We start from the raw sequence: 41,848 nt of genomic DNA, 5'->3' as shown, positions 1-41,848 counted from the left end.
TGGTCATAGCGTGAGGGAAACGCCCGGTTACATTCCGAACCCGGAAGCTAAGCCTTTCAGCGCCGATGGTACTGCATGCGGGAGCGTGTGGGAGAGTAGGACGCCGCCGAACTCCATGTGAAGTCGTGGTCTCTGAGCGTCAGTTCAGGGACCACGACTTTTTTGTGCGTGGTCACCGGCAGTTCATGTTGCGCGGACATCATCCGGGCATGGGTTCACCACAGTTGACCGCAGCGGGTGTCCGGGCCGGTAGCGAGGTCGTGGTGCCGTCCTTCGGCGGAGCCGATGTCGCCGGGGCGGTGCGCGAGCTCGGAGCGCGGCCTGTCTTCGCCGACATCGACGCCGAGACGTACTGCCTCGCGCCCTCGTCCGTGGCTGAGGTGCTGACGCCCCGGACGGCGGCCGTCGTTCCCGTCCACCTCTTCGGCCGTGGTGCGGACATGGTGGCGCTGCGAGAGGTCGCACAGGATCGTTGCGTGCCCGTCGTCGAGTGGGAGCCGATGGCGCGTGCCGACGCGTTGGACGCGGTGCGGCGGCGGCAGTACGCCGCATACCTCGGCCGACGACTCAGGGGGGTGGTGGCGCCGGCCATCGCGGACGGCGGGGAGCACGCCGTCACGCGGTACGTGGTGCGGGTTCCCGGGAACGGGCGGCCCGACCGGGACGCGTTCAAACAGGCGCTGCGGGCACGGGGAGTGGAGTGCCAGGTACCGGTGAAGACCCCCGCGCACTGGATGCCGGAGTTCCGGGCGGTAGGGCGATTGCCCGTCGCGGAGCGTGCGGCGGAGGAATGCCTCGCGTTGCCGCTTTCCTCGGCCATGAGTAAGCGCGAGCTGCATCAAGTGGTGTCGGCGTGCAATGCCCTCGGCGGCCTCATGCGTGAACGCGCCTTATAACGCCGCCGTGCGTGTGGAGTTCACTCGGCCGAGGCTCGCGAGCGGTTCCGTCGGGGTCCGCGTCGTATGTCAGCCGGTCGTGGGCAGAGCAGCACATGGGGTAAGATCTTTACCGCTGACCGCGCCCCAATAGCTCAGTCGGCAGAGCGTCTCCATGGTAAGGAGAAGGTCAACGGTTCGATTCCGTTTTGGGGCTCTCCGTGAGTAGGTGAAAGGCCCCCGTCGGGTGACGGGGGCCTTTGGCTTTCCGGGGCGGCCGCCAGGCCGGGGACGGATTACTCCGGGACCCGCATGGCCAGGATGGCCATGTCGTCGGAGGGCGCGTCGCTCGCGAAGCGCTCCACGGCGCGCATGATGCGCGCGGCGACGGCTCCCGCGTTCAGACCCGTACAGGTGGCGAGAACGTCGGCCAGGCCGTCGTCGCCGAGCATGCGCGTGCCCTCGCGGCGTTCGGTGACGCCGTCCGTGACACAGAGCAGGACGTCACCGGGGTCGAGCGTGACGGTCTGCTCGTACAGTTCGAGGTCCTCGATGACGCCCAGGAGAGGCTGGGGATCCGCGGCCGGCTCGACGGTGCCGTCCTGGCGCAGCCGTAGCGGCAGGGGGTGCCCCGCGCACACGACCTTCAGCTCGGCGCTGCCGTCCTCCTGCGGGCGCATTTCCCCGTACAGGAGGGTGAGGAAGCGGCTGCGCGCGCCTTCTTCGAGGATGGCGGCGTTGAGGCGCTGGAGCACCATGGGGCCGCCGAGCCCCTCGCGGGCCAGGAGGCGGAGCGCGTGCCGGGCCAGTCCGGTGACGGCGGCGGCCTCGGGGCCCGTGCCGCAGACGTCGCCGATGGCGAAGCCGTAGGTGCCGTCCGCGATCTCGAACAGGTCGTAGAAGTCGCCGCCGACCTCGTTGCCCTCGCCGGCCGCCCGGTAGATGACCTCGCGCTCGATACCGCCTTCCACCTCGGGCAGGTCGGGTGGCAGGAGGCTGCGCTGGAGCGACTGGCTGATGGCGGTGCGCTCCGAGTACAGGCGGGCGTTGTCCAGGGCGAGCGCGGCCCTGCGGGAGAGGTCCTCGGCCAGTTCCAGGATCTCCTGGCGGAAGCGTTCGTCGGTGGGTTTGCCGAGGGTCAGCATGCCGATGACGCGGTTGCGGGCCACCAGGGGCAGGATGACGGTCTCCCCGCCGACGGCCGCCGCCGTCGCGAGAGTGGTGCCGGAGGAGAGGTGGTGGTCCTCGCCGCTGAGCGTGACGTTGCGCAGGGAGGTGCGCAGCGCGGCCGAGTGGGCGGCGTCGGACGGCGCGGTCCACACGCGGGCGCCCGGGGTGGGCACGGGCTCGGGCGGCTCCACCTTTGCGAGCAGGGCCTTGAGGTTGTCGATGCGGTCCTCGTCCTCGTGCAGGACGTAGGAGAGCTTGGGCTCCGAGCCCTGGTCGGCGACGGTGTAGACGGCGCACCAGGTGGCCAGGGTGGGCACCGTCATCTGGGCCATGAGGGCGAGGGTCTGGTCGCGGTCGAGGGTGCCGGCCAGCAGGTCGGAGGCCTCGACGAGGAAGGAGAGGGAGCCGCGGCGCAGCCGTTCCAACTCGGTGAGGCGGGCGCGTTCGACGGCCAGCGCGATGCGGTCGGCGGCGAACTGGAGGCGCAGCGCTTCCTCGTTGGTGTAGCGTCCCGCGCCCTCGGTGGCGACTCCGAGGGAGCCGGTGAGCCGTCCCTCGACCTTGAGGGGGACGGTGACGACGGAGCGCATGCCGGTGCCGTCGAGCAGGGGAGCGGCGCCGGGGACGACGGTCAGGTCCTCGTGGACGGAGGGCATCCGGGCCGATCCGTAGCGGCCGCTGCCGGTCTCCACGGGGACGCGGGCGAAGCGCTGGCGTGCCGAGGGCAGTCCTGTGGAGGCGCGGACCTCCAGCTCCGTCTCGTCGTCGGTGGCGAGCAGCAGGTAGGCGGCGTCGCCGTCGAGCATGTCGCGGGCGCGCTCCACGGTGCGCTGTAGGAGCCCGTCGAGGTCGTCGGGGGCGGGGGAGCCGATGAAGACCTCGAACGGGTCGGCGGAGGACTGCTCCTGGGAGTCCGTGGCGGTGCCGGTGCTGTCGTGCGCGGGCAGGCGGGGCGGGGACTGCAGGATGGCGCGTTCCTGTTCGCGGACCAGCAGGCAGACGGTGGAGGGCTCGCCGTCGCTGTCCCGTACGCGCAGGTGGGAGGCGTAGACGGGGATGGTCCTGCCGTCGGAGCCCCGCATGCCGTAGGAGCCCTCCCAGCGGGAGAGGCGCAGGGCTTCGGCGATGCCTGTCCCCGTGCCGGGGGTGTGGGGCCAGGCGGCGAAGTCGGTGAGTGGTTTGCCGACGACCTGCTCGGCGGGGTAGTCGAACAGGTCGGTGGCGTCCTCGTTCCAGGAGCTGATGGAGCCGCTGCGGTCCACCTGGATCACGGCGACGCGGATGCGGGTGTCGGTGACCGGGAGTGCGGTGTCGGGGAGCGCGGGTCCTGCTGTGCGGGTGCCGACCGGGCGTTCGGGCAGGTCGAGGCGGAACCAGACGCGTTTGTCCTCGGCTGTGTAGTCGACTCCCCAGCGGGTGGCGAGGGCGGCGCACAGCAGCAGGCCGCGGCCTCCTTCGCGGTCGGGCCCCGCGGGCTGCGGGTGGGTTTCCTGGAGCGGCAGCTCGCGTTCGGGGTAGCGGTCCACGACCTCGACGCGTACGCCGTCCTCGTCGCGCAGGCACAGCACCTCGGCGGCCGTACCGGCGTGCACCACGGCGTTGGTGACCAGCTCGCTGGTCAGCACGACGGCGTCGTCGACGATGTCGCCCAGGCCCCACCCCTGGAGGGTGTCGCGCACGAAGCCGCGGGCGGTGGCGACGGAGCGGCCGACCGGTTCGAAGGTGGCGGCGGCTCGCGCGGTGATCACTGGTCTCCCCATGGACGTCCTGTCGGCCAGGCGCACTGGTGTGCGCTGCGCGGCCAGGGCCGCGACGGTGCTCGCATCTTCCCTCGGGCTGTCCTGTGAGACACCGGCCCCCGGCGGGGCCCCCGTGGGAGAGCCCGCACGCTCGGCGCTTTGTTCCTGCGTCACCGCAGCGCCCCTCCGTCGCCCGTCGTACTCACACCGCTGCCCCCTGCCTCCAGTCCCCTACCCGGCGGACCCGGCGGAGCACCCGCCGGTATGGGGGTGAACGGACAGCCGGGTGCCAGGTTACTTACGTATCCCTGGCGCGTGGCTGCCGGATGCCGGTGTTTTCCCCGGGCGGCCCGCGACGAAGTGCGGTATGCCATGCTGCCGAACTGTTATCGCCGGGTTCGGACAGGGTGAAACACTGGGAAGGCTCGGAGTACAACGGCCCGGGCTAGGACGGTCGACCCGCAGGAGGGGCAGTGGAGTCTGGCGCAACCGCGCGTAGCGGCAACACGCGCGCGAAGGGCGGACGGTCCCGGAGGAGCGGAACGGTCGAGGTCGACGCCGCCGCACTGAACCGGCTGCTTGCCGCGCTCACGGCGATGCGGGACGGCAATTTCCGCCGGCGGCTCACCGTCACGGGCGAGGGGCCGATGGCCGAGATCTCCGCCGTCTTCAACGAGGTCGCGGACCAGAACCTGCATCTGACGGGTGAGCTGTCACGGGTGCGGCGTGTGGTGGGGCGTGAGGGGAAACTCACAGAGCGGTTGCAGACCGGTGCCTGCGAGGGCTCCTGGGCGTCGGCGATCGACGCGGCGAACGCGCTGGTGGACGACCTGGTGTGGCCCGTCTCCGAGGTCGGCAGGGTGCTGACGGCGGTCGCGGACGGTGACCTGGAGCAGCGCATGGACCTGCGCTCGCGCGGTTCGGAGGGCGGCGGGCATCCGCTGCGCGGCGAGTTCCTGCGGGTCGGCCGCACGGTGAACGGCCTGGTGGACCAGTTGTCGGCGTTCACCGACGAGGTGACGCGGGTCGCCCGTGAGGTGGGCACCGAGGGGAAGCTGGGCGGTCAGGCGCGGGTGCGCGGCATGTCCGGCTCGTGGAAGGACCTGACGGACTCGGTCAACACCATGGCGTCGCGGCTGACGGCGCAGGTGCGGGACATCGCGCTGGTGACCACGGCGGTCGCCAAGGGCGACCTGTCACGCAAGGTGACCGTGCATGTCGAAGGCGAGATGCTGGAGCTGAAGAACACCGTCAACACGATGGTGGACCAGCTCTCCTCCTTCCAGTCCGAGGTCAACCGCGTCGCCCGTGAGGTGGGCGTCGAGGGCGAGCTGGGCGGCCAGGCGCGGGTGCAGGGTGTGGCCGGCGTGTGGAAGGACCTGACCGACTCCGTCAACCTGATGGCGGGCAACCTCACCTCTCAGGTGCGGGAGATCGCCCAGGTGACGACGGCGGTCGCGAACGGCGACCTGTCGCAGAAGATCACCGTCAACGCGCGCGGCGAGGTGGCGCAGCTCGCCGAGACGATCAACGCGATGACGGACACGCTGCGCACGCTCGCGGACGAGGTCACGCGGGCGGCCAGCGAGGTGGGCACCGACGGGGTGCTGGGCGGTCAGGCGGCCGTGCCGGGCGCCGCGGGGATCTGGAAGGATCTGACGGACTCGGTCAACACGGCGTTCCGGAACCTGACCGCGCAGGTGCGCGACATCGCGCAGGTGACGACGGCTGTGGCCAACGGTGACCTGTCGCAGAAGGTGACCGTGGACGTCGCGGGCGAGATGCTGGAGCTGAAGAACACGGTCAACACGATGGTCGACCAGCTCTCCGCCTTCGGCGCCGAGGTGACCCGCGTGGCGCGGGAGATCGGCGTCGAGGGTGAGCTGGGCGGTCAGGCGGCCGTGCCGGGCGCGGCAGGCACCTGGAAGGATCTGACGGACTCGGTCAACACGGCGTTCCGCAACCTGACGGGCCAGGTGCGCAACATCGCGCAGGTGACGACGGCTGTGGCCAACGGTGACCTGTCGCAGAAGGTGACCGTGGACGTCTCCGGCGAGATGCTCCAGCTGAAGAACACGGTCAACACGATGGTCGACCAGCTCTCGTCCTTCGCGGAGCAGGTCACCCGGATGGCCAGGGACGTGGGCACGGAGGGCCGGCTGGGAGGCCAGGCCCGGGTGGACGGTGTCTCGGGCACGTGGAAGGACCTGACGAACTCCGTCAACTTCATGGCGAACAACCTCACCTCTCAGGTCCGGCAGATCGCGCAGGTGACGACGGCGGTGGCGCGGGGCGACCTGTCGCAGAAGATCGAAGTGGACGCCCGGGGCGAGATCCTGGAGCTGAAGAACACCATCAACACGATGGTCGACCAGCTGTCCGCCTTCGCCGACCAGGTCACCAGGGTGGCCCGTGAGGTCGGTACGGAGGGCCGGCTGGGGGGTCAGGCGCAGGTGCCGGGTGTGGCCGGTGTCTGGCGCGATCTGACGGACTCCGTCAACGGCATGGCGGGGAACCTGACGGGCCAGGTGCGCAACATCTCGCAGGTGGCCACGGCGGTGGCGCGGGGTGACCTGTCGCAGAAGATCGAGGTGGACGCCCGGGGCGAGATCCTGGAGCTGAAGACGACGCTGAACACGATGGTCGACCAGCTCTCCTCGTTCGCCGAGGAGGTCACCAGGGTGGCCCGTGAGGTGGGCACCGAGGGCATTCTGGGCGGTCAGGCGGAGGTCAAGGGGGTCTCGGGCACCTGGAAGGACCTCACGCAGTCGGTGAACTTCATGGCGAACAACCTGACCAGCCAGGTGCGCAACATCGCCGAGGTCACGACGGCGGTCGCGCAGGGCGACCTGTCGAAGAAGATCACGGTGGACGCCAAGGGCGAGGTGCTGGCCCTGGTGACCACGGTCAACACCATGGTGGACACGCTCTCCTCGTTCGCCGAGCAGGTGACCCGGGTGGCCCGCGAGGTGGGTACCGAGGGCCAGTTGGGCGGTCAGGCACGGGTGCGTGACGTGTCGGGTATCTGGAAGGACCTGACCGACAACGTCAACATCATGGCCAACAACCTCACCAATCAGGTGCGCAATATCTCGCAGGTCGCCACGGCGGTCGCGGGCGGTGACCTGACCAAGAAGGTGACCGTGGAGGCCAGCGGCGAGGTCGCGCAGCTCGCGGACACGGTCAACACGATGGTCACCACCCTCTCCTCGTTCGCCGAACAGGTCACCAGGGTCGCCCGCGAGGTCGGCACGGACGGTGTGCTGGGCGGCCAGGCACGCGTCCAGGGCGTGGCCGGTACGTGGAAGGACCTGACGGAGTCGGTGAACTCCATGGCCTCCAACCTGACCGGCCAGGTGCGGCAGATCGCCATGGTGACGACCGCCATCGCCAAGGGCGACCTGACCAAGAAGATCGACATCGAGGCGAACGGGGAGATCCTCCAGCTGAAGACGACCATCAACACGATGGTCGACCAGCTCTCCACCTTCGCCGAGCAGGTCACCCAGGTGGCCCGCGAGGTGGGTACCGAGGGCCAGTTGGGCGGCCAGGCGCGGGTGCCGGGCGTGGCGGGCACCTGGAAGGACCTGACCGACTCCGTCAACGAGATGGCGGCCAACCTCACCCGCCAGGTGCGGGCGATCGCCGACGTCGCCACCGCGGTGACCCGGGGCGACCACAACGTGCGCATCGACGTGGACGCGGCCGGCGAGATCCTGGAACTCCAGGGCTACATCAACACGATGATCGCCAACCTGCGCGACACCACGCAGACCAACCAGGAGCAGGACTGGCTCAAGGGCAACCTGGCGCGGATCTCCGGCCTCATGCAGGGCCGCCGCGACCTGCGGGACGTGGCAGGGCTCATCATGAGCGAGCTGACTCCCGTGGTCTCCGCGCAGCACGGCGCCTTCTTCGTCGCCCTTCCCCAGGGCACGCCCGAGGGCGCCGGGGGCGTGGGCGCGGGGCCGGGCGAGAACGGCTCGTACGAGCTGCGGATGCTGGGCAGCTACGGCTACTCGACGGACACCATGCCCACCTCCTTCCTGCCGGGCGAGTCCCTGATCGGGACGGCCGCCGAGGAGAAGCGCACCATCGAGATGGGCAACGTCCCCTCGGGGTATCTGAAGATTTCCTCCGGTCTCGGCGAGGCACCGCCCGCGCACCTGGTGGTGCTCCCGGTCATCTTCGAGGGAACGGTGCTCGGCGTGATCGAGCTGGCGTCCTTCCAGCCGTTCGGGCAGATCCACAAGGACTTCCTGAACCAGATCGCGGAGATGATCGCGACCAGCGTCAACACCATCAGCGTCAACATGCGCACCGAGCGGCTGCTGGAGCAGTCGCAGGAGCTGACCTCGCAGCTGCGGGACCGCTCGGCGGAGCTGGAGAACCGGCAGAAGGCGCTCCAGGAGTCGAACGCGGCGCTGGAGGAGAAGGCCGAACAGCTCGCCCAGACCAACAGCGACATCGAGATCAAGAACCGGGAGATCGAGGAGGCGCGGCAGGTTCTGGAAGAGCGTGCCGAGCAACTATCCGTCTCCATGCGCTACAAGTCCGAGTTCATGGCCAACATGTCGCACGAGCTGCGCACCCCGCTCAACTCGCTGCTGATCCTGGCCAAGCTGCTGGCGGACAACGCGGAGAGCAACCTGACGCCCAAGCAGGTGGAGTTCGCCGAGACGATCCACGGCGCGGGCTCGGACCTGCTCCAGCTGATCAACGACATCCTCGACCTGTCGAAGGTCGAGGCGGGCAGGATGGACGTCAGCCCGACGCGGATCGCGCTGGTGCAGCTGGTGGACTACGTGGAGGCCACCTTCCGGCCGCTGACGGTCGAGAAGGGCCTGGACTTCTCGGTGAGCGTCTCGCCGGAACTCCCCGCCACCCTGCACACCGACGAGCAGCGGCTGTTGCAGGTGCTGCGCAACCTGTTGTCCAACGCGGTGAAGTTCACCGACAGCGGCGCCGTCGAGCTGGTGATCCGCTCGGCCCGCTCCGACGTGCCGGACGCGATCCGCGAGCAGATGCTGGAGAACGGTTCGCTGCGGGACCCGGACGCGGAGCTGGTCGCCTTCTCGGTGACCGACACCGGTATCGGTATCGCGCAGAGCAAGATGCGGGTCATCTTCGAGGCGTTCAAGCAGGCGGACGGTACGACGTCCCGCAAGTACGGCGGCACGGGGCTCGGGCTGTCGATCAGCCGGGAGATCGCGCGGCTGCTCGGCGGTGAGATCTTCGCGGCGAGCGAGCCGGGCCGCGGCTCGACGTTCACGCTCTACCTGCCGCTGCACCCCAGTGAGCTGCCGCCCCAGGGGTACGCGCAGCTGCCGGCCGGCGGAGCGGCCACGACGGCCCTGCCCGAGCTCAGGGCGGGCACGTCCGCCGGTACCCCGGGCTCGTCCGCCGGCGCCTCTGGCGAGGCCGCAGGCGGCGGCGAGGCGCCCGGGGCGGGGCAGGTGCCGGGGTCGCAGCTGACGGCCGAGGAGGCGGCACACGCGCTCGCCGACCGGCGCAGGCTGCGGGACGCGAGCGGGCAGGCGCAGCCCGAACTGCCGCCGGAGGCGCAGCCGGCCGCTTCGCAGTCGTCGGGCGGCGCGGTTGCCGGACGGGCGCCGGCGGAGCAGCAGGGCGGCGTGATGGACGAGGCGGAGCGGTCCGTGGAGCCCTTTGGCGGGGCCCAGGCGGCTCTTCAGGAGGGCCAGGAGGTGCCGGCCGCGGCTGCGGGGGGCGCGAGCGACCTGGCGGGCCGCAAGGTCCTCATCGTCGACGACGACATCCGCAACGTCTTCGCGCTGACCAGCGTGCTGGAGCAGCACGGCCTCCAGGTGCTCTACGCGGAGAACGGCCGTGAGGGCATCGAGGTGCTCGAGCAGCACGACGACGCGGCTGTGGTGCTGATGGACATCATGATGCCGGAGATGGACGGCTACGCGACGACGGCGGCGATCCGCAAGATGCCGCAGTTCGCGGGGCTGCCGATCATCGCGCTGACCGCGAAGGCGATGAAGGGCGACCGGGAGAAGTCCATCGAGTCGGGCGCCTCGGACTACGTCACCAAGCCGGTGGACACCGATCATCTGCTGTCCGTCATGAGGCGGTGGATCAACGGCGGGTGAATATGGCACCGTGTCGCGGAGGACCACGTGCTGACTCGCTGTGGTCAAAAGCGTGTGGCGGCACGGTAAACCGGGAACTTTTTGGTCCCCTGGGGCGTTTCCGCTACGTGCACAGTGACATCACGGTGACAGGGTGTGGTGGGCCGCAGGGTGCGGCTACCATGACCGGCACAAGGACGGGCGGCGGCGACAGAGAGCCGCTCCCAGGGGCGGCGTCCGAGAGGCTGCCGGGGCGAGGAGGACGGGCCATGGTGCAGAAGGCCAAGATCCTCCTGGTCGATGACCGGCCGGAGAATCTGCTGGCGCTGGAGGCGATTCTCTCCGCGCTCGATCAGACGCTGGTGCGGGCATCGTCAGGGGAGGAAGCGCTCAAGGCGCTGTTGACCGACGACTTCGCGGTCATTCTGCTGGATGTCCAGATGCCGGGCATGGACGGCTTCGAGACGGCGGCGCATATCAAGCGCCGCGAGCGCACCCGCGACATCCCGATCATCTTCCTCACGGCCATCAACCACGGTCCGCACCACACCTTCCGCGGCTACGCGGCGGGCGCGGTCGACTACATCTCCAAACCGTTCGACCCCTGGGTGCTCAGAGCGAAGGTCTCCGTCTTCGTCGACCTGTACATGAAGAACGTGCAGTTGCGTGAGCAGGCGTCACTGCTGCGGCTCCAGTTGGAGGGCAACGGCGGCCGGCAGCACGCGGAGCCGTCCGAGGACGGCGGCGAGGCCCCGGGCCTGCTGGTCGAGCTGTCGGCGCGGCTCGCGGCCGTCGAGGAGCAGGCCGAGGCCCTCACCAAGCAGTTGGGCGACTCGGCTGACGCCGCGACAGCCGCCACCGCCGCGCATCTGGAGCGCAAACTCGCCGGGCTGCGCCGGGCACTTGACGCCCTGGAGCCCGGCACGGACGGCGACCCCTCGACCCAGGTGCCCTCCCAGAACTGACGGCGTCAGGCGGGGCGTCCTGTTTGGTCTGACGGGGCCACAGCTGCGGGCTGTTCAGTTGCTCCCGGTCATCCGTGCCTCGCGTGCCCGGCACAGGTAACCTCACACCTATGGCCTCACGCGCGTCGGGAACAGGGAAGGCAGCCAAGAAGGCGCCCGCGAAGAAGGCTGCCCCGAAGGCGGCCAAAGCGGCCCCGGCGAAGAAGGCACCCGCCAAGAAGGCGCCCGCGAAGAAGGCCGCGGCCAAGCCGCCCAAGGGCAAGGCGAAGGCCGCGCCGTCCCCCACGAGCGGCGTCCTGAAGGTCTTGAAGGCGTGCTGGCTGGGGCTGGCGCACGCCGTCGCCGGGGTCTTCCGCGGGATAGGGCGCAGCGGCAAGGCGCTGGATCCGGCACACCGCAAGGACGGTCTGGCCCTGCTGCTGCTGGGGCTCGCGCTGGTCGTGGCCGCGGGGACCTGGTCCAATCTGCAAGGCCCGGTCGGCGATCTGGTCGAGATGCTGGTGACCGGCGCCTTCGGCCGCCTGGATCTGCTGGTGCCGATACTGTTCGCGGTGATCGCCGTACGGCTGTTCCGGCATCCGGAGAAGCCGGAGGCCAACGGCCGCATCGTCATCGGGCTTTCGGCGCTCGTCATCGGTGTGCTGGGTCTCGTCCACCTCGGCTGCGGGGCGCCGGGCAGGGGCGCGGGCGGTGACGCGCTGCGGGACGCGGGCGGCCTGATCGGCTGGGCCGTGTCCCGGCCGCTGATCTTCACCGTCGGCGAGATGCTGGCGGTGGCGCTGCTGGTACTCGTCACGGTCTTCGGGCTGCTGGTGGTGACGGCCACGCCGGTCAACGCGATTCCGCAGCGGTTGCACGCCGCCGGGGTGCGGCTCGGCGTCGTACAGCCCGTGCCCGGCTACGACGACGACGTCGAGGACGACGAGGCCTCCCGCCCCTCCCGGCGCGCCCACAGCATGCGCAAGGAGCAGATCGAGCCGGCCCTCGCGGAGAAGGAGGCCCTCGACCGCCGCAGGACAGCCCGCAAGGGCAAGCGCGGTGCCGGTACGCAGCAGCCGCTGCCCGAGAGCGAGGCCGGGGACGGTGCCGAACGCACCCTGGACGCCGTGGACGTGGCCGCCGCTGCCGCCGCGTCGCTGGACGGCGCCGTGGTCAACGGTATCCAGCCCTCGCCGGTGGTCGCCGACCTGACCAGCTCCGTGGCCAGGTCACGCGGCAAGGGCCGGCGCAGTCCGTCCGGCGACGCCACGGTGCCGGGGGCGCGGGGCGAGTCGGCGGGCGGCGGTGACGAGGAGTCCAGCGGGCGCACTCCCGTTCCCGACCTGACCAAGGCGCCGGCGCCGCCCGAGCCCACCGAGCTTCCGACGCGGGCCGAGCAGCTCCAGCTCGCCGGGGACATCACCTACGCGCTGCCGTCCCTGGACCTGCTGGAGCGCGGCGGTCCAGGGCGCTCCCGCAGCGAGGTCAACGACCAGGTGGTGGCGTCCTTGACCACCGTCTTCACCGAGTTCAAGGTGGACGCCGCCGTCACCGGCTTCACGCGCGGCCCGACGGTCACCCGCTACGAGATCGAGCTGGGTCCCGGCGTGAAGGTCGAGAAGATCACGGCGCTGGCGAAGAACATCGCGTACGCCGTCGCCAGCCCGGATGTGCGGATCATCAATCCGATCCCCGGCAAGTCCGCGGTCGGCATCGAGATCCCCAACAGCGACCGCGAGATGGTCAACCTCGGTGACGTGCTGCGCTCCGCCGAGTCGATGGACGAGGACCACCCGCTGCTGGTCGGGCTCGGCAAGGACGTGGAGGGCGGTTACGTCTCGGCCAACCTGGCGAAGATGCCGCACATCCTGGTCGCCGGTGCCACGGGTTCGGGTAAGTCGTCCTGCATCAACTGCCTGATCACCTCGGTGATGGTCCGGGCCACGCCCGAGGACGTGCGGTTGGTGCTGGTCGACCCCAAGCGGGTGGAGCTGACCGCCTACGAGGGCATCCCCCACCTGATCACGCCGATCATCACGAACCCGAAGAAGGCCGCCGAGGCGCTCCAGTGGGTCGTCCGCGAGATGGACCTGCGCTACGACGACCTGGCGGCGTTCGGATTCCGCCACATCGACGACTTCAACGAGGCGGTACGGGCCGGGCGCATCACGGCGCCCGAGGGCAGCGAGCGGGAGCTGGCCCCCTACCCGTACCTGCTGGTGATCGTCGATGAGCTGGCGGACCTGATGATGGTGGCCCCGCGCGACGTCGAGGACGCGATCGTGCGGATCACCCAGCTGGCGCGGGCCGCGGGCATCCACCTGGTGCTCGCCACCCAGCGCCCCTCGGTGGACGTGGTCACGGGGCTGATCAAGGCGAACGTGCCCTCACGCCTCGGCTTCTCCACCTCCTCCCTGGCCGACAGCCGCGTCATCCTCGACCAGGCGGGCGCCGAGAAGCTGATCGGCAAGGGCGACGGCCTGTTCCTCCCGATGGGCGCCAGCAAGCCGACCCGTATGCAGGGCGCCTACGTCAACGAGCAGGAGATCCACGGCGTCGTGGAGCACTGCAAGGCGCAGATGGCGCCCGTCTTCAGGGACGACGTCACCGTGGGGCAGGGCAAGAAGAAGGAGATCGACGAGGAGATCGGCGACGACATGGACCTGCTCTGCCAGGCGGCGGAGCTGGTCGTGACGACCCAGTTCGGTTCCACCTCGATGCTCCAGCGCAAGCTGCGGGTGGGGTTCGCCAAGGCAGGGCGGCTGATGGACCTGATGGAGTCGCGGGGCGTGGTGGGCCCCAGCGAAGGGTCCAAGGCCCGGGACGTGCTGATCAAGCCGGACGAGTTGGACGGGGTGCTCACGACGATCCGGGGCGGCGGGGAGTAACCGGCGTCCCGGCGGCCGCGGTGCTGCACTCGGCGGACGTCCCGCTCACTCGAAAGGACGAGCGAGGCAACCGTTTCCGTGGTCCGTACGTCAAGTTGAGGGAAAGAGACCGCGACGGCGCACACGCGCGCCGGTTCGCGCTGGTCTCCTCCGCCCTCTTGACGCCGTATGCGGCCCCTGCATATGGCGTACAAAGTCGCTCCGCCCGCTTGCCCCACCCTTTTGCCCCGCCCCTAGACTGAACCTCCAGCAGGTGGCTACACGCTCGAAAGGCGCACCCGTGTCCATCGGCAACTCATCCGACCAGGACCGGCCTTCGGTCGGTCGAGCCCTCCGACAGGCCCGTATCGATGCACGGTTGACGGTGGAGGAGATCAGTACCTCCACGCGGGTGCGAGTCCCGATCGTGCAGGCGATCGAACAGGACGACTACTCCCGGTGCGGCGGGGACGTCTACGCCCGCGGCCACCTCCGCACCCTCGCGCGTGCCGTGGGACTGGATGCCGACGCGCTGGTGGAGCAGTACGACGAGGAGCACGGCGGGCGCCCGGAGCCGACCGCTCCGGCCACGCTGTTCGAAGCCGAACGCATCCGTCCCGAGCCCCGCAGGCCCAACTGGACCGCGGCCATGGTCGCCGCGATCGTCGTGGTGATCGGATTCGTCGGCTTCACCCTCGTCAGCGGCGGGGGAGGCGGCGAGGAGTCCGGCAAGCCGGTGGCCGAGGACACCCCTTCCGCCACCCCTTCCACCAGCGAGAAGCCCTCCCCGTCCAAGACCGGCGATCCCAAGCCGTCCGAGAGCGCCATCGCCGGGGCCCCGGCCGACAAGGTGACCGTCCGGATGACGGCGGAGGACGGCAACAGCTGGGTCTCCGCCAAGGACCACAACGGGAAGCTGGTCCACGAAGGCGTGCTCAAGGAGGGCGACTCCAAGACCCTCACCGACGACAAGCGGCTCGACCTGGTGCTCGGCAACGCGGGCGGCGTCAAACTGTTCGTCAACGGCAAGGAGGTCGAGCACGCGGGCGAGGTCGGGCAGGTGCAGCGCCTCAGCTACACCCGCGGCGACCCCGAGGCCGGCTGACGACCGCCGCCGCGACCCGGCCGACCGCCCTGGCGGCGGCCGCGGTCCGGCCAGGTGCGCTGCGGGGGCACAACCTGGCGGCGGGTGGGGGTGGAGGGACGAAGTAGGCTGAGCCCATGCCCGAACGCCGTACCGTCGCCCTTGTCACTCTCGGCTGCGCACGTAACGAGGTGGACTCGGAGGAGCTCGCAGGCCGCCTGGCGGCGGATGGCTGGGATCTCGTCCAGGACGCCACCGACGCGGACGTCGCCGTCGTCAACACCTGCGGCTTCGTCGAAGCCGCCAAGAAGGACTCCGTCGACGCGCTGCTGGAGGCAGGCGACCTCAAGAGCGCCGCGCGCGAGGGAGAGGGAAGAACGCAGGCCGTGGTGGCCGTCGGCTGCATGGCCGAGCGGTACGGCAAGGAGCTGGCCGACGCCCTGCCCGAGGCGGACGGCGTCCTCGGCTTCGACGACTACGCGCACATCTCCGAGCGCCTCGGAACCATCCTCGGCGGCGGTGTGCACGCCCCCCACCTCCCGCGCGACAGGCGCAAGCTGCTGCCCGTCAGCCCCGCCGCACGGCAGGGCGCCGACGTGGCGCTCCCCGGGCACGGCGCGGCCGGTGACGCGGAAGCCTCCGCCTCCGCCCCCGCCGACCTGCCCGCGGGCATCGCTCCCGCCTCCGGGCCACGCGCCCCGCTGCGGCGCCGGCTGGGCAGCAGCCCCGTCGCCTCCGTCAAGCTCGCCTCAGGATGCGACCGGCGCTGCTCGTTCTGCGCCATCCCCTCCTTCCGCGGCTCCTTCATCTCCCGCCGCCCCGCCGACGTGCTGTCCGAAACCCGCTGGCTGGCCGAGCAGGGCGTGCACGAGATCATGCTCGTCTCGGAGAACAACACCTCCTACGGCAAGGACCTGGGTGACATCCGGCTGCTGGAGACGCTGCTGCCCGAGCTGGCGGCCGTCGACGGTATCGAGCGCGTGCGGGTCAGCTACCTCCAGCCGGCCGAGATGCGGCCCGGCCTGATCGACGTCCTCACCGGCACAGACAAGGTCGCCCCCTACTTCGACCTGTCCTTCCAGCACTCGGCCCCCGGCGTGCTGCGCGCCATGCGGCGCTTCGGGGACACCGACCGCTTCCTGGGGCTGCTCGAGGAGATCAGGAAGCGGGCGCCCCAGGCGGGGGTCCGCTCCAACTTCATCGTCGGCTTCCCCGGCGAGAGCGAGCAGGACCTGGCCGAGCTCGAGCGGTTCTTGACCGAGGCGCGACTGGACGCCATCGGTGTGTTCGGATACTCCGACGAGGAGGGCACCGAGGCCGCCGGGTACGAGGCCAAGCTGCCCGAGGAGGAGGTCGCCCGCCGCCTGGCGCACCTCTCGCGGCTCGCCGAGGAGCTGACCGCCCAGCGCGCCGAGGAGCGTGTGGGGGAGACCGTGCGGGTACTGGTCGAGAGCGTGGACGAAGAAGAGGGCCCCGTCGGGCGCGGCGCGCACCAGGCGCCGGAGACGGACGGGCAGGTGCGTCTCGACCCCGCCGGCGACGCCCCCCAATCCCCGGCAGGACAGCAGCTCCAGGTCGGCCGTATGGTCGAGGCGAGAGTGAGCGCGGCAGAGGGCGTGGACCTGGTCGCCGTGCCGCTCACGGGTCAGGACACCTCCGTGCCGCCCGCGCGGGCCGACGCGGGCCGCGGTGCCGTTCCGGCTGCCCGCGCGGCTGCCGGAGGTGGACCTCGCCCGGTCGGTGAGGAGGCCGGCAGATGACGGGGATCCCGGCCTCTGCGGCGAGGCGCGGCACCGTCCCGAAGCCGAAGGCGGCGAGCGCTGTGCGCACTGTGAGTCTGTGGAACATCGCAAACCTCCTCACCATGGCGCGGCTGCTGCTGGTGCCCGCCTTCGTGCTGCTCATGGTCGCCGCCGGGGGGCACGACCCGGCGTGGCGCTCGTTCGCCTGGGCGGCGTTCACCGTCGCCATGATCACCGATCTGTTCGACGGCGAGCTGGCCCGGCGGCACGACCTGGTGACCGACTTCGGCAAGATCGCCGACCCGATCGCGGACAAAGCGATCATGGGGGCGGCGCTGATCTGCCTCTCCGCGCTGGCCGACCTGCCCTGGTGGGTCACCGGAGTGATCCTCTTCCGTGAGCTGGGCATCACCCTGATGCGGTTCTGGGTGATCAAGCACGGGGTGATCCCGGCCAGCCGGGGCGGCAAGATGAAGACGCTCGCCCAGGGCGTCGCCGTGGGGATGTACGTTCTCGCGCTCACCGGGCCGCTGGCGACCGCGCGGTGGTGGGTGATGGCGGTGGCCGTCGTGCTGACCGTCGTCACGGGGCTCGACTACGTGCGCCAGGCTGTGATGCTGCGCAGGGCGGGCCTCGCCGCCTCCGCCGAGGCGGCGGCAGCCGACCGGGCCGCGGTGACCGAAGGGGCCGCTCCGGGTCAGGAGGGAGAACAACGGTCGTGACGGACGTGGAGTCGCGGGCCGGCGGAGTGCTGGCGCTGCTCACCGAGCGTGGCCAGACGCTTGCCGTCGCCGAGTCGCTGACCGGTGGCCTGGTCGCCGCTGAGCTCACTGCCGTCCCTGGAGCCTCACGCGCCTTCCTGGGGTCCGTGACGGCCTACGCGGCCGTGCTCAAGAGGGATGTACTCGGGGTGGACGGGGCACTCCTGGAGGAGCGGGGCGCCGTCGATTCGAAGGTCGCGCGCCAGATGGCCCAGGGCGTCCGTACGGCGCTCGGTGCGGACTGGGGGGTGGCGACGACCGGGGTGGCAGGTCCCGAGCCTCAGGACGGACAGCCGGTCGGCACGGTCTACGTCGCCGTCGCGGGACCCGGGGCGGGCGACGGAGCCGGGGTGGTCGCGGAGAGGCTGCGGCTCGAAGGCAGCCGGAGCGGCGATCGGGCCGGCGACTGCGGTGAGGAAGCCGGAGAACGGGTGCGTGCCGGTATCCGCACGGAGAGTGTCCACGGAGCCCTCGACCTGCTCTACAGGGAACTGATCGGTAACGCTGGAGGGCAGGATAGGGAACAGAACGGGGGCCCTGGATGTTTGCAGCCCTGAGTGAACACGACATCGCTCCCGGCACGGCTGCCGCTCTAGGCGGTACGGTGGAGGCTGAAGGAGCCGGGGCCAACTGGCCGCCCCGTTACAGGCTGTGGAAGACGCCGCGCGTTGAGAGGGAGGAGCACCGATGATTCTGCTCCGTCGCCTGTTGGGTGACGTGCTGCGTCGGCAGCGCCAACGCCAGGGTCGTACCCTGCGCGAAGTCTCTTCGTCCGCCCGGGTCTCGCTCGGATACCTCTCCGAGGTCGAGCGCGGCCAGAAGGAAGCCTCGTCCGAACTGCTCTCGTCCATCTGTGATGCGCTCGATGTGCGGATGTCCGAGCTGATGCGGGAGGTCAGCGACGAGCTGGCGCTCGCGGAGCTGGCCGAGTCCGCGGCGAGCGACGCCGTGCCGGCGCCCATGCGGCCGGTGCTCAACCCGCTGTCCGTCACCTCGGTCACCGACGTACCCCCCGAGCGCGTCACCATCAAGGCGCCTACGGAGGCCGTGGACGTGGTAGCGGCCTGACGGCCGTGTGACGCATACGTGGCTCTCCTTTCCGCCGGCGCTCGGCCGCCGGGCCGGGAAGGGCGACAGGAAACGTCAGTGCGCGGGCCCCGCCGGAGAACCCGGCGGGGCCCGCTCCTGTCTGCGGCCTCCCGCGCTCTGTGGTCGCGCGGTCGCGTGGAGTGCGGGACGATAGCTGAGTCCTGATACGCCGGGAAGGAAAGTACCGGCCCGGGAGGTGGCGGTATGACGGCGGTGGGTCCGATACTGCTGTGCCGCTGGGCGTTGGGCGGGGCCTGCGCCGTCGGCTGGCTGTGCGCGATATGGCGCCTGGCCGTCGGCGAGGGAGGCCCGGTGGAGGCGACGGTGACGGCAGGGGGATGGGGGCTGAGCGTACTGCCGGTCCATGTGGCGCAGGACGGCACGCGCCAGGGGGCGCGGGGGAGCGGGGGACCCGATCGGGGGGTCACCAGGGCATCGCGACTCCGCCGTTGGGCCGCAGGATCTGGCCCGTGGTGAACGAGGACGCGTCGGACGCCAGGTGGAGCACCGCGTGGGCGATCTCCTGCGCCTCACCGACCCGCTCCAGCGGAGAGGCCCGGGAGAGTGCTTCCTCGGTGCGCCGTTGCTCCGCCGCCTCGTCCCGCTCCGTCATCGGGGTGCGCACCCAACCGGGCGCGACCGCGTTGACGCGGATGCCGTGCCTGCCGATCTCGGCTGCCAGGGTCTTGGTGAGCTGGACGACTGCCGCCTTGGCCGCTCCATAGCACAGCAGTTCGGCGGAGCCGGTGTCCACGGCCCCCGACGCCATGGTCACGATGGCGCCGCGCGTCCCCGTGCCGATCATGCTTCGGGCCGCCTCCTGGCAGGTGTGCAGGACGCCCTTGAAATTGACGTCCAGTACCCGGTCCAGGTCGGCGTCCCGCGTCTCCAACACGGTACTGCGGTGCATGACCCCCGCGATCGCGGCGGCGACATCCAGACTCCCGCCCGCACGGGCCGCCGCCGCGACGGCGTCGCTCAGCGCCGCGCGGTCGGTCACATCCAGCACGTACCCCCACGCCTCACCGCCCGCCGCCTCGATCTGGCCGGTCGTGCGCGCGAGACCCTTCTCGTCCAGGTCGGCACAGTGCACGGCCGCGCCCGCCTGGGCGAGCAGCACGGCTGTCGCACGGCCGATGCCGCTGGCCGCTCCGGTGACCAGGGCGGTCCGGCCGGTCAGGTCGTACGCCGGAAGGCTCATGAACCCTGACGGTACGAGCGGGCTGACGCAGCGTCAATTGCGTGGAGCGTCACCGGGTTCCGTCACCGGCCTCACCTCCGACGGCTGGCAGTGCGGGCAGTACCACACCGTGCGCGGGCGCTCCGGCGGCCCGTGCCCGCCCGTGCGCACCGGGGTACCGCAGCGGTAACAGGGCCGTCCCTCGCGGCCGTAGACGGCCAGCGCACGGTCCGGGCGCGCACTGCCGGTCGTACGGCGCCGGACACGGGACTTGTTCGCCTCCAGCAGTCGCTTGGCCACCTCCAGCAGACGCCTGAGCAACGGCGCAGGAAGGGCCCCCGCCGGCGTCCAGGGAGAGGTACGTGCAAGGAAACACAGCTCCGACGCGTAGACGTTGCCGATCCCGGCAAGATTGCGCTGGTCGAGCAGCGCCTCGACCAGCGGACGGTCAGGGTCGCGCGACAGTCGCCGCGCCGCCTCCCCGGCATCCCAGTCAGGGCCCAGCAGGTCCGGACCCAGATGCCCCACTGCGGTGAACTCCTCCCTGGTGCGCAGCAGTTCCAGCACCGGGAGCCGCAGGCCCGCCGCCGTGTGGGACCCAGTCGTCAGCAGCGCGCGGACCTGATGAGCAGGACCGAAGCCACCCGGCGGATTGCTCCGCACCCGCCAGGAGCCCTCCATACCCAGATGCGAGTGCACCGTCAGACCGCCCTCGTGGCGCATCAGCAGATGCTTGCCCCGCGGTACCACCTCAAGCAGCACCCGGCCGGACAGATCGACCGTCGCCATCCTGGGCACCCTGAAGTCCGTACGGAGCAGCACGCAGCCGGCCAGGGCCTCGTGCAGCGTCTGCGCCGCACGCCAGACCGTGTCTCCCTCAGGCATACGGCCATCGTCCCAGCCTGCTGCGACATCTCACGGGGACAGCGCCGGAACAGCCAAGTGGATCACCAGATACCATCCTCGGCCATGGGGCAGTGGGGTTACGAACGACAGCACGACGCGCTCGACGTGGACGGCGAGGAGGAAGCGGAACAGCGGGACGCGCTCGAAGGAGCGCGCGACTGGGTGGACGACCACGTCGACCGCTGGAACACCGTGCTCCCCGACCTCGACCCCCACATCGAGGGCGCCGTCACACGCATGCAGTACCTCGCGGACCACCTGCGGCGGGTGGGCGAGAGAGCGCTGGCCGAGTACGGGCTGCGCCGCGAGGAACACGAGATGCTGCACGTGCTCGTCCGATCCGGCCGTCACACCACCCTCCCGCAACTCGCGATGGACCTGGGAGAGGCCCCCAACACCGTCGCGGAGTCTCTCGACGCTCTGGAGAAACGCGGGTTCGTGACCCGTTCCTCCGCGGGGACGGGAAAGAAGAGCCCCGCCGGCGACCACGGGCAGGAGATCACCCTGACGGACGAGGGGCACACCACCTGGCTCGGCGCCATCGACGCCGCCGGCGCCGAGGAACGCCGCCTGCTGAACACCCTCGACTGGTACGAACGCACGCTGCTCGCCTCGCTGTTGCGGCGCGTCGTCCTCGCCGTCGAGGGTCACGACGAGGGCTGACGGAAAGCAGCCGCTCCGGGCGTGGGCCGACCGTCCTACCGGGGAAACGCGGCCGCGCCCGGGGCCGGTCGCGGCCGCCGGGCCGGCGCTCGCGGTCATCCCGGGCGAGGGTTTACGGGCGTATGGGGGGCCGTGGTCGCGCCGGACGCGTGTCGCGGCAGTCGTACCGGGCGACGCACGCAGACGTAGCGGACGAGGGCCGCCGCCCCGTTCATCCCGCGCGCAGCCGCAGCCCCCGTGGCGTCGGGTGAAAGCCCGCCGCTTCCAGCGCGGGCCCCAGGGACGAGGAGAGCGCGGCCGTACCGTTCACCCGCTCGATCGTGACCGTACCCAGCGCACCCCGGCGGGCCGCCCCGGCCAACGCCTCGACGGCGGTGGCCAGCCGGGCGGTACCCGCCTCGCCCGCGGCGGCAGCCGGGTCCGCCTCCCCGGCTCCGCCGTCCGCCGCCTGAGGATCGTTCGCCCACGCCAGCAGGGTCTTGCCGCCCCGCTCGACGTACAACGTCAGCACACCGTCGACCACCACCACGAGCGCGCCCGCCTTGCGGCCCGGCTTGTGGGTCGCACCCGGTGGGGGAGCAGGCCAGGCGAGGGCCGCCCCGTAGGCGTTCGCCGGATCGGCGGCGGCCAGGACGAGAGCACGCGGGCCGCCGCGAGAGCTCCCGCCACGCGCCCCCGCGCCGTACGACCCACCGGCCTTTTGACCACCGCCGCTCTCCCGCTCGCGCGCCGTGCTGACCGCACGCAGCCTGTCCACCGCGCCGTCCACCGCGAACTGCGCGGCGCCCAAACCCTCCACGACATAACCGCGCCGGGCCTGCCCGCTCTCCTCGAAGGCCGACAGCACGCGATACGCCGCGGAAAAGCCTCCCTCCACCCCCTCGGCGGACACCGCGCCGCGGGTCACGACGCCGTGCCGGTCCAGCAACGTGCGGGCCAGCGCGTGCGCACGGTGGGTGGGTTCGCTCTCCGGCTCGGGAAGCAGTGACCAACGGCCCGCCACGGTCGGCGGCGCCGACGCGGGAGCGCGGCCAGGGCCGCGGCGGCCCACGCCGCCACCCGCCGCCACGGCGGCCGCCGTGAACGAGCCGTAACGGCCGCGCGGCGTGGGCCGCTTGGCTCGGTGCGCCGTCGAGCCCGCCGTCCGCCCCGAGCCCAGCAGGGCGCGCAACGGGGCCAGCGTGTCCCCGGTCACCCGCCCCGACCACACCAGGTCCCACAGCGCCTCCGTCAGCTGGGGATCGGTGGCGTCCGGCTGCGCGGCCCGCGCCCGTTCGGCGATCTGCCGGAAGAAGAGCCCGTAACCGCCCGCCAGGGCTTCGAGCACGGCCTGGTGCACCGGTGTCAGCTCCAGCGGATGCGGGGGCGGCAGCAACAGCGGCGCCGCGTCGGCCAGATGCAGTGACAGCCAGCCGTCCTTGCCGGGCAGCGCCCCCGCACCCGCCCACACCACCTCGCCCGAGGCGGTCAGCTCATCCAGCATCGGCGGCGCGTACTCCGTCACCCGACCCGGCAGCACCAGCTTCTCCAGCGCGGACGCCGGGACCGGGGCCCCCTGCAACTGCTCCACGGTGCGCAACAGCCCCTCGACACCGCGCAGACTGCTCGTGCCCACGTGCTGCCACTGGGGCAGGAAAGCCGCCAGGGCCTGCGGGGCAACCGGCTCCAGTTCCTGCCGCAGCGCGGCCAGCGAACGCCGCCGCAGCCTGCGCAGCACCCCCGCGTCGCACCACTCCTGGCCCACACCCGAGGGGTGGAACTCTCCCTGCACCAGCCGCCCGCTCGCCGCCAGCCGGTGCAGCGCACCGTCCGCGACGGCCGTACCCAGACCGAAGCGCTCCGCCACGTCTGCCGAGACGAACGGGCCGTGCGTTCTGGCATACCGCGCGAGCAGATCGCCCAACGGGTCGGCCACGGGTTCGGTGAACGCCTCGGGGATACCGACGGGCAGCGCCACACCCAGCGCGTCCCGCAGCCGGCCCGCGTCCTCGATCCCCGCCCAGTACTCACGGCCCGCGATCCGTACCCGGATGGCACGACGCGCCGCCTCCAGCTCCGGAGCCCAGCCCGGCTCGGCGCCGCGCTCCTCCAGCTCACCCGAGGTGAGCGGCCCCAGCAGACGCAGCAGGTCGGCCACGCCCTCCACGTCCTTGAGACGGCGCTCCTCGGTGCGCCACTGGAGCTCGGCCTCCAGCTCGCGCAGTACGTCGGCGTCCAGCAGTTCCCTGAGCTCCGCCTGGCCCAGCAGCTCCGACAGCAGCCGGGAGTCGAGGGAGAGCGCCGCCGCCCGGCGCTCGGCCAGCGGGGAATCTCCCTCGTAGAGGTACTGCGCGACATAGCCGAACAGCAGCGAGCGGGCGAACGGCGAGGGCTCCGGCGTCGTCACCTCGACCACGCGGACGCGGCGCGACTCGATGTCGCCCATCAGCTCCGTCAGCCCCGGCACGTCGAAGACGTCCTGGAGGCACTCGCGGACGGCCTCCAGGATCACGGGGAAGGAGCCGAACTCGCTCGCCACCTGGAGCAGCTGCGAGGCCCGCTGCCGCTGCTGCCACAAGGGCGTGCGCCGGCCCGGGCTGCGGCGCGGCAGCAGCAGCGCACGTGAGGCGCACTCCCGGAAGCGGGCGGCGAACAGCGCAGAGCCGCCCACCTGGTCGGTGACGGTCTGCTCGACCTCGCCCTTGTCGAAGAGCACGTCGCCGACCCCGATGGGCGGCTGATCGGGATCGACCGGCAGCCCGCCTCCCGCCCCGGACGCCTCCTGTGCCGGGGTGCGGACAGCAGGCGACTCCGGCTCGAACAGCTCCAGGTCCATCAGCTCGGCGTCCGGCAGCCGCAGCACCAGCCCGTCGTCCGCGTGCATGACCTGTGCGTCCATGCCGTACCGCTCCGACAGGCGGGCTCCGATGGCGAGCGCCCAGGGGGCGTGCACCTGGGCGCCGAAAGGGGAGTGCACCACGACGCGCCAGTCGCCCAGCTCGTCACGGAAGCGCTCCACCACAATCGTCCGGTCGTCCGGGACGTGCCCGGCCGCCTCCCGCTGCTCGTCCAGATACGCCAGCAGGTTGCCGATCGCCAGCGTGTCCATCCCGGAGGCGGCCAGCCGCTCCCCGGCACGCTCGCGGGTCAGCGAACCGATCTCGCGCAGGAAGGCGCCCAGCGCCCTGCCCAGCTCGAGCGGCCTGCCCAGCTGGTCCCCCCGCCAGAACGGCAGGCGCCCCGGCACTCCGGGCGCGGGCGTGACCAGCACCCGGTCACGGGTGATGTCCTCGATCCGCCAAGATGTCGTCCCCAGGGTGAACACGTCGCCCACCCGGGACTCGTAGACCATCTCCTCGTCCAGCTCACCGACCCGGCCGCCGCCCTTCTTCGGGTCGGCACCCGCCAGGAAGACCCCGAACAGCCCACGGTCGGGGATCGTGCCGCCCGAGGTGACCGCCAGCCGCTGCGCACCCGGCCGGCCCGTGAGCGTATTGGCCACCCTGTCCCACACCAGACGCGGGCGCAGCTCGGCGAAGGCGTCGGACGGATACCGCCCGGCGAGCATGTCCAGCACCGAGGTGTACGCCGACTCGGGCAGCGCGGCGAACGGGGCGGCGCGCCGCACCAGCGCCAGCAGCTCCTCCACGTCCCACACGTCCACCGCGACCATCGCGACGATCTGCTGGGCGAGCACGTCCAACGGGTTCGCGGGGATGCGCAGCGCCTCGATGGCGCCCTGGCGCATCCGCTCGGTGACGACCGCTGACTGCACCAGATCGCCCCGGTATTTGGGAAAGACCACCCCCGCGGAGACCGCGCCCACCTGGTGTCCCGCACGGCCCACCCGCTGGAGTCCGGAAGCCACCGAGGGCGGCGACTCGACCTGGATCACCAGATCGACGGCTCCCATGTCGATCCCCAGCTCCAGGCTGGAGGTGGCCACCACGGCGGGCAGCCGGCCCGCCTTGAGATCCTCCTCCACCTGGGCCCGCTGCTCCTTGGAGACCGAGCCGTGGTGGGCCCGGGCCAGCAGTGGCGGCGCGCCGGTGACCGCGCCCGCGTTGCCCATCAGCTCGGCGGGCGAGTGGTCCTGGGGCATCGGCTCGCCCGTGGCACGCTCGTAGGCGATCTCGTTCAGCCTGTTGCACAGCCGCTCGGCCAGTCGGCGCGAGTTGGCGAAGACGATGGTGGAGCGGTGCTCCTGGATGAGGTCGGTGATCCGCTCCTCCACCGAGGGCCAGATCGACGGCTTGGCGCCCCCGCCGGGCCCCGCACCCTCCGGACCCGCGGTGTCCTGTGCGGGGGAGCTGCCCAGCTCGCCCATGTCCTCCACAGGGACCACGACGGACAGCTCGAACTCCTTGCCCGACGGCGGCTGCACGACGGCCGCGTTCCTGCGCGGGGAGAGGAACCGCGCCACCTCGTCCACCGGGCGGACCGTGGCCGACAGGCCGATGCGCCGCGCGGGGCGCTCCAGCTGGTGGTCCAGCCGCTCCAGGGACAATGCCAGGTGAGCGCCGCGTTTGGTGCCCGCGACCGCGTGCACCTCGTCGACGATGACCGTCTCGACACCGCTGAGCGCCTCCCTGGCGCCGGACGTCAGCATCAGGAACAGCGACTCGGGCGTCGTGATCAGGATGTCCGGCGGGCGGCGGGCGATCGAGCGGCGCTCGGCGGCCGGAGTGTCACCCGAACGGATACCGACCGTGATCTCCGGCTCCGGAAGGCCGAGGCGCGCGGACTCCTGCCGGATACCGGTCAGCGGGCTGCGCAGATTGCGCTCCACGTCCACAGCCAGCGCTTTCAGCGGCGAGACATACAGCACCCGGCAGCGCTTGACGGGGTCTGCGGGCGGCGGCGTGGAGGCGAGGGCGTCCAGCGAGGCGAGAAAGGCCGCCAGCGTCTTCCCCGACCCGGTGGGCGCCACCACCAGCGCGTCCGACTCCTCGGCCAGCGCACGCCAGGCCCCCTCCTGCGCGGAGGTGGGCTCGCTGAAGGCGCCCGTGAACCATGCACGGGTCGCCGGTGAGAAGGCGTCCAGCGCCGATGTCCGACCCATGCCCCCATCGTGCAGCACGGTACTGACAACGGCGTGCGAGCGCCGGTGAGGGCGGTCGCGGTGGGTATCGCGGGGGTGAGCGAGCGCAGAATGGAAAGATGACGGACAGGGAGAGCGCGCACTACTGGCAGTCACCGAAACTGCCGGACCTCGACCTCCTGCGCGCCCGCTACATCCGCAAGGTCTTCGCACGTCACACCCACAGGACGTACGTCATCGCCGCCATCACGCAGGGCGTGGAAGCCTTCCACCACGGTGGCGACGTGCACCGCGTGGGCGTGGGCGGTCTCGCGCTGATCAACCCCGACACCATGCACACCGGCCACGCCGGAACGCCCGAGGGCTGGCGCTACGAGGTCCTCTACCCCGCCCCGGCCGTCGTCGCCAGGATCGCCGCGGAGACCACCACGATCCGGGGCACGCCCGGATTCGCCGTCCCGGCGGCCCACGACCCGGTATCGGCCCGCCACGTGCGGGCTGTGCACCTCGCTCTGGAACAGAACAACGCGCTGGCCGCCGACAGTCACCTGCACGCGGCTGTCGCGCGGCTGCTGCGGCTGCACGGCGGCCCTCTGCCCGGGCGGGCGACACGTACAGCCGGTACGCGCGACGCGGTGCTGGCGCGTGCCGTCCTGGAGGAGCGGATGGCGGACCCGCCCACCCTCGAAGCGCTCGCCACCGAGCTGGACACCAGCCCGTTCGCACTGCTGCGCGCCTTCCGCCGCGCGTACGGCATGCCGCCGCACGCCTGGCTGACGGACGCACGCGTCCACCGGGCCCGTGCCCTGCTGGACGCGGGGACGCCCCCGGCCGAGGCCGCCGGCACCGTCGGGTTCACCGACCAGGCCCACCTGACCCGCCACTTCGGACGGATCGTGGGAGTGCCCCCGGGTGCCTACCAGCGTGGCCGCGCAAGAACGTACAAGACCGGCTCATCAGCGGCTTTCTAATGTCCTCCTGTGCCAGAGCAGAGAGAGACCCGCGAGACCTCCGACGGGCCCCGAGCGCCGGAGACGTCCATAACCCCGGAGACGTCGACGTCCCGAGCGCCGAGCTCGCCCACAGGGCCTGAACCGTTCACGGCGCCGGAAGGGCCGAGAGAACCGGATCCGCTGGATGCGACGTATCCGGCGGAAGCGACGCGTCCGGCGGATACGCCGGAGCAGTGGGGTTCGCCGGATGCGCGCGGCCCGGGTGCCGCCCCGGGTGACGGCGGCGGAGGGCCGACTGAGGACCGCGCCGTCGTGCGGGACGCCCTCGGCGTCGGCATCGCCGTCGGGCTCTCCGGTTTCGCGTTCGGTGTCACCGCCTCAGGAGCCGGCATCAGTCTCGCGCAGACGTGCGCGCTGAGCCTCTTCGTGTTCACAGGCGCCTCCCAGTTCGCCCTGGTCGGTGCCCTGGCTGCCGGGAGCGGGCCGCTCACCGCGGCAGCCGGGGCGTTCTTCCTGGGCACCAGGAACACCCTCTACGGGCTGCGTCTCTCCGGCCTTCTCGGGCTGCGCCCGGGGGCGAGAGCCGCCGCAGCGCACTGGGTGATCGACGAGACGTCGGCTGTCGCCCTGGCCCAGCGGGGGCGGCACGCCGTCCGGTTCGGTTTCACCGTCACCGGTGCGACGCTTTTCGTCCTGTGGAACCTCACCACCTTCCTGGGCGCCCTCGGAGCCGAAGCGCTCGGGGACACCGCCGCCTGGGGACTGGACGCGGCACCGCCCGCCGCTTTTCTCGCCCTACTGGCGCCCATGCTCCGCACCGGTGTGGAGCGCACCACGGCGGGGCTCGCCGCCGTCCTCGGGCTCGCCCTCCTCCCCGTGCTGCCCGCCGGCGTACCGGTACTGGTGGCCGCGCTGGCTGCCCCCGCCGTCCTGGTGGTGCACGGCGGAAAGGCACGGAGGGCAGCGGACGTCCTGACGCGGCGGAAACAGGAACGAAAACAGCAACAGGAACAGCAACAGCAACAGCAACAGGAACAGCAACAGCAGCAGAAGCAGGAACAGCAGGAGCGAACGGAGAGCGGGAGCGAGGAGGAGTCGCGGTGAGTGTGTGGATCGCCATCGGGGTCACTGCCCTGGGCTGCTATCTGGTCAAGCTCCTCGGCCTGTCGGTGCCCGCGGGGGTTCTGGAACGCCCTGTGCTCAAGCGGCTGACCGCCCTGCTGCCGGTGGCGCTGCTGGCCGCGCTGACCGCGCAGCAGACGTTCGCCGACCAGACAGCGCTCGTGCTCGATGCCCGTGCGGCCGGGCTCGCTGCCGCGGCGTTCGCTCTGGCGCTGCGGGCACCCTTCCTGGTCGTCGTCGCCGCGGCCGTTCTGGTGACCGCGGGCGTACGCGCGGTGGGGTGAGGCGTGCCGGCGCATGCCCGGGGACACGCGTCGGACGGGGTCCGGGTGTGCCCAGACGGTGACTGTGTGGAGCGGCTCAAGGGGACGGGTTCAAAGCCGTCCGTACGCGCGGAGGGTGTGCAGGGCCTCCAGCGTCACCAGGGGGCGCCCTTCCAACGCCGTTCCGGGTGCCCACCTGCGCCAGTTGATGTCCCACCCGCCGTCCTCCTCCTGGCGGCTCAGCAGGTGGTCGAGACAGCGGTCCAGTTCCGCGTCCGAGAACCAGCGCCGCGCCAGCGAGTCGGGCGCCGTCGCGAAGTCGGTCACGTAATGGTGCTCCCCCGGTGCGTAGCCGTCCGGGAGGGGGAAGCGCTCCGTGCGGTCCGGATCGGTCACGACCAGGAGCTGCTCGCGCACCAGCGTCCCCAGTCGGCCCGCCGCCGCCTCGGCCCGCGGGCGGTCAGGGACACCGTCCAGGAAGGTGAGCGCCGCACGCACCTCGTACGGGTGGGTCTTGTCCAGGGTCTCGACGGTGTGCCAGCAGTAGTCCGTCGCGCGGAAGAGCCAGGCGTGCCAGACGCTGTTGCGGTGCAGCGTGCCCACGACCGGGCCGGTTGCCAGCAGGTCGCTGGGCGGCACGTCCACCACGGGGATCCACGGTGCGGCGGGGTAGCCGCGCAGCGACGGGTGGACGGCGGGGAGGGCGCCGTCGGGCGTGGAGACCGCCGTCAGATACCGGCCGATGCGCTCGACCCGCTGTCCGGCGCAGCGCCCGATCGCGTCCAGCACCCGCACGGCCGCCGCGGTGTGCAGCGGCTGGCTCACCGGGCCCCGCAGGTCGGGTTCCAGCGCGTGACCGTATCCGCCGTCCGCGTTGCGGTAGGCGTCCAGCGCCGTCTCGACCGCGCTCGGATCGCCGTCCAGGAAGTCGTGCTCGAAACGCCGCTGTTCCAGCACGCGCGCTGTCAGCCAGATGAAGTTCTCCGCGCGGGAGAGGACCGAACCACTGTGAGCCATTCTCCGACGGTAGGCCCGCCAGGCGCCCCGGTCACTGCTGTGGGACGGAGCCAACCCTCCAGGCGGGATACTTGAGGCATGCGGTTGACGGACTTCTGGCAGCGGATGGCGGAGCACTTCGGTGCGTCGTACGCCGACTCCTTCGCACATGACTTCGTGATGTCCGAGCTGGGCGGCCGGACCGTCCACGAGGCGCTGGCGGCGGGGTGGGACGCGAAAGACGTGTGGCGGGTGGTCTGCGACGTCATGGACGTCCCGGCGCACAAGAGGTGAGTCGCTTACCGGGCGGTGTGTCCGGTAGGGCGAGACTTGTCCGGTGGGTGCACCAGGCGACGGCGGCCGGGAAGACGGCGAGCACGACGGCCGCGACAGACGCGACGGGGAGCACGACGGGCGGGAAAGAGGCGACAGGGAGTTCGACGCCCGGCGGAAGGACAGCGGGGAGCCCGGCCCCGGTGAGAGGCGCGGCGGGGGACGGAGCGGTCGCGAGAAGGCCGGAGAGGAAGAGCACCCCGGGGGTCAACCGGACGGCGGTCGACGGGACGGCGGTCGACCGCGCGGTGAGGCGGCTCAGCGGGACGGTCATGGGGACGGAGGCGGAAGGCCCGCCGCGACTGAGGGCCCCGAAGGGGAGGGTCCCGGTCCTGTGGCCTCGGCCGCGGGCTTCCGTCGCGGTCCACGAACCTCGACGATGCCGCACTGGCTGCCCCGGGCCTTCGTGCTCGCCCTGGCACTGTTCGCGGTCTACCAGATCCTCAGCTGGGCGGTCCTGCGGGTTCTCACCCTGCTGCTGGACGTCCTGATCGCGTTCTTCCTGGCGCTGGCCATTGAACCCGCCGTCGCGGGCCTGGCCCGGCGGGGAATGCGGCGCGGGCCGGCCACCGCGCTGGTCTCCGTGGTGCTGCTGGTGGCCGCGGCCGGATTCTTCTTCGCGCTCGGCTCTCTCTTCGCCGAACAGGTCAGCCGCATCGTCGACAACCTGCCCCGCTACGTCTCCGAAGTCCTGCGCTGGAGCAACCAGCACTTCCACACGGATCTGCACGTGGACGAGGTCCGCTCCGGGCTCTTCCACTCCGACTGGGTACGGGGCTACCTGCGCAACGGGGCGCGGAACGTGTGGGGGGTCTCCGTGACGGTGCTGGGGGGAGTTTTCCAGCTTCTGACGGTCGCGCTGTTCACGTTCTACTTCGCGGCCGACGGCCCCCGGCTGCGGACCGTGCTGTGCTCCATGCTGCCGCCCGCGCGCCAGGCGGAGGTGCTGCGCGCCTGGGAGATCGCCGTCAGCAAGACCGGCGGGTACATCTACTCGCGGGCTCTGATGGCGCTGATCTCCGCTGCCGCGCACTACCTCTTCTTGCAGCTGCTGGGCGTGCCGTACGCGGCGGCGCTGGGCGTCTGGGTCGGTGCGGTCTCGCAGTTCGTGCCGACCGTGGGCACCTATCTGGCCGGGGCTCTGCCGCTGTTGATCGCCTTCACCGTCGACCCGTGGTCGGCGCTGTGGGTGCTGGTGTTCATCGTCCTCTACCAGCAGTTCGAGAACTACGTGTTGCAGCCGCGCATCACCGCCAGGACCGTGGACATCCATCCCGCCGTCGCCTTCGGGTCGGTGGTCGCGGGCACCTCGCTGCTGGTGGTGGTGGGCGCGCTGGTCGCCATTCCGGCGATGGCGACGCTGCAGGGGTTCCTCAGCGCGTACGTGAAGCGCTACGAGGTCTCGGACGTGTCGTTCGGGCGGGGTTCGCGGGGCAGGCGCCGCGGGCTCGGGCGGTGGTTGTCGCGCCTCCGATGACCGGTTCGTCACCTCGTCCCGGAGGAAGTTCCGGAGACGTCCCGGGGGCATGAACTCTCAGGTCAAGCGCTGTGACCTGCGATTTTCTGAGTTGTCCACAGGTGAGCGGTGCGACTTGACTCAAAAATCGAACATCGATTCTTATGGAGGCTCCGGCGAACGCCCGCTCAGGCCATGCCGGCCGGGGGAGCGCGGGTCCGGACCGATTGTCAGTGGCAGGCGCTAGCGTCGTGAGACGTGAAGCGATCGACTCAAGCAAACAACCGGGTGGCACCCATGGCAGGAACCGACCGCGAGAAGGCGCTCGACGCCGCTCTCGCTCAGATTGAACGCCAATTCGGCAAGGGCGCCGTGATGCGCATGGGCGAGCGGCCGAACGAGCCGGTCGAGGTCATCCCCACCGGGTCGACCGCCCTGGACGTGGCCCTCGGGGTCGGCGGCCTGCCGCGCGGCCGGGTCGTCGAGGTCTACGGCCCCGAGTCCTCGGGTAAGACGACCCTGACCCTCCACGCGGTGGCCAACGCCCAGAAGGCGGGCGGCACGGTCGCCTTCGTGGACGCCGAGCACGCGCTGGACCCCGAGTACGCCAAGCGTCTCGGCGTCGACACCGACGCGCTGATCCTCTCCCAGCCGGACAACGGCGAGCAGGCCCTCGAGATCACCGACATGCTGATCCGCTCCGGTGCGCTCGACCTGATCATCATCGACTCGGTCGCCGCGCTGGTGCCCCGGGCCGAGATCGAGGGCGAGATGGGCGACTCCCACGTCGGCCTCCAGGCCCGGCTGATGAGCCAGGCCCTGCGGAAGATCGCCGGTGCGCTCAACCAGTCCAAGACCACCGCGATCTTCATCAACCAGCTCCGCGAGAAGGTCGGCGTGATGTTCGGCTCGCCGGAGACCACGACCGGTGGCAGGGCGCTGAAGTTCTACGCTTCGGTGCGGCTCGACATCCGCCGCATCGAGACCCTGAAGGACGGCACCGACGCGGTCGGCAACCGGACCCGTGTCAAGGTCGTCAAGAACAAGGTCGCACCGCCCTTCAAGCAGGCCGAGTTCGACATCCTCTACGGCATGGGCATCAGCCGCGAGGGCGGTCTGATCGACATGGGCGTCGAGCACGGCTTCGTCCGCAAGTCCGGCGCCTGGTACACGTACGAGGGCGATCAGCTCGGCCAGGGCAAGGAGAACTCCCGCAACTTCCTGCGGGACAACCCGGACCTCGCCAACGAGATCGAGAAGAAGATCAAGGAGAAGCTCGGCATCGGCGTCCAGCCCCAGGACCCGTCGGGTGAGCCGGGTGCGGACGCCGCGGACGGTACCGCGGCCCCCGCCGCCGGCGCGGCAGTCACGGCGGCGGACGGTGCGGACGCCGCTGCCAAGACGGTCCCGGCCCCCGTCACCAAGACGGCGAAGGCCACCAAGGCCACCAAGGCCGCCGCGGCCAAGAGCTAGTCCGGTGACGCGGCGCACCGACTGGCCGGAGTACACCCCCTCCCCGGACCCGTCCTCCGCCTCCGCCCCGCCGTGGGGCGCCGGCGCGAGCACGGGCTCCCAGGACGGCGATGGTCCCGCCCCGTCGAGGGCCGGAGCGGGACCATCGCGTTCGCCGTCCACCCCCGGGGAGCAACAGTCTCAGAAGCGACAGCCCGGGGGGCCGCGGTCCACTCGGGAGTCGCGTTCCCGCGAGCCGCAGGACCCGGTGGAGCGGGCCAGAGCCATCTGCCTGCGGCTTCTCACCGGTACGCCTCGGACGCGCCGGCAACTCGCGGACGCGCTCCGCAAGCGGGACGTACCCGAGGAGGCGGCCGAAGAAGTCCTGGCCCGGCTGGAGAACGTCGGTCTTGTCGACGACGTCGCGTTCGCGGCCGCCTGGGTGGAGTCCCGGCACCACAGCCGGGGGCTGGCCCGCCGCGCCCTCGCCCGTGAACTGCGCACCAAGGGCGTGGACGCGACGGTGATCGACGAGGCGGTCGGCGAGCTCGACGCGGAGCAGGAGGAAGAGACGGCGCGCGCCCTGGTGGAACGCAAGTTGCGTGCCACCAGGGGTCTGGAGAGGGACAAGCGCCTCCGCCGCCTTGCCGGGACGCTGGCCCGCAAGGGCTACCCGGAGGGCCTCGCCCTCCGCGTGGTCCGCCAGGCGCTGGAGGAAGAGGGAGAGGATCCGGAGGAACTGGAGGAGCATTTCCCGGGGATCTAGAGGGAACCGGACGGGTCTGGAGGGATCCGCAGGGGTCCTGAGGGTCGGCATCGGCTCGGTGCCGGTTCACGTGCGTAGGCCGCCGGGTTGTGTGCGGTGGGCCGAGTGTGCGGGCGTCTGTGCGAGGGCGGGCACCTGGCAGAGGGGAGCGATCCTGGCCGGTAGCTGGGGCGGCACACGCCGTAGCCAGGCCCGTTGCCACGTGTCGGCTGTTGGGCAGCCGAAGCCGCCACGGTGCGGTGTCCATGCAGCGCCCGGCAGCCGGCTGTGCGCCTCGGTTCGCAGTCTCAGCCGTTCCGGACCTTGGGTCAGGTCCCCCCGGTCGGCAGGGCCTCCGGTCAGGAGTTCTGAGAGCCCACCTGGTGGCGAGTCGCCGCACTTGTGCCGCGTATCGCCTCCGCCCAGGTGTGGAGAGCCTCGGTGCGTCCTGCCGGGAGGGCGGCGGCCAGGTGGCCGTCGGGGCGGACCGCGAGCACCGTGTGTGCGGCCGCGCCGGGGTAGCCCTCGGTGACCAGAAGTGTCGCCCGCAGCGGCAGCTTCTCCACCGCGGCGGCCAGTTCGGGCATCATGCCCGCCGACAGCCAGTGGCGGCTGTCCCACACGGCCGTGCCCGGGGCGACGAGCACCACCAGCAGTTCTCCGCCGACGCCGCCCAGCCAGTCGCGCAGGGTTCCGCGGGAGCCGTCGACGGCTGTGACGGGAACGTCTTCGACGGGTGCGCCCTGCTCCGTGCCGACCGGTACCTGGGGGGTGCTTCCGCGCGGCGGGGCCAGTGGCGTTCGGCTGTAGGCGGGAGGGGCGCCGAGCAGGCCCTGGCCCAGGTGTCCGTCGGTCAGCAGGGCCAGGTGGGAGCGTGCACCTCCGCCGGGCAGCAGCGACCGCAGTCCGCTGCCGCGCCGTACGACGGCCATGGCCTGGTCGACGGCGCGCAGCCGTGCGGTGACGGTGGGGCGTCGTTCCGCCTCGTAGCTGTCCAACAGGGCGTCCGTCGTGCGGTCGTGGCCGTGGTGCCAGGCGAGGCCCAGCTTCCAGGCGAGGTTGGTGACGTCCCGCAGCCCTTCGTCGACGGACTGCACTCCCAGTGCGCCCGTCAGATGTGCGGCGTCCCCGGCGAGGAAGGCGCGGTCGACGCGCCAGTGCCGGGCCAGGCGTTGGTGCGCGGTGTGCACTCCCGTGTCGACCAGTTCGTAGGGGCCGATGCGGGCGGCCGCTTCCTGACCGGCACGGCTGCCCGGACGTGCCGGCTCGCCACCGCCATCGCCGACGGCTCGCCCGGCACTGGCGTTGCCGTCCTTCCTGGCGTTCCTGCTGTTCAGGCCGGCCCCGTACGCACCACCCGGCTGAGCCGCCTCGGCCGCTCCGGGCGCGCTGTTCATGCCGGCAGCGCTGCCGTTCCTGGCAGTCCTGCCCGTCTGTTCCGACCGGGCGGTGCGGAGTGCTTCCTGGGACCAGGTCGTGAGTGCGTCGGCGACGCGCTCCAGCATTTCCTGCGGGGTCACCAGGTCGCCGCGCGGTGTCAGCAGCCAGTCGAGTCGCCAGAGTCCGTCGGGCAGCGGCCGTGCGGTCACCTCGCCGGGGGTGCCGCCCGGGTCGCGGTGGAGCAGCGCGCGGCCCACCTGGCCTGGCTCCCACGTGCCGTCCGGGGCGTAGTGCCCCTCTTCCCAGGGCAGCCGCACGCGCAGCGCCGCGACCGCGTGCCGCTCGACCGCGGTACGGCCGGGGAAGCGGACCGAGAGGAGTTTGCGGACTGTCGAGCGTGCGCCGTCGCAGCCGACCGCGTAGCTGCCCCGCCACCAGGTGCCGGACGGACCGCGGGTGTGCACCGTGACGCCTCTGGGGTCCTGTTCCAGCAGGTCGACGTGGCTGCCGGTGACCACCCGGGCGAGCTGTTCGCCGGCCAGGGCGCCGCGCAGCGCGCCCTCCAGGGCGTGCTGTGCCAGGTGCAGGGGTGCGTGTTCGGGGGGCAGGTCGGTCTCTGTCACCGGCTGGGCGCGCCGTTGGGTGTGCCACGAGCGCCAGCGCGCGCCGGGCAGCGCGGGCAGTTGCGCCACGGTGTCGGGGCGCAGCACGCAGGTGCGTGCGGCGCGGACCTCCGGGTGTCCCTCGGTGGCGTCGAGAACCACGGACGGGACCGCGTGGCGGGCGAGAGCGAGGGAGAGAGCGAGTCCGACGGGGCCTGCCCCGACGATGATCACCGGGTCCACAGCGTGGTGACCTCACACCCCTGGTGGTTCTGGTGGGGCAGGGGTTCTTCTGGCGGTGGGGCCTGGTGCACGATCACGCTGGTATGCAACCCATTGCCTGAGCGGTCGTCAAGTGACGGCCTCCCCGGGTGAGGCGTGCGTCAGGGCGGCGGCTCTGCGGAGCCGCCGCCCTGACGTCGCTCAGGTGTCCCGGTGGTGACCTGGTGCGGGCCGTCAGTCCTTGTGGACGTCTCCCGTGCCCTGTCCGGGGGCGGGCGTGAGGTCCGAGCTGCCGGAGGGTGCGACCTCCTGGAGCTCCTTCGCGCCCGCCGCGGGGGTGATGCCGGCCTTGGACCTGCGGCCGCGGCGCTCGATGAACTTCGCCAGCCACGCCAGCGCGAGGCAGAGGGCGATGTAGATGGCGCCGAAGACGATGACCGTCTGCACGGTCGGGTAGACACCGCCCACCGGCGTGTTGTTGGCGATCAGGCGGGCCGAGTACAGCAGCTCCGGGTAGAGGATCATGAAGCCGAGGGAGGTGTCCTTCAGCGTCACGACCAGCTGGCTGATGATCGTCGGCAGCATGGCCCGCACGGCTTGCGGGAAGAGGATCGAGACGGTCACCTGGGTCTTGCGCAGGCCCAGGGCGTAGGCCGCCTCGACCTGCCCCTTGGGGACCGCGTTGACGCCGGCGCGCAGCACCTCGGCCTGGACGCAGCCGTTGTAGATCGTCAGACCCAGGACGAGCGCCCACATGGAGGTCATGTCACCGAGGATGCCGACCCACAGTGCGAAGATCGTGATGAGCAGCGGGATGGACCGGAAGAGGTCGATGAAGACCAGCGCCACCCAGCGAACCGGCTTGTGGTCCGACAGCCGCGCGACGCACAGGACGACGGCGAAGACCAGCGAGAGGACACCCGCGAGCGCGAACACCTTCAGGGTGGACAGCAGGGCGTCCAGGATGTTCTGCCGGATACCCGCGTAGTTGAAGATGTCCCACAGCTCGCCCGCGAACTGGCCGCGGTTGTAGAGCCGGTAGACGGCCCAGCCGAGCAGCCCCAGCAGCACGACGCTGCCGATGACGGAGTAGATGACGTTGCGGGCCCGGGCCTTGGGGCCGGGTGCGTCGAACAGGACGCTCGCGCTCATCGGGCGACCTCCAGACGGTTCTCCAGCAGCCGGAAGAGGCCGTTGATGGCGTACGTGATGATCAGGTAGCCGATGGTGATCCAGATGAAGATGACGGCGATGTCGTAACCGTCGTTGCTGAGCGTCTTCTGGATGTTGAACAGGTCCACGTTGTCGAAGGCGCCGGCGATCGCGGTGTTCTTCGTGAGCGCGATGAATATGCTGCTCAGCGGCGGTACGACGGTGCGCGTCGCCTGGGGGAGCACCACGATGCGCATGGTCTGTGTGAAGGTCATCCCGATGGCACGGGCTGCCTCCGCCTGGCCCATCGGCACGGTGTTGATGCCGGAGCGGACGGCCTCCGCGACGAAGGCCGAGGTGTAGAAGCCGCAGGCGCAGACGGCCAGCACGAAGGAGTTGATGCCCGGGAAGAGAACCTTGGGCACCACGAAGAAGGCGACCAGGAACAGCAGCGTCAGCGGGGTGTTCCGCAGCACCGTCACCCACAGCGTGCCGAAGATGCGCAGCGGCGGCACGGGCGAGACCCGGAAGCCCGCGATCACGAGGCCGAGCACCACGGCGAGCACAGCGCTGACGGCGGTGAGCGACAAGGTGCCGAGGAATCCCTCGCGGAACAGCGCCAGGTTGTCGAGCAGTACGTTCATGAGTTCTCCGCGAGGAGTCGCGTAGCTTGCGGCGGCAGGAAGAGGAAGAGCAGAAACAGCAGAAGAGGCGAGTGGAAGGGGGACGCGGGAGGGCGACGGCGGTGACTCGTGAGCCGGTCCGCGTCCGCGCGGTCACAGCGGCGCGCGGTCACACGGGCGCGCCCCGCCCCGCGCGGCGCTGGTGCCGGGGAGCGAGGCGCGGCACGTCACTTCTCGGTGATCTCGGGCGGCGTCTTGAACTTGGAGCCGGACTTGCCGAGGGTGGCCTCGTACGCCTTCTTGTAGTCGCCGTTGTCCTGGTGGGCCTTGATCGCGTCGGCGACGGCCTTCTGCAGGGCGTCGTCACCCTGCTTCATGCCGACGCCGTAGGGCTCGTCGGAGAAGGGCTTGCCGACGACCTTGAGCTTGCCGGGGTTCTGCGCGGCGTAGCCCATCAGGATCGCGTCGTCCGTGGTGACGGCGTCGACCTGGCCGTCGATGACCTGCGAGACGCACTCGGAGTACTTGCTCAGCTCGGTGACGTTGGCACCGTACTTCGGCTGCTTGATGACCTGGAGAGGCGTCGAACCGACGATGGAGCAGACCTTCTTGCCCTTGACGGTCTCCGGCCCCGTGACCTCCTTCTCGTCCTTGCGGACGAGTAGCGAGGCGCCCGCGTGGAAGTACGGGCCGGCGAAGGCGACCTGCTTCTTGCGCTCGTCGTTGATCGTGTAGGTACCGATCATCAGGTCGACGTCGCCCTTGGAGATGGTCGTCTCGCGTGCGCCGGAGTCGACGGTCTTCCACTCGATCTGCTTCGGCGAGAAGCCCAGGTCCGCGGCGATCATCTTGGCGATCTCGATGTCGAACCCGGAGTACTTCTTGGTCGACTGGTCCTGGAACCCGAGGTAGGGCTGGTCGGCCTTGGCGCCGATGACGATCTTGCCGCGCTTCTGGGCCTTCTTCAGGACGGGGGAGTCGACCTTGGCGTCCTTGGCGACCTCGTACTTCGGCAGCGCCTTCTCGTTCGTCTGGTCCTTGGGCTTGTCGCCCGCGGAGCCCTCCTTGCCGCCGCACGCGGCGGTGGCGGCGAGCGCCAGAACAGCGGCTGCCGCCGCGGCGGTCTTGTGCAACCTCATAGTGAACATCCCTTGCTTGAACAGTCGATGGCCCGGTGCGCTGCTGCGCTGCTCCGTGGGCCCTGTGGCCGTCCGGCCCCGCGGTTCTGTGGCTCAGTGGTGCAGGATCTTCGAGAGGAAGTCCTTGGCACGGTCGCTGCGCGGGTTGCTGAAGAACTGGTCCGGGGTGGCCTCTTCCACGATCCGGCCGTCCGCCATGAAGACCACGCGGTTCGCGGCCGAGCGCGCGAAGCCCATCTCGTGGGTGACGACGACCATCGTCATGCCCTCCTGGGCCAGCTGCTGCATGACCTCCAGGACCTCGTTGATCATCTCGGGGTCGAGGGCCGAGGTCGGCTCGTCGAAGAGCATGACCTTCGGGTCCATCGCCAGAGCCCGGGCGATCGCGACGCGCTGCTGCTGTCCGCCGGAGAGCTGCGCGGGGTACTTGTCGGCCTGGTTGCCGACGCCGACCCGGTCGAGCAGCGTGCGGGCCTTCTGCTCGGCCGCCTGCTTGTCCGTCTTGCGGACCTTGGTCTGGCCGAGGGTGACGTTCTCCAGCACCGTCTTGTGCGCGAAGAGGTTGAAGGACTGGAAGACCATGCCCACGTCGGCACGGAGCCTGGCCAGTTCCTTCCCCTCCTGCGGCAGCGGCTTGCCGTCGATCGTGATGCCGCCGGAGTCGACCGTCTCCAGGCGGTTGATGGTGCGGCACAAGGTCGACTTGCCGGAACCCGAGGGGCCGATGACGACGACGACCTCGCCGCGGGCGATGGTCAGGTCAATGTCCTGGAGGACGTGCAGGGCACCGAAGTGCTTGTTGACGTTGTCCAGTACGACCAGCTTGTCGGTCGCGGGCTCGGGACCGCGTGCGTCCTTGGTCACCGATACTTCGCTCATCGGCGTGTAGCTCCGTCCTCGTCGGTTGCGAGGACCCTAGTGAGCCGCCTGCGTGACCGTCATTACATCTGAGCTGAAATTGAGCATAACGATCCGGCTGCAACCGGGCACACTGGGTAAAGGGGACGGTACCGGCTGCGTAACGGATGTACTGGCGGGCCGGGGAGCCCTTGACTCACCTGCGCCGATGGGAATGGATGCTCTGTCGGAGCAATCGGCACGGACAGGACGAGCGGGGAAGGAGGGCGCCGGGTGAGACTGCTGCTCGTCGAGGACGACGACCGTGTCGCTGCCGCGCTCTCCGCCGTGCTGGCGCGGCACGGCTTCGAGGTGACCCATGTGCGCAGCGGCGCGGAGGCGCTACAGGAGCTGCTGGTGGGTGAGCGGCCGCGGCCGGGTTTCGCCGTCGTCCTGCTGGACCTGGGCCTGCCCGACCAGGACGGTTTCGAGGTGTGCGGGCGCATCCGCCGCAGCAGCACCACCCCGGTGATCATGGTGACCGCGCGTGCCGACGTACGGTCGCGCATCCACGGCCTCAACCTCGGAGCCGACGACTACGTCGTCAAGCCGTACGACATGGGAGAGTTGCTGGCCCGCATCCACGCCGTCAGCCGCCGCGGATCCGCCGGGGAGGGCGGAGCGCCGCAAGGGAACGGCACGCCGCAGGAGGCGGGTTCTGACGGTACGGGCGCGGCCGGCACGATCCGGCTCGGGGCCGTCACCATCGAGCTGCCCACCCGGCAGGTGAGTGTCGACGGCGCGACGGTGCCGCTCACCCGCAAGGAGTTCGACCTGCTCGCGCTGCTCGCCCAGCGGCCCGGCGTGGTCTTCCGGAGGGAACAGATCATCAGTGAGGTCTGGCGTACCAGCTGGGAGGGGACCGGACGCACCCTGGAGGTGCACGTCGCCTCGCTGCGTGCCAAGCTGCAGCGGCCCGCGCTCATAGAGACGGTGCGCGGCGTCGGCTACCGCATGGCAGCGCAGGGCGTCTGAGCCGGGCCTGGTGCGGAGACATCCACAGTGCGCAGCCGCCTTCTCCCTCTTCTCCTCATCCTGCTGGCAGGGGTTTTGCTCGCGCTCGGTTTCCCGCTGGCCGCCAGTCAGGCACAGGCCGAACAGCAGCGCGTGGTGGTCGACCGGATCGACGACACGGCGCGGTTCGCCGCCCTCGCCCAGTTCGTCACCTCCACCAGCCTGCCCGACGAGCGCCGGGCCACCCTCCAGCACGAGTTGGACCGCTACCGGGACCTCTACGGCATCCGCGCCGGCGTCTTCTACCGGGACGGCCGCACCATGGCCGCCTCCCCCCGCGACTGGCGGGTGCCCCCTGACAGCGAGGCCGCCTCGCAGGGCGAAAGACCGGACGGGGCGCGGGCGTACGCCGAGGCGCTGGCCGGGCGCCGCAGCCACGATCCGCCCCAGGTGTGGCCCTGGCAGCGGGAGGGACGGATCGCGGTGGCCTCTCCGGTCATCAGGGACGGCGACGTGGCGGCCGTGGTGCTCACCGACTCGCCCACGGGCCCGATGCGCTCGCGCATACTCCGCGGCTGGCTGGCCATCGCCGTCGGTGAGGCCGCCGCCATGCTGCTGGCGGTCGGGGCTGCGCTGCGGCTCACCGGCTGGGTCCTCAAGCCGGTGCGCACTTTGGACCGCGCCACGCACGAGATCGCCACGGGCAGGTTCGCCTCGCGCGTCGTCGCCTCGGTCGGCCCACCCGAGCTGCGCAGGCTCGCGCACTCCTTCAACGAGATGGCGGGCAACGTGGAGGGGGCGCTGGAACAGCAGCGTGCCTTCGTCGCCGACGCCTCCCACCAGTTGCGCAACCCGCTCTCCGCGCTCCTGTTGCGCATCGAACTGCTCGCCCTGGAGTTGCCGGAGGGCAACGAGGAAATGGCCTCGGTGCGGGCGGAGGGGAAGCGGCTGGCCCGGGTGCTCGACGACCTGCTGGACCTGGCTTCCGCGGAACACAGCGACGCGTCACACGTCGTGCTGACCGATGTCGCCGAGATCGCCGCCGAGCGAGTCGCCTCCTGGCGGCCCAGCGCCGAACGCCGGGGCGTGACGCTCACCTCGGCCGGGCAGGCGGCGGCCACCGGGTGGGCGGACCCGGTGGCGCTGTCCAGCGCGCTGGACGCGGTCGTCGACAACGCCGTGAAGTTCTCCCCGGACGGCGGCACGGTCACCGTCACCGTCCGTGCGGAGGGCGACCAGGTGACCGTCGAGACGCGGGACGGCGGCCCCGGGCTGACCGACGAGGAACTGGAGCGGGTGGGCGACCGCTTCTGGCGCAGCGGGCGCCACCAGAACGTCTCCGGGTCGGGCCTGGGCCTGTCCATCACCCGTGCCCTGCTCGCCGGCAGCGGTGCGGGGCTCTCCTTCGCGCACAACTCCCCCGC

The 41,848-nt window shown here is 71.2% G+C and carries 29 protein-coding genes, 1 tRNA gene and 1 rRNA gene (1 of these 31 cut by a window edge); 21 read left to right on the top strand and 10 right to left on the bottom strand.

What is annotated here, in order from left to right:
• From rrf to DQ392_RS33605, 3 genes are all read left to right on the top strand, one after another.
• Positions 1–112 (top strand): 5S ribosomal RNA (gene rrf / locus DQ392_RS33615); the annotation flags it as partial.
• A 97-nt stretch (positions 113–209) separates the two neighbouring features.
• Positions 210–896 carry a DegT/DnrJ/EryC1/StrS family aminotransferase gene (locus tag DQ392_RS33610; RefSeq protein WP_114019497.1) on the top strand — a complete coding sequence of 229 codons (687 nt, stop codon included), beginning with the start codon at positions 210–212 and terminating at the stop codon, positions 894–896.
• 123 nt (positions 897–1,019) lie between these two features.
• Positions 1,020–1,092 (top strand) — tRNA-Thr (locus tag DQ392_RS33605).
• 79 nt (positions 1,093–1,171) lie between these two features.
• On the opposite strand, the gene DQ392_RS33600 is transcribed toward DQ392_RS33605, so the two are convergent.
• Positions 1,172–3,805, bottom strand: a complete 2,634-nt coding sequence (locus DQ392_RS33600; protein ID WP_245982304.1) for a SpoIIE family protein phosphatase — start codon at positions 3,803–3,805, stop codon at positions 1,172–1,174.
• A 452-nt stretch (positions 3,806–4,257) separates the two neighbouring features.
• Between DQ392_RS33600 and DQ392_RS33595 the strand changes: the two genes are divergently transcribed.
• From DQ392_RS33595 to DQ392_RS33560, 8 genes are all read left to right on the top strand, one after another.
• Positions 4,258–9,900, top strand: a complete 5,643-nt coding sequence (locus DQ392_RS33595) for a HAMP domain-containing protein (protein ID WP_181856683.1) — start codon at positions 4,258–4,260, stop codon at positions 9,898–9,900.
• A gap of 248 nt (positions 9,901–10,148) precedes the next feature.
• Positions 10,149–10,844 carry a response regulator gene (locus tag DQ392_RS33590; protein WP_114019477.1) on the top strand — a complete coding sequence of 232 codons (696 nt, stop codon included), beginning with the start codon at positions 10,149–10,151 and terminating at the stop codon, positions 10,842–10,844.
• Positions 10,845–10,954: 110 nt separating this feature from the next.
• Positions 10,955–13,711 (top strand): FtsK/SpoIIIE family DNA translocase, encoded by a 2,757-nt coding sequence (locus tag DQ392_RS33585; RefSeq protein ID WP_114019476.1) that lies wholly within the window; start codon positions 10,955–10,957, stop codon positions 13,709–13,711.
• A gap of 280 nt (positions 13,712–13,991) precedes the next feature.
• Positions 13,992–14,795 (top strand): helix-turn-helix domain-containing protein, encoded by an 804-nt coding sequence (locus DQ392_RS33580; RefSeq protein WP_114019475.1) that lies wholly within the window; start codon positions 13,992–13,994, stop codon positions 14,793–14,795.
• A 116-nt stretch (positions 14,796–14,911) separates the two neighbouring features.
• Positions 14,912–16,534, top strand: a complete 1,623-nt coding sequence (gene rimO / locus DQ392_RS33575) for a 30S ribosomal protein S12 methylthiotransferase RimO (protein WP_114019474.1) — start codon at positions 14,912–14,914, stop codon at positions 16,532–16,534.
• Positions 16,531–17,238 (top strand): CDP-diacylglycerol--glycerol-3-phosphate 3-phosphatidyltransferase, encoded by a 708-nt coding sequence (gene pgsA, locus DQ392_RS33570; protein WP_114019473.1) that lies wholly within the window; start codon positions 16,531–16,533, stop codon positions 17,236–17,238. The genes rimO and pgsA overlap by 4 nt, the downstream gene beginning before the upstream one ends.
• Entirely contained in the window at positions 17,235–17,834 is a 600-nt protein-coding gene (locus DQ392_RS33565; RefSeq protein ID WP_114019472.1) for a CinA family protein, read from the top strand. Before pgsA ends, DQ392_RS33565 begins: the two co-directional genes overlap by 4 nt.
• Before the next feature lie 130 nt (positions 17,835–17,964).
• Positions 17,965–18,345, top strand: coding sequence for a helix-turn-helix domain-containing protein (locus DQ392_RS33560; protein ID WP_114019471.1), 381 nt, complete (start codon positions 17,965–17,967; stop codon positions 18,343–18,345).
• Positions 18,346–18,790: 445 nt separating this feature from the next.
• On the opposite strand, the gene DQ392_RS33550 is transcribed toward DQ392_RS33560, so the two are convergent.
• Both DQ392_RS33550 and DQ392_RS33545 read right to left on the bottom strand, forming a co-directional pair.
• On the bottom strand, positions 18,791–19,567 hold the full coding sequence (locus DQ392_RS33550) for an SDR family NAD(P)-dependent oxidoreductase (protein WP_114019470.1): 777 nt from the start codon (positions 19,565–19,567) through the stop codon (positions 18,791–18,793).
• A 33-nt stretch (positions 19,568–19,600) separates the two neighbouring features.
• Positions 19,601–20,431, bottom strand: a complete 831-nt coding sequence (locus tag DQ392_RS33545) for a DNA-formamidopyrimidine glycosylase family protein (RefSeq protein ID WP_114019469.1) — start codon at positions 20,429–20,431, stop codon at positions 19,601–19,603.
• An 84-nt stretch (positions 20,432–20,515) separates the two neighbouring features.
• Here DQ392_RS33545 and DQ392_RS33540 point away from each other — a divergent pair, with 84 nt between their 5' ends.
• Positions 20,516–21,115 carry a MarR family winged helix-turn-helix transcriptional regulator gene (locus tag DQ392_RS33540; protein WP_181856682.1) on the top strand — a complete coding sequence of 200 codons (600 nt, stop codon included), beginning with the start codon at positions 20,516–20,518 and terminating at the stop codon, positions 21,113–21,115.
• Positions 21,116–21,326: 211 nt separating this feature from the next.
• Here the strand turns inward: DQ392_RS33540 and DQ392_RS33535 are convergent, their stop codons facing one another.
• The gene (locus DQ392_RS33535) at positions 21,327–26,156 is read right to left on the bottom strand and encodes an Lhr family helicase (protein WP_114019468.1); all 4,830 of its coding nucleotides are present in this window, start codon (positions 26,154–26,156) and stop codon (positions 21,327–21,329) included.
• Positions 26,157–26,254: 98 nt separating this feature from the next.
• Here DQ392_RS33535 and DQ392_RS33530 point away from each other — a divergent pair, with 98 nt between their 5' ends.
• From DQ392_RS33530 to DQ392_RS33520, 3 genes are all read left to right on the top strand, one after another.
• Positions 26,255–27,106 (top strand): AraC family transcriptional regulator, encoded by an 852-nt coding sequence (locus DQ392_RS33530; protein WP_114019467.1) that lies wholly within the window; start codon positions 26,255–26,257, stop codon positions 27,104–27,106.
• Between the two features lie 162 nt (positions 27,107–27,268).
• Positions 27,269–28,192, top strand: a complete 924-nt coding sequence (locus tag DQ392_RS33525; protein ID WP_114019493.1) for an AzlC family ABC transporter permease — start codon at positions 27,269–27,271, stop codon at positions 28,190–28,192.
• Entirely contained in the window at positions 28,189–28,494 is a 306-nt protein-coding gene (locus DQ392_RS33520; RefSeq protein WP_114019466.1) for an AzlD domain-containing protein, read from the top strand. Before DQ392_RS33525 ends, DQ392_RS33520 begins: the two co-directional genes overlap by 4 nt.
• A 90-nt stretch (positions 28,495–28,584) precedes the next feature.
• Here DQ392_RS33520 and DQ392_RS33515 read toward each other — a convergent pair whose 3' ends face one another.
• Positions 28,585–29,490: a hypothetical protein gene (locus DQ392_RS33515; protein WP_114019465.1), complete on the bottom strand. Its 906-nt coding sequence runs from the start codon at positions 29,488–29,490 to the stop codon at positions 28,585–28,587.
• Between the two features lie 78 nt (positions 29,491–29,568).
• On the opposite strand from DQ392_RS33515, the gene DQ392_RS33510 reads away from it, so the two are divergent.
• From DQ392_RS33510 to recX, 4 genes are all read left to right on the top strand, one after another.
• A complete protein-coding gene (locus tag DQ392_RS33510; RefSeq protein WP_114019464.1) occupies positions 29,569–29,763 on the top strand; it encodes a DUF3046 domain-containing protein in 195 nt (64 codons plus the stop codon).
• Positions 29,764–30,181: 418 nt separating this feature from the next.
• Entirely contained in the window at positions 30,182–31,279 is a 1,098-nt protein-coding gene (locus DQ392_RS33505; protein ID WP_114019463.1) for an AI-2E family transporter, read from the top strand.
• A 276-nt stretch (positions 31,280–31,555) separates the two neighbouring features.
• Complete coding sequence (gene recA / locus DQ392_RS33500; RefSeq protein ID WP_114019462.1) at positions 31,556–32,731, top strand: recombinase RecA; 1,176 nt, start codon at positions 31,556–31,558, stop codon at positions 32,729–32,731.
• A 4-nt stretch (positions 32,732–32,735) separates the two neighbouring features.
• Positions 32,736–33,476, top strand: coding sequence for a recombination regulator RecX (gene recX / locus DQ392_RS33495; protein ID WP_114019461.1), 741 nt, complete (start codon positions 32,736–32,738; stop codon positions 33,474–33,476).
• A 338-nt stretch (positions 33,477–33,814) separates the two neighbouring features.
• Here the strand turns inward: recX and DQ392_RS33490 are convergent, their stop codons facing one another.
• The 5 genes from DQ392_RS33490 to DQ392_RS33470 all read right to left on the bottom strand — a co-directional run bounded on the left by DQ392_RS33490 (position 33,815) and on the right by DQ392_RS33470 (position 39,452).
• Positions 33,815–35,680 (bottom strand): FAD-dependent monooxygenase, encoded by a 1,866-nt coding sequence (locus DQ392_RS33490; protein WP_114019460.1) that lies wholly within the window; start codon positions 35,678–35,680, stop codon positions 33,815–33,817.
• A gap of 213 nt (positions 35,681–35,893) precedes the next feature.
• Positions 35,894–36,811, bottom strand: coding sequence for an amino acid ABC transporter permease (locus DQ392_RS33485; protein ID WP_114019459.1), 918 nt, complete (start codon positions 36,809–36,811; stop codon positions 35,894–35,896).
• The gene (locus DQ392_RS33480) at positions 36,808–37,455 is read right to left on the bottom strand and encodes an amino acid ABC transporter permease (protein WP_114019458.1); all 648 of its coding nucleotides are present in this window, start codon (positions 37,453–37,455) and stop codon (positions 36,808–36,810) included. The genes DQ392_RS33485 and DQ392_RS33480 overlap by 4 nt, the downstream gene beginning before the upstream one ends.
• A gap of 206 nt (positions 37,456–37,661) precedes the next feature.
• A complete protein-coding gene (locus DQ392_RS33475; protein WP_114019457.1) occupies positions 37,662–38,573 on the bottom strand; it encodes a glutamate ABC transporter substrate-binding protein in 912 nt (303 codons plus the stop codon).
• 93 nt (positions 38,574–38,666) lie between these two features.
• Entirely contained in the window at positions 38,667–39,452 is a 786-nt protein-coding gene (locus DQ392_RS33470; RefSeq protein WP_114019456.1) for an amino acid ABC transporter ATP-binding protein, read from the bottom strand.
• A gap of 252 nt (positions 39,453–39,704) precedes the next feature.
• On the opposite strand from DQ392_RS33470, the gene DQ392_RS33465 reads away from it, so the two are divergent.
• Both DQ392_RS33465 and DQ392_RS33460 read left to right on the top strand, forming a co-directional pair.
• A complete protein-coding gene (locus DQ392_RS33465) occupies positions 39,705–40,445 on the top strand; it encodes a response regulator transcription factor (protein ID WP_114019455.1) in 741 nt (246 codons plus the stop codon).
• A gap of 27 nt (positions 40,446–40,472) precedes the next feature.
• A protein-coding gene (locus tag DQ392_RS33460) for a sensor histidine kinase (protein WP_114019454.1) crosses the window boundary here: on the top strand, positions 40,473–41,848 show its 5' portion. 73 nt of this gene lie beyond the right edge of the window; only the first 1,376 of its 1,449 coding nucleotides appear in the window; the start codon lies at positions 40,473–40,475; its stop codon lies off the right edge, out of view.

It is taken from the genome of Streptomyces reniochalinae (assembly GCF_003323735.1).
Classification (GTDB): Bacteria; Actinomycetota; Actinomycetes; order Streptomycetales; family Streptomycetaceae; genus Streptomyces; species Streptomyces reniochalinae.
The sequence above is the reverse complement of the archived record's forward strand: the minus strand, read 5'-3'. Positions and strand labels throughout refer to the sequence as shown.

Excerpts from the sequence above, each read along its gene's own strand:
- DQ392_RS33590 (WP_114019477.1), top strand. The coding sequence starts at position 10,149 with ATGGTGCAGAAGGCCAAGATCCTCCTGGTCGATGACCGGCCGGAGAAT.
- DQ392_RS33530 (WP_114019467.1), top strand. The coding sequence starts at position 26,255 with ATGACGGACAGGGAGAGCGCGCACTACTGGCAGTCACCGAAACTGCCG.
- DQ392_RS33505 (WP_114019463.1), top strand. The coding sequence starts at position 30,182 with ATGCCGCACTGGCTGCCCCGGGCCTTCGTGCTCGCCCTGGCACTGTTC.
- DQ392_RS33550 (WP_114019470.1), bottom strand. The coding sequence starts at position 19,567 with ATGAGCCTTCCGGCGTACGACCTGACCGGCCGGACCGCCCTGGTCACC.
- DQ392_RS33485 (WP_114019459.1), bottom strand. The coding sequence starts at position 36,811 with ATGAGCGCGAGCGTCCTGTTCGACGCACCCGGCCCCAAGGCCCGGGCC.
- DQ392_RS33535 (WP_114019468.1), bottom strand. The coding sequence starts at position 26,156 with ATGGGTCGGACATCGGCGCTGGACGCCTTCTCACCGGCGACCCGTGCA.
- DQ392_RS33475 (WP_114019457.1), bottom strand. The coding sequence starts at position 38,573 with ATGAGGTTGCACAAGACCGCCGCGGCGGCAGCCGCTGTTCTGGCGCTC.
- DQ392_RS33600 (WP_245982304.1), bottom strand. The coding sequence starts at position 3,805 with ATGGGGAGACCAGTGATCACCGCGCGAGCCGCCGCCACCTTCGAACCG.
- DQ392_RS33545 (WP_114019469.1), bottom strand. The coding sequence starts at position 20,431 with ATGCCTGAGGGAGACACGGTCTGGCGTGCGGCGCAGACGCTGCACGAG.
- DQ392_RS33585 (WP_114019476.1), top strand. The coding sequence starts at position 10,955 with ATGGCCTCACGCGCGTCGGGAACAGGGAAGGCAGCCAAGAAGGCGCCC.
- pgsA (WP_114019473.1), top strand. The coding sequence starts at position 16,531 with ATGACGGGGATCCCGGCCTCTGCGGCGAGGCGCGGCACCGTCCCGAAG.
- DQ392_RS33470 (WP_114019456.1), bottom strand. The coding sequence starts at position 39,452 with ATGAGCGAAGTATCGGTGACCAAGGACGCACGCGGTCCCGAGCCCGCG.
- DQ392_RS33560 (WP_114019471.1), top strand. The coding sequence starts at position 17,965 with ATGATTCTGCTCCGTCGCCTGTTGGGTGACGTGCTGCGTCGGCAGCGC.
- DQ392_RS33510 (WP_114019464.1), top strand. The coding sequence starts at position 29,569 with ATGCGGTTGACGGACTTCTGGCAGCGGATGGCGGAGCACTTCGGTGCG.
- recA (WP_114019462.1), top strand. The coding sequence starts at position 31,556 with ATGGCAGGAACCGACCGCGAGAAGGCGCTCGACGCCGCTCTCGCTCAG.
- rimO (WP_114019474.1), top strand. The coding sequence starts at position 14,912 with ATGCCCGAACGCCGTACCGTCGCCCTTGTCACTCTCGGCTGCGCACGT.
- DQ392_RS33610 (WP_114019497.1), top strand. The coding sequence starts at position 210 with ATGGGTTCACCACAGTTGACCGCAGCGGGTGTCCGGGCCGGTAGCGAG.
- DQ392_RS33480 (WP_114019458.1), bottom strand. The coding sequence starts at position 37,455 with ATGAACGTACTGCTCGACAACCTGGCGCTGTTCCGCGAGGGATTCCTC.
- DQ392_RS33515 (WP_114019465.1), bottom strand. The coding sequence starts at position 29,490 with ATGGCTCACAGTGGTTCGGTCCTCTCCCGCGCGGAGAACTTCATCTGG.
- DQ392_RS33540 (WP_181856682.1), top strand. The coding sequence starts at position 20,516 with ATGGGGCAGTGGGGTTACGAACGACAGCACGACGCGCTCGACGTGGAC.